General features: G+C 70.9%; 48 protein-coding genes and 1 pseudogene (2 of these 49 running past the window's edge). 24 read left to right on the forward strand and 25 right to left on the reverse strand.

The window, feature by feature from the left end:
- Positions 1-2,911: the 3' portion of a choice-of-anchor D domain-containing protein gene (locus AC6JA9_RS34095; protein WP_497960801.1), read on the forward strand. The gene continues 98 nt to the left of window position 1, outside the view; the window shows 2,911 of its 3,009 coding nt (coding positions 99-3,009); its start codon lies beyond the left edge, outside the window; the stop codon is at positions 2,909-2,911.
- A 108-nt stretch (positions 2,912-3,019) separates the two neighbouring features.
- On the forward strand, positions 3,020-4,432 hold the full coding sequence (locus tag AC6JA9_RS34100; RefSeq protein ID WP_497958398.1) for a serine/threonine protein kinase: 1,413 nt from the start codon (positions 3,020-3,022) through the stop codon (positions 4,430-4,432).
- A 49-nt stretch (positions 4,433-4,481) separates the two neighbouring features.
- Here the strand turns inward: AC6JA9_RS34100 and AC6JA9_RS34105 are convergent, their stop codons facing one another.
- The 4 genes from AC6JA9_RS34105 to ttcA form a co-directional block, all read right to left on the reverse strand.
- Entirely contained in the window at positions 4,482-4,844 is a 363-nt protein-coding gene (locus tag AC6JA9_RS34105; protein ID WP_223748451.1) for a GFA family protein, read from the reverse strand.
- 85 nt (positions 4,845-4,929) lie between these two features.
- Positions 4,930-5,754, reverse strand: a complete 825-nt coding sequence (locus AC6JA9_RS34110) for a phosphate/phosphite/phosphonate ABC transporter substrate-binding protein (protein WP_223748450.1) — start codon at positions 5,752-5,754, stop codon at positions 4,930-4,932.
- A 13-nt stretch (positions 5,755-5,767) separates the two neighbouring features.
- A complete protein-coding gene (locus AC6JA9_RS34115) occupies positions 5,768-6,592 on the reverse strand; it encodes a TerB family tellurite resistance protein (RefSeq protein ID WP_223748449.1) in 825 nt (274 codons plus the stop codon).
- Positions 6,571-7,431 (reverse strand): tRNA 2-thiocytidine(32) synthetase TtcA, encoded by an 861-nt coding sequence (ttcA, locus tag AC6JA9_RS34120; protein WP_408889344.1) that lies wholly within the window; start codon positions 7,429-7,431, stop codon positions 6,571-6,573. The genes AC6JA9_RS34115 and ttcA overlap by 22 nt, the downstream gene beginning before the upstream one ends.
- Before the next feature lie 65 nt (positions 7,432-7,496).
- Between ttcA and AC6JA9_RS34125 the strand changes: the two genes are divergently transcribed.
- Complete coding sequence (locus AC6JA9_RS34125; RefSeq protein ID WP_223748447.1) at positions 7,497-8,666, forward strand: ribonuclease D; 1,170 nt, start codon at positions 7,497-7,499, stop codon at positions 8,664-8,666.
- Between the two features lie 129 nt (positions 8,667-8,795).
- The gene (locus AC6JA9_RS34130; protein WP_497958399.1) at positions 8,796-11,513 is read left to right on the forward strand and encodes a M1 family metallopeptidase; all 2,718 of its coding nucleotides are present in this window, start codon (positions 8,796-8,798) and stop codon (positions 11,511-11,513) included.
- 2 nt (positions 11,514-11,515) lie between these two features.
- Here the strand turns inward: AC6JA9_RS34130 and AC6JA9_RS34135 are convergent, their stop codons facing one another.
- Complete coding sequence (locus AC6JA9_RS34135) at positions 11,516-12,157, reverse strand: O-methyltransferase (RefSeq protein ID WP_223781642.1); 642 nt, start codon at positions 12,155-12,157, stop codon at positions 11,516-11,518.
- A 94-nt stretch (positions 12,158-12,251) separates the two neighbouring features.
- On the opposite strand from AC6JA9_RS34135, the gene AC6JA9_RS34140 reads away from it, so the two are divergent.
- Positions 12,252-12,608, forward strand: a complete 357-nt coding sequence (locus AC6JA9_RS34140; protein WP_046715845.1) for a four-helix bundle copper-binding protein — start codon at positions 12,252-12,254, stop codon at positions 12,606-12,608.
- A gap of 43 nt (positions 12,609-12,651) precedes the next feature.
- Entirely contained in the window at positions 12,652-14,433 is a 1,782-nt protein-coding gene (locus AC6JA9_RS34145; RefSeq protein ID WP_223748444.1) for a serine hydrolase domain-containing protein, read from the forward strand.
- A gap of 12 nt (positions 14,434-14,445) precedes the next feature.
- Here AC6JA9_RS34145 and AC6JA9_RS34150 read toward each other — a convergent pair whose 3' ends face one another.
- Positions 14,446-15,939, reverse strand: coding sequence for a carboxypeptidase M32 (locus AC6JA9_RS34150; protein WP_223748443.1), 1,494 nt, complete (start codon positions 15,937-15,939; stop codon positions 14,446-14,448).
- Between the two features lie 68 nt (positions 15,940-16,007).
- Here AC6JA9_RS34150 and AC6JA9_RS34155 point away from each other — a divergent pair, with 68 nt between their 5' ends.
- Complete coding sequence (locus AC6JA9_RS34155; protein WP_223748442.1) at positions 16,008-16,550, forward strand: hypothetical protein; 543 nt, start codon at positions 16,008-16,010, stop codon at positions 16,548-16,550.
- Positions 16,551-16,571: 21 nt separating this feature from the next.
- Here AC6JA9_RS34155 and AC6JA9_RS34160 read toward each other — a convergent pair whose 3' ends face one another.
- The gene (locus AC6JA9_RS34160) at positions 16,572-18,197 is read right to left on the reverse strand and encodes a peptide chain release factor 3 (protein ID WP_223748441.1); all 1,626 of its coding nucleotides are present in this window, start codon (positions 18,195-18,197) and stop codon (positions 16,572-16,574) included.
- A 116-nt stretch (positions 18,198-18,313) separates the two neighbouring features.
- Here AC6JA9_RS34160 and AC6JA9_RS34165 point away from each other — a divergent pair, with 116 nt between their 5' ends.
- Positions 18,314-18,721 (forward strand): RidA family protein, encoded by a 408-nt coding sequence (locus tag AC6JA9_RS34165; protein ID WP_267699690.1) that lies wholly within the window; start codon positions 18,314-18,316, stop codon positions 18,719-18,721.
- An 81-nt stretch (positions 18,722-18,802) separates the two neighbouring features.
- Positions 18,803-19,708, forward strand: a complete 906-nt coding sequence (locus AC6JA9_RS34170) for a helix-hairpin-helix domain-containing protein (protein ID WP_223781637.1) — start codon at positions 18,803-18,805, stop codon at positions 19,706-19,708.
- 64 nt (positions 19,709-19,772) lie between these two features.
- On the opposite strand, the gene AC6JA9_RS34175 is transcribed toward AC6JA9_RS34170, so the two are convergent.
- From AC6JA9_RS34175 to AC6JA9_RS34195, 5 genes and pseudogenes are all read right to left on the reverse strand, one after another.
- Positions 19,773-21,797 (reverse strand): Kelch repeat-containing protein, encoded by a 2,025-nt coding sequence (locus tag AC6JA9_RS34175; RefSeq protein ID WP_497958400.1) that lies wholly within the window; start codon positions 21,795-21,797, stop codon positions 19,773-19,775.
- Positions 21,798-22,160: 363 nt separating this feature from the next.
- Positions 22,161-22,964, reverse strand: a complete 804-nt coding sequence (locus AC6JA9_RS34180) for an ABC transporter permease (RefSeq protein ID WP_223748438.1) — start codon at positions 22,962-22,964, stop codon at positions 22,161-22,163.
- Between the two features lie 4 nt (positions 22,965-22,968).
- On the reverse strand, positions 22,969-23,775 hold the full coding sequence (locus tag AC6JA9_RS34185; RefSeq protein ID WP_223748437.1) for an ABC transporter permease: 807 nt from the start codon (positions 23,773-23,775) through the stop codon (positions 22,969-22,971).
- Positions 23,772-24,137, reverse strand: a complete 366-nt coding sequence (locus AC6JA9_RS34190; RefSeq protein ID WP_491630673.1) for a hypothetical protein — start codon at positions 24,135-24,137, stop codon at positions 23,772-23,774. The genes AC6JA9_RS34185 and AC6JA9_RS34190 overlap by 4 nt, the downstream gene beginning before the upstream one ends.
- A 15-nt stretch (positions 24,138-24,152) precedes the next feature.
- Positions 24,153-24,671 (reverse strand): annotated as a pseudogene (locus AC6JA9_RS34195) (ABC transporter ATP-binding protein); the annotation flags it as partial.
- Positions 24,672-24,903: 232 nt separating this feature from the next.
- On the opposite strand from AC6JA9_RS34195, the gene AC6JA9_RS34200 reads away from it, so the two are divergent.
- Positions 24,904-26,118 (forward strand): small ribosomal subunit Rsm22 family protein, encoded by a 1,215-nt coding sequence (locus tag AC6JA9_RS34200; protein ID WP_426745217.1) that lies wholly within the window; start codon positions 24,904-24,906, stop codon positions 26,116-26,118.
- A gap of 202 nt (positions 26,119-26,320) precedes the next feature.
- On the opposite strand, the gene AC6JA9_RS34205 is transcribed toward AC6JA9_RS34200, so the two are convergent.
- The gene (locus tag AC6JA9_RS34205) at positions 26,321-26,512 is read right to left on the reverse strand and encodes a hypothetical protein (protein ID WP_497958401.1); all 192 of its coding nucleotides are present in this window, start codon (positions 26,510-26,512) and stop codon (positions 26,321-26,323) included.
- A 249-nt stretch (positions 26,513-26,761) separates the two neighbouring features.
- Here AC6JA9_RS34205 and pip point away from each other — a divergent pair, with 249 nt between their 5' ends.
- A complete protein-coding gene (pip, locus tag AC6JA9_RS34210) occupies positions 26,762-27,730 on the forward strand; it encodes a prolyl aminopeptidase (protein WP_497958402.1) in 969 nt (322 codons plus the stop codon).
- A gap of 74 nt (positions 27,731-27,804) precedes the next feature.
- A complete protein-coding gene (locus AC6JA9_RS34215) occupies positions 27,805-28,248 on the forward strand; it encodes a DUF697 domain-containing protein (RefSeq protein ID WP_497958403.1) in 444 nt (147 codons plus the stop codon).
- On the opposite strand, the gene AC6JA9_RS34220 is transcribed toward AC6JA9_RS34215, so the two are convergent.
- On the reverse strand, positions 28,249-29,640 hold the full coding sequence (locus AC6JA9_RS34220) for a M20/M25/M40 family metallo-hydrolase (RefSeq protein WP_497958404.1): 1,392 nt from the start codon (positions 29,638-29,640) through the stop codon (positions 28,249-28,251). It lies immediately after the preceding gene.
- 82 nt (positions 29,641-29,722) lie between these two features.
- On the opposite strand from AC6JA9_RS34220, the gene AC6JA9_RS34225 reads away from it, so the two are divergent.
- From AC6JA9_RS34225 to AC6JA9_RS34235, 3 genes are all read left to right on the forward strand, one after another.
- Positions 29,723-30,097, forward strand: a complete 375-nt coding sequence (locus tag AC6JA9_RS34225) for a response regulator (RefSeq protein ID WP_046715860.1) — start codon at positions 29,723-29,725, stop codon at positions 30,095-30,097.
- Positions 30,098-30,113: 16 nt separating this feature from the next.
- Positions 30,114-31,292 (forward strand): TIGR02266 family protein, encoded by a 1,179-nt coding sequence (locus AC6JA9_RS34230; protein ID WP_497958405.1) that lies wholly within the window; start codon positions 30,114-30,116, stop codon positions 31,290-31,292.
- Positions 31,293-31,528: 236 nt separating this feature from the next.
- Positions 31,529-33,169, forward strand: coding sequence for a sensor histidine kinase (locus AC6JA9_RS34235; protein ID WP_370640366.1), 1,641 nt, complete (start codon positions 31,529-31,531; stop codon positions 33,167-33,169).
- Here AC6JA9_RS34235 and AC6JA9_RS34240 read toward each other — a convergent pair.
- The gene (locus AC6JA9_RS34240; protein ID WP_223748429.1) at positions 33,147-34,037 is read right to left on the reverse strand and encodes a ferredoxin reductase domain-containing protein; all 891 of its coding nucleotides are present in this window, start codon (positions 34,035-34,037) and stop codon (positions 33,147-33,149) included. The two genes, AC6JA9_RS34235 and AC6JA9_RS34240, sit on opposite strands and share 23 nt — an antisense overlap.
- Before the next feature lie 303 nt (positions 34,038-34,340).
- On the opposite strand from AC6JA9_RS34240, the gene AC6JA9_RS34245 reads away from it, so the two are divergent.
- Complete coding sequence (locus AC6JA9_RS34245; RefSeq protein ID WP_141331553.1) at positions 34,341-35,093, forward strand: lysophospholipid acyltransferase family protein; 753 nt, start codon at positions 34,341-34,343, stop codon at positions 35,091-35,093.
- Between the two features lie 196 nt (positions 35,094-35,289).
- The gene (locus AC6JA9_RS34250) at positions 35,290-36,477 is read left to right on the forward strand and encodes a THUMP domain-containing class I SAM-dependent RNA methyltransferase (RefSeq protein ID WP_473571303.1); all 1,188 of its coding nucleotides are present in this window, start codon (positions 35,290-35,292) and stop codon (positions 36,475-36,477) included.
- 156 nt (positions 36,478-36,633) lie between these two features.
- Here the strand turns inward: AC6JA9_RS34250 and AC6JA9_RS34255 are convergent, their stop codons facing one another.
- Together AC6JA9_RS34255 and AC6JA9_RS34260 are read right to left on the reverse strand one after the other, a co-directional pair.
- Complete coding sequence (locus AC6JA9_RS34255; RefSeq protein WP_497958406.1) at positions 36,634-37,542, reverse strand: hypothetical protein; 909 nt, start codon at positions 37,540-37,542, stop codon at positions 36,634-36,636.
- 86 nt (positions 37,543-37,628) lie between these two features.
- The gene (locus AC6JA9_RS34260; RefSeq protein ID WP_223781628.1) at positions 37,629-39,161 is read right to left on the reverse strand and encodes a matrixin family metalloprotease; all 1,533 of its coding nucleotides are present in this window, start codon (positions 39,159-39,161) and stop codon (positions 37,629-37,631) included.
- A gap of 184 nt (positions 39,162-39,345) precedes the next feature.
- Here AC6JA9_RS34260 and AC6JA9_RS34265 point away from each other — a divergent pair, with 184 nt between their 5' ends.
- A complete protein-coding gene (locus tag AC6JA9_RS34265; RefSeq protein WP_267699679.1) occupies positions 39,346-40,623 on the forward strand; it encodes an APC family permease in 1,278 nt (425 codons plus the stop codon).
- 264 nt (positions 40,624-40,887) lie between these two features.
- Positions 40,888-42,498 carry an RluA family pseudouridine synthase gene (locus AC6JA9_RS34270; protein ID WP_497958407.1) on the forward strand — a complete coding sequence of 537 codons (1,611 nt, stop codon included), beginning with the start codon at positions 40,888-40,890 and terminating at the stop codon, positions 42,496-42,498.
- 321 nt (positions 42,499-42,819) lie between these two features.
- On the opposite strand, the gene AC6JA9_RS34275 is transcribed toward AC6JA9_RS34270, so the two are convergent.
- Positions 42,820-43,662: a class I SAM-dependent methyltransferase gene (locus AC6JA9_RS34275; RefSeq protein WP_497960803.1), complete on the reverse strand. Its 843-nt coding sequence runs from the start codon at positions 43,660-43,662 to the stop codon at positions 42,820-42,822.
- A 71-nt stretch (positions 43,663-43,733) separates the two neighbouring features.
- A complete protein-coding gene (locus AC6JA9_RS34280; RefSeq protein WP_141331543.1) occupies positions 43,734-44,297 on the reverse strand; it encodes a NifU family protein in 564 nt (187 codons plus the stop codon).
- Between the two features lie 196 nt (positions 44,298-44,493).
- Here AC6JA9_RS34280 and AC6JA9_RS34285 point away from each other — a divergent pair, with 196 nt between their 5' ends.
- The 5 genes from AC6JA9_RS34285 to clpA all read left to right on the forward strand — a co-directional run bounded on the left by AC6JA9_RS34285 (position 44,494) and on the right by clpA (position 49,452).
- Entirely contained in the window at positions 44,494-45,066 is a 573-nt protein-coding gene (locus AC6JA9_RS34285) for a DUF2378 family protein (RefSeq protein WP_223748423.1), read from the forward strand.
- Positions 45,067-45,095: 29 nt separating this feature from the next.
- Positions 45,096-45,536, forward strand: a complete 441-nt coding sequence (locus AC6JA9_RS34290) for a hypothetical protein (RefSeq protein WP_223748422.1) — start codon at positions 45,096-45,098, stop codon at positions 45,534-45,536.
- A gap of 72 nt (positions 45,537-45,608) precedes the next feature.
- Entirely contained in the window at positions 45,609-46,769 is a 1,161-nt protein-coding gene (locus AC6JA9_RS34295; RefSeq protein ID WP_223748421.1) for a GNAT family N-acetyltransferase, read from the forward strand.
- Positions 46,770-46,812: 43 nt separating this feature from the next.
- Positions 46,813-47,136 carry an ATP-dependent Clp protease adaptor ClpS gene (locus AC6JA9_RS34300; RefSeq protein ID WP_046715870.1) on the forward strand — a complete coding sequence of 108 codons (324 nt, stop codon included), beginning with the start codon at positions 46,813-46,815 and terminating at the stop codon, positions 47,134-47,136.
- A gap of 3 nt (positions 47,137-47,139) precedes the next feature.
- Entirely contained in the window at positions 47,140-49,452 is a 2,313-nt protein-coding gene (clpA, locus tag AC6JA9_RS34305; protein ID WP_223781625.1) for an ATP-dependent Clp protease ATP-binding subunit ClpA, read from the forward strand.
- Between the two features lie 85 nt (positions 49,453-49,537).
- Here the strand turns inward: clpA and AC6JA9_RS34310 are convergent, their stop codons facing one another.
- The 6 genes from AC6JA9_RS34310 to AC6JA9_RS34335 form a co-directional block, all read right to left on the reverse strand.
- Positions 49,538-51,154: a methyl-accepting chemotaxis protein gene (locus AC6JA9_RS34310; protein ID WP_223748419.1), complete on the reverse strand. Its 1,617-nt coding sequence runs from the start codon at positions 51,152-51,154 to the stop codon at positions 49,538-49,540.
- A 112-nt stretch (positions 51,155-51,266) separates the two neighbouring features.
- Positions 51,267-52,337 carry a chemotaxis protein CheB gene (locus AC6JA9_RS34315; protein ID WP_497958408.1) on the reverse strand — a complete coding sequence of 357 codons (1,071 nt, stop codon included), beginning with the start codon at positions 52,335-52,337 and terminating at the stop codon, positions 51,267-51,269.
- Entirely contained in the window at positions 52,334-54,496 is a 2,163-nt protein-coding gene (locus AC6JA9_RS34320; RefSeq protein ID WP_223748418.1) for a hybrid sensor histidine kinase/response regulator, read from the reverse strand. Before AC6JA9_RS34320 ends, AC6JA9_RS34315 begins: the two co-directional genes overlap by 4 nt.
- Complete coding sequence (locus tag AC6JA9_RS34325; RefSeq protein ID WP_141330172.1) at positions 54,486-55,031, reverse strand: chemotaxis protein CheW; 546 nt, start codon at positions 55,029-55,031, stop codon at positions 54,486-54,488. The genes AC6JA9_RS34320 and AC6JA9_RS34325 overlap by 11 nt, the downstream gene beginning before the upstream one ends.
- Positions 55,028-56,260: a CheR family methyltransferase gene (locus AC6JA9_RS34330; RefSeq protein WP_497958409.1), complete on the reverse strand. Its 1,233-nt coding sequence runs from the start codon at positions 56,258-56,260 to the stop codon at positions 55,028-55,030. The genes AC6JA9_RS34325 and AC6JA9_RS34330 overlap by 4 nt, the downstream gene beginning before the upstream one ends.
- Positions 56,257-56,491, reverse strand: the end of a protein-coding gene (locus AC6JA9_RS34335) for a response regulator (RefSeq protein WP_141330176.1). Its footprint extends 632 nt past the window's final position; the window shows 235 of its 867 coding nt (coding positions 633-867); its start codon lies off the right edge, out of view; its stop codon occupies positions 56,257-56,259. Before AC6JA9_RS34335 ends, AC6JA9_RS34330 begins: the two co-directional genes overlap by 4 nt.

Raw genomic sequence — 56,491 nt, forward strand, 5'->3', positions numbered from 1 at the left:
CACCGCGGTGGTGGACATGGACGTGCTCGACTTCGGCGAGGTGCCGGTGGGCGAGTGGCGGGAGCGCGAAGTGCGCATCCGCAATGTCGGCTATGTGCCCTTCTTCGCCATCGAGGCACTGGCCATCATCGGCAACCCCTCATACGAGGTGGAGCTGACGGACGGTGGCGGCCGGGTGATGCCCGGTGAGTCGCACCTGGTGAAGGTGCGCTTCCATCCGCTGGCCGAGGGCGTGACGGAGGAGACGGTGTTCGTCTCCACGGACGCCAACCAGGGCGCGCAGGCGCAGGTGCGCGTCACCGGCCTGGGCACGCCGACGCAGATTGGCCTGTTCCCGCCGGTGCTCGACTACGAGACGCTGGAGGTGGACAGCGAGCGCAAGCTGACGGTCACCATCAACAACCCGGTGGACCTGCCGCTGACGCTCGCGGTGCGCGGCGACTGGCCGGACCCCTTCACGCCCGACACGATTACCATTCCGCCCAACTCCACCGTGGAGGTGGGCACGCAGTACCTGCCGCGCGCGCTGGGCAGCATGGACGCGAGGCTGGAGGTCCGCTCGTGCGAGGCGTGCACGCCGTCGGTGGTGGAGCTCAAGGGCAACTCGGTGGCGAGCGCCTTCGTCTTCGACCCCGCGCCCGTGCCGTTCGACCTGATTCCGGTGCACGAGCGCACCCAGTCGTTCACCCGCGCGCGCAACATCACCTGGCGGCCGGTGACGATTTCGCAGCTCATCACCAGCGACCACGCCTTCGTGCCGCTCTCCAAGCCGGAGGGCTCCACGGTGGCGCCGGGCGAGGTGGTGGAGCTGCCCATGGAGTTCGCGGCGCGCTTCTCCGGCCCCAACGTGGGTGACCTCAAGGTGCAGTACGCGTCCGACAAGCCGCGCCAGTCGGAGGTCATCCTGGACGCGCGAGGCGGCCGGCCCACGCTGGCGGTGACGCCCGTGGCGCTGGACTTCGGCGAGCTGCCGGTGGGCGGCAAGGTGGAGCAGGTCATCCGCATCACCAACGCGGGCACCAACGGCTCGCTGCGCTTCATGGGCGTGGCGTCCGACGGGGACAGCAACCAGTTCAACGTGGACGTGCCCACGCGCGGCACGCAGCGGCTGCCGTGGGCGTCGGGCGCGTGGCCCACGCTGGAGTCGGGCGGGCTGGAGATTGCCCCGGGCAACGACGCGCTGGAGCTGAAGGTCTACTTCGAGCCGACGGTGGAGGGCAGCTTCCGGGCCCGGCTGCGCGTGCGCTCGGATGACCTGTTCAACGCGGAGCGCGAAATCATCCTCACCGGTCGCTCGCGCACCAGCGGCCCGTGCGTGTACGAGCTGTCGCCGCAGCCGATGATGGACTTCGGCAACGTGGTGCCGGGCCGCGGCGCGGTGCTGGGCTTCCGCTTCAAGAACCCCGGCCGGGCCGAGTGCGCGGTGAAGGACGTGCACCTGTCCAACGACGCGGGCGGCGCGTTCTTCATGCCGGGCGGCCGGCTGACGGGCGGCGTGGTGCTCTACGACACGGCCTTCAGCGCCATGGTGGCCTTCCGGCCGCAGACGGAGGGCGAGTACACGGGTGAGCTCAAGCTCACGGTGAACAACCCCGCGGCGCCCACGGTGACGCTGCCGCTCAAGGGGGTGTCGCGCCAGAGCTGCCTGGTGGCCACGCCGTCCTACGTGGACTTCGGCCCCATCCGCTACGACTGCGCCGCGGCGCCTCGCAAGACGTACATCTCCAACCGGTGCAGCGAGCCGCTCACGGTGACGGGCGCGGACATCGGCCAGGGGACGAGCACGCAGTTCTCGCTGCTGACGCCCATCCCCCAGCCGCGCACGCTGCAGGCGGGCGAGGGCTTCGAGCTGGAGGTGGACTACTCGCGCACCGTGCTGGGCCAGCACTACTCGCCCCTGTACCTGCGCACGGCGACGGACCCGACGCCCTTCCTGGTGCCGCTGCTCGGCGAGACCAACCACGAGGGCATCCAGGTGGACCGCTACACGCAGGGCACCGACAGCCAGCTGGACGTGCTCTTCGTGGTCTCCAACACGACGACGATGGACCCCTACCAGGAGCGCCTGAAGGCGGCGATTCCGGGCTGGCTGGACTACGCGCGGCAGCAGAACGTGGACGTGCGCATGGGCGTCACCAGCACGGGCCTGGTGCAGCGCGGGCCGCAGTGCGGCGGCGGGGCCAACGGCGGCGAGGCCGGGCGCCTGTTCCCGGTGGACGGCAACCGGGCACGCGTGCTGTCCAGCTCCAGCCCCAACGCGGCGGCGGGCCTGCAGGCGAACATCGACGTGGGCCTGTGCCACAACCTGGTGCAGGGCCTGGAGACGATGCGGCAGGCCCTGTCGGCGCCCCTGTCCGAGCAGACGGATGACCCGCGCACCCCGCAGCCCAACGACGGCAACTGGGGCTTCACGCGGCCGGCGGCGCGCATGGCGGTGGTGGTGCTGGCGGACGAGGACGACAACTCGGGCTTCGCGCCGGACAGCTACATCCAGTTCCTCCAGACGCTGAAGGGCACGGGCATGTCGCACCGCAGCCAGCTGTACGCGCTGGTGCCCACCGACAACCGCTGCACCACGGCGGGCAGCGACGCGGACCGCTTCGTGGAGGTGGCGCGCGGCACGGGTGGCCGGGCGGAGTCCATCTGCGAGGGCAACTACCGGCCGCTGCTCGACTCGGTCATCCAGCGCGCTGGCGATTTGCAGGCGGACTTCCCGCTGACGACCACACCCACGGGCCAGGCGGAGATGTCCGTGTACGTGCAGGGCCAGCAGGTGCCGGAGAGCCAGTGGTCGTACGACGGGGCGACCAACTCCATCGTCTTCGGCGGCGCGGCGGTGCCTCGTCCCGGGCAGGCGGTGGAGGTGCGCTACCGCAGCGTGTGCAAGGCGCCGCCCACCTCGAGCCCCTGAGTAAGGGGGGCCCCACGTCCTCCGGGAGGTGGGGCCTTTCGCGTGGCGGGGAAATGACGCGCCGCGGGCTTCCTCAGTTGGCCCCGGCGCGGCTATCGTGGCGTCGACGTGGAGACATTCGGCCGCTACGAGCTGCTCCGGAAGATCGCCATCGGCGGCATGGGCGCCGTCTATCTGGCCCGGCAGAAGGGGCCGGTGGGCTTCCAGAAGCTGCTGGTGGTGAAGCGGCTGCTGCCCCACCTGTCCGAGGACGATGAGTTCATCGAGATGTTCCTGGACGAGGGGCGCATCGCCGCGCACCTGAACCACCCGAACATCGCGCAGATCTACGACCTGGGCGATGTGGACGGGCAGTACTTCATCGCCATGGAGTACGTGCACGGCGAGGCGGTGGGGCCGCTGGGACTCAGGGCGCAGCAGCGCAAGCTGACGATTCCCCTGGGGCTCAAGTGCCGCATCATCGCGGACGCGGCGGCGGGGCTGGATGCGGCGCACAACGCGCGCAGCCCGTCGGGGCGCAAGCTGGCGTTGATCCACCGGGACGTGTCGCCGCAGAACGTGCTCGTCGGCTACAACGGCGGGGTCAAGCTCATCGACTTCGGGGTGGCGAAGGCGTCGGGGAAGTTCTCCCAGACGGTGGTGGGCACCATCAAGGGTAAGCACGCGTACATGTCCCCGGAGCAGGCGCGGGGCGAGCCGTTGGACCACCGCTCCGACATCTTCGGACTGGGGACGGTGTTCTACGAGCTGCTGACGCACCAGCGGCTGTTCAAGCGCGACACGGAGATCGCCACGCTCAAGGCGGTGGTGGGGACCAAGATTGTCCCGCCGTCCGAGGTGATGCCGGACATCCCGAAGGCGCTGGACGCCATCGTGCTCAAGGCGCTGGCGCGCAAGCGCGAGGAGCGCTTCGCGTCGGCGGGCGAGGTGCAGCTCGCGCTGGATGAGTTCCTGGTGCAGCAGAAGCTGCACGCGACGCCCGCGCACCTCGCGGCGTTCATGCAGGACACGTATTCGGAGGAGCTGGAGGAGGAGCGGCTCGCGGCCGAGCCCACCGTCATCCACTACGACCCGAGGCTCGCGGCCCGTCAGCAGGCGGCCGCGGCCGCAGCGGCCGCGGGTGACACGGCGGGCTCCGGTCAGCGGCCCACGGCGCGTCCGACGCCCGCGGGGACTCCGGCGCGCAAGCCTGGAGGCTCCTCGGCCTCGGCGCCAGCGATGGTGAAGGACCCGGGCGGTGTGTCCGCGTCGTCCACCTCGCCCATGCCGCCCGCCCGGCGTGCGCCCACGGGGTCCTCGGCGGCGACGGCGCCGGTGGCCGGACGAAGCGGGACGAGCGGTGGCTCGGCGGCGCCCGGACGAAGCGGTGGCTCGACCTCGTCCGCCGCGCCGATGCCCGCCAAGGGAGGCACCGGCTCCGGCAAGGCGCCCTCACCGCCTCCGGGCAGGACGACGGGCTCGGCGCCCAAACGCGTGCCCACGCGGACTCCCGAGCCGCCCGAGGAACCCGAGGAGCCTTAGCGTCCCGCGCCAGGACACAGCCGAGGCCGTGTCCCGGAGGCGCGGTGACTCACTTGCTGCGGCCGTCGTACTGGAACGTCTTCACCGTGTTCAGGTCGACGCCGTCCAGGCAGCGCACGTTGATGGCCGCCATCTCGGAGCCGTCCGGGCCCTTGCCGCGCGCGAAGGAGCGCACGCCGCACTTCGAGCAGAACAGGTGGTGGATGATGTTCTGGTTGAACTGGTAGTCCGTCAGGACGCTCTCGCCCGAGCGCAGCGTGAACTGCGACACCGGCGTGAAGCTCAGCATCGTCCCCGTCTTCTGACAGATGGAACAGTTGCACTGGATGGCCGGCTGGGACAGGTCCAGCTTCACCTCGTAGCGCACCTGCCCGCAGTGACAGCCGCCCTCGTAGCTCTTGAGCTCGCTCATGCGCGGCATCCTGCATGCGCTCGCCCGGACGTCCACGCGAAAACGCGCGCCGCGTCGCGGCATGCGGCCCACCCCACGCCAGGCGCTACAGGCTCGCGAGCGCCACGCGGTACAGCGCGCGGTAGCCCATGCGCGGCGCGGGCTCGAAGCGCTCCGCGTTGAAGATGTCCTTGAGCAGCGCCACGCCTTCGGGCGACGACTGCAGGCCCTGCAGCGTGGTCTCCAGCGCCGTCACCAGTTGCGGCTGCAGCCCCATGGCCACCGGCACGCCGTCGTTGGGCGCCTCGTCCGTGTACGCGATGAGCTCGAAGCGGCGCCCCGCGCCCGCCCCCAGCACATCCTCCACGCCCGTCGTGTACGTCAGCCCCGTGGAGGCCGGCGGACAGAACACGCTCGTCACGTCCGCCTTGCCGTCCAGCACCGACTCCAGCGCGCCCCGGTACGAGCCCGTGAAGTGCTGCGCGAAGAAGGCCCGCGCCGGCTCCAGGCCCTGCGCCTTCAGGTACGCGGTGGGGAGCAGGAACCCCGCCACCGAATCCCGGTCCACCCACGCCGCCGTGGCGCCCTTCAGCCGGTCCACCGACAGCCCCGCCCCCGCCCGACACACCAGCGCCGAGCGGTAGGACGACATGCCCCGGCGCACCCCGCGCACCACCACCCGCACCCCCATGGCCTCCATCCGCGCGCACACGAAGGGAGGCGCCCACGCCGCGTCCGCGCGCCCGGAGAGCAGGTCCTTGGCGAGCGTCTCATAGCTGGACGCGACGCTCACCTCCACCAGCTTGCCCATGGCCCGCTGGAGGAAGGCCGCCAGCCGGTCCGCGCGCTCCCGCGCCGTTTCACTGCCCAATGACGGCGGCAGTCCGAAGCGGAACGAGTGTCGGGTCGCGGAAGGGACTTGAAGGGTCATGACCGCCCCCTGATTACCCCTCCCTGCCCAGTCGCGCCACTTCGTCGTCAGCCAGACCGAACGTCGCCTGGAGCAGGTCCAGGATTCGCTGCTCCGGCAGGCTGGGCTCCCCACCCGCGTGGGCAATCTTCGTGGCCAGCCGGAAGGCCTTCAGCCGCTGGGTGTGCGTCGTCAGGCCGTGGGCCAGCACCTGGAGCCGCTGGGGCAGCCCCTCCGCGGACAGGGCCGACACCGCCTCGCTCACGAAGCTCTGCGCGCGCTCCGGGCTGACGTTCTCGAACAGGGGGTCCGCCGCGAAGCTCTCCACCAGCGCCCGGGCCTCGGCCTCCTTCAGCCGCCCGTCCGCCGCGCTCACCAGCACCATCACCTCCGCGAACAGCCGCTCCAGCGGCTCGCCCAGCGCCTCCGCCAGGCTGCCGCCGTTCTCGATGACGTCGATGATCTGCGCCACCTCGTCCTCGGAGATGCCCAGCGCGGCCTGGAACGTCTTCAAGAGCCCCAGCTCCGTGCGCGTGGCCCGCTGGTCCGCCAGCGCCACCGCCGCCGCCAGCCCGAACGCCAGCATCCGGTTCTTGTGGTCCGGCAGCCGCCGCCGCAACGACGCCAGCACGTCCTCCAAATCCCGCGCCTCCGACAGCCGGGCCGCGCTGGACTCCACCAGCGCGTTGAGCTCCTCCGGACGTGTGCCCTCGAACTCCGGCCGCTCCAGCACGCGGCTGATCAACGTCTGCATCTCCCGCTGAGAGACACGGCCGTCCGCCATCGCCGCCAGCAACATCACCTCCACCAGCGCGGCGTTGCGTTCCTTGCGCGCGCTCACTGCCTGCTCTCGAGCCATGGGCTGGCTCCCCCTTGCGTGTCCTGCGTGTCTTGAGTGGGCGCTGCCGACTCGGCCCCGCCGGCGTTGAGCGGGTCCGGGTTGAGCGTCCGGTCCATCAGGTGCGACGGCCGCACGTTGGCCATCGCGTTCAGCACGCTCTGACGGACGTTGGGAATCTCCTTGCCCAGCTCCTCCATCAGCTTCTGCATCCGCTTGCGCTGCAGGTTCTCCTGCGTGCCGCACAAGTCGCACGGGATGATGGGGAAGGCCTTCAGCTCCGCGAACCTCGCGATGTCCTTCTCCGGCGCGTAGCACAGCGGCCGGATGACCACGTTGCGCCCGTCATCGCTCTTGAGCAGCGGCGGCATCGCCTTGATGGAGCCGGCGAAGAACAGGTTCAGCAGGAGCGTGTGGATGAGGTCGTCGCGGTGGTGGCCCAGGGCAATCTTGTTGTACCCGAGCTCCACCGCCGCCGTGTAGAGGATGCCCCGGCGCATGCGCGAGCAGACCGCGCACTGCGTCTTCCCCGGCGGGGTCTTCTCCAGGACGATGCTGTACGTGTCCTCCTTGAGGAGCTTGTACGCGTAGCCCTCTCGCTGGAAGTACTCCTCCAGGACGTGGCCGGGGAATCCCGGGTGTCCTTGGTCCAGGTTCACCGCGAGCAGGTCGAACTTCACCGGCGCGCGGCGCTGCAGCTCCCGGAGCAGGTAGAGCATGGTGTAGGAGTCCTTGCCTCCGGACACACCCACCATGATGCGGTCCCCGTCCTCGATGAGGCGGTGGTCCGCGATGGCTCGGCCCATGTGGCCAAGCAGACTCTTCTCCAGGCGCTGGACGTCATTCATCGGCGTGGCCATCCTAGCGGCGGCCCGGGAAAAAACACGTCATTCAGGCGGTCCGGTCCGCTAGCCTGCTCAGCTCGATGCCTACCTACCCGCAGGGTGACGTGGACGTGGTGGATGCCGCAGGGGCCCGGAGCGCCCTCCAGAAGCTGGAGGCGGCGCGTGAGCTGGCCGTGGACCTGGAGGCCGACTCCATGCACGCCTTCCGCGCCCGGCTGTGCTTCCTCCAGGTGGCCACGGACCTGGACGTCTTCCTCTTCGACACGCTCCAGCCCGACGTGGAGGCCCGGCTGCTCGCCCCGCTGCTGGCCGACCCGGAGCGCACCAAGTACTTCCACGCGGCGCAGGGCGACCTGCAGTTCCTCGCGGAGGCGGGCGTGCGCGTGCGGGGCCTGTTCGACACGCACCGCGCCGCGACGCTGCTGGGCTGGCCCAAGGTGGGCCTGGCGGACGTGGCCCGCGAGAAGCTGGGCGTGGAGCTTCCCAAGGAGCACCAGCAGTCGGACTTCTCGCTGCGCCCGCTGCCCCCGGGCATGCATACCTACATCGCCAACGACGTGCGCTACCTGTGCGAATTGGGCCGGCAGGTGCGGCAGGCGTGCATCGACGCGGACATCCTGGAAGAGGTGACGCTCGACTGCGAGCGGCTGTGTGACGAGGCCGTCGCCCGGCCCGACGTGGGCGCGGACTTCAAGCCCAAGCTGCCGCGCACCGGGCTGTCCCCCGCGCAGTTCACCCTGGCGAACGCGATTGCGCACGCGCTGCACAAGAAGCGGCTGGAGTGGGCGGAGCAGGAGAACGTGCCCATGGGGCGCATGCTCTCCAACATGGCGCTGGCGGACATCGCCACGCGGCTGCCCTCCACGCCCAAGGACCTGGCGCGCGCGGCCGGCGTGCGGGGCGTCTTCGTGCGGGCCCATGGCGACGAGGTGCTCGCCATCGTCCGCGAGCAGCGCGAGAAGTCGCAGAAGGGCGAGCTGGCGCCGGAGCGCGAGAACAAGGGCCCCAAGGACTCCAACCGCCGCAAGCGCGAGGACGCGCTCAAGGCGTTCCGCGTGGAGAAGGCCACCGAGCGCAAGGTGACGCCGAGCGTGGTGCTCACCAACCCGCTGATGGATGCGCTGCTCAGCCAGCCTCCCACGAACCTGGAGGAGCTCGCCCGGGTGCCCTACCTCGGCGAGAAGCGGCTGAAGCTGTACGGCCCCGCCCTCATCGAGCTGCTCGCCGCCTTCCCCGTGCAGGGCGGCTGACGCACCGCGCGTTCGCTCCGAGGGGCGCGTCACCCGCGACCCCCATCGAGGCGCTACCGTCCCTGTCGCGGCGGTGATGGAATGGACACCATCACGCGTCGCATGTGTCGGACGGGACGGAGCTCCTCGATGCGGTTGGGACACCTTGGCGCCATCCTCGGACTCTGGCTGACGCTCCTCCACGTGGGGTGCCTGGGGCGCTCACGCGACGCGGCGCCCACGCCGATGCCTCGCCCTCGCGTCGTGCCCGCGCCCGTGGAGACGCCCCAAGCGCTCGTGCCACCCGGGCTGCGCCTGGAGGCCGGCGTGCGTCCCACGCGGCAGTCGGTGACGTTGGAGCTGGACCCGCGTCAGGAGACGTTCCGCGGCGAGGTGGACGTGGAGCTGTCCCTGTCGGAGCCCACGCGCGTGCTCTGGCTGCACGGCACCGAGCTGGCGCTGCGGCGCGCGCACGTCCAGACGGCGGACTCGCGCGTGCCGGTGGAGGCGATGCCGGTGGGCGAGGACCTGCTCGCCTTCGTCGCCCAGGCGCCGCTTCCGCCGGGCACCGTCACGCTGCACGTCGAGTACTCGGGCCGCGCGTACGACAAGGAGGACAGCGGCGTCTTCCGTGAAGAGGAGGAGGGCCGCTGGTACGCGATGACGCAGTTCCAGCCGCTGTACGCGCGGCGCGCCTTCCCCTCCTTCGACGAGCCCGGCTTCAAGATTCCCTGGTCGCTCACCCTGCGCGTGCGCGCGGAGGACGCCGCCTTCTCCAACATGCCCGTGCGTGCCGAGGAGTTGGGGGCCGAGGGCTGGAAGACGGTGCGCTTCCAGACGACGCCGCCATTGCCCACGTACCTGGTGGCCTTCGCGGTGGGGCCCTTCGACGCGGTGGACGCGGGCACGGCGGGCGAGGCGAAGGTGCCGGTGCGCATGCTGGTGCCCCGTGGGCGGGGAGCGGAGGCCGCGTACGCCGCGTCCGTGACCGCGCCGCTGCTCGCCCATCTGGAGGAGTGGTTCGGCTCGCCCTACCCGTACTCGAAGCTGGATGTGCTCGCGGTGCCGGGGCTCGTGGGCGGCGCCATGGAGCACCCGGGCCTCATCACCTTCGGCGCGCCGCTGATGCTCCGCACGCCGGAGACGGACACGCTGTGGCGACAGCGCGGCTTCGCCGAGACGCAGGCGCACGAACTGGCGCACCAGTGGTTCGGCAACCTGGTCACGCCCGCGTGGTGGGACGACCTGTGGCTCAACGAGTCCTTCGCGGACTGGCTCGCCTTCAAGATGGTGAAGCGCTGGCAGCCCGGGTGGCGCGCGGACGTGCGCCGCGTGGAGGCGCGCGGGCAGGCGATGCAGGAGGACTGGCTCGTCACCGCGCGCAGCATCCGCCAGCCGATTGAGTCACCCGGCGACATCCACGGCGCGTTCGACGGCATCACCTACGGCAAGGGCGCCGCGGTGCTCGCGATGTTCGAGTCGTGGGTGGGACAGGACGCGTTCCAGCGCGGCGTGCGTCACTACCTGCGCGCCCACGCGCGCGGCACCGCCACCACGGAGGACTTCTTCCACGCGCTGTCGCTCGAGGCCGGGCAGGACGTGGCGCCCGCGTTCTCCACCTTCCTGGACCAGCCCGGCGTGCCCCTGGTGGCGATGACGCTCCAGTGCCCCAAGGACGGCGCGCCCCGGCTCGCGCTGGAGCAGAAGCGCTACCTGCCCCTCGGCGCGAAGGACACCTCCGGGACGCGGGATTGGCGCGTGCCGCTGTGCGTGCGCTACGCGGTGGGCCAGAAGGAGGGCCGCGCATGCACGGTGCTCACCGGCGCCCGTGACACCCTGGCGCTGCCCGAGGCGAAGGGCTGCCCGGACTGGGTGCACCCCAACGCGGACGCGCGCGGCTACTACCACGCGCTCCTGCGGGGGGACGGGCTGGAGAAGCTCGCGCGACGCGGCGGCGCGCGCCTCACCGTCCCCGAGCGGCTGGTGCTGATGGCGGACGCGCGGGCGCTCGTCGGCAGCGGCGAGCTGGACGTCGGCCAGGCGCTCACGCTGGTGGCGCGGCTGGGCGAGGGCGACGCGGAGCTGGTCAGCAGCGCGGCGGAGGTGGTGGACAGCGTGCATCGGGACCTGGTGCCGGACTCGCTGCGCTCGCACCGGGCGCGCTTCGTGCGCGGGCTCTTCGGCGGACGCGCGCGCGCGGTGGGCTTCGTGTCGCGCCCCGGGGAGAGTGAAGAGACGCGGCTGATGCGCCCTTCCCTGCTCTCGATGGCGACGACCGAGGGCGAGGACCCGAGGCTGCGCGCCGAGGCGCGACGACTCACGCTGCGCTGGCTCCAGGACCGGAGCACGCTCGCGCCCGAGGACCGGGCCACCGTCCTCAACGCGGCCGCTGCGGCGGGTGACGCCGAGCTGCACGAGCGCCTGCGCGCGGCCGCGCGCACCGCCACCGACGAGGAGCGCCGGCTGCTGCTCGCCACGCTCGGCGGCTTCCGCGACGTGACGCTCGCGAAGAAGAGCCTGGAGCTGCTGCTGGACGCGAAGGTGGACACGCGCGAGGCGCTGGCCATCCTCTTCGGACTCCTGTCGGAGGCGCCCACGCGCGAGGTGGCCTTCACCTTCCTGCACGAGCACTTCGACGCCCTGCGCGAGCGGCTGCCCCGCGACCTCACCACGTGGCTGCTCGGCGGCGGCGGGTTCTTCTGCGACGCCGCGCACCGCGACGAGGTGGCCCGGGTGTTCGGCCCGCGCGCCCGCGACGTCGAGGGCGGCGAGCGCGTGCTGGCCCAGTCGCTGGAGCGCGTGGACCAGTGCATCGCGCAGCGCGAGGCCCTGCGCCCCGGCCTCACGCGCTTCCTCGCGCGCTACTGACGTCAGCGCTTGCGCGCGAGCATCATCCCGTCACGCACCGTCAGCAGCACCGGCTCCACGCGCGCGTCCGCCACGACCTTCGCGTTGAAGGCCACCATCGCGTGGTCCGACTCCGACTCCGGGCTGAGCACGCGCCCGGACCACAGCACGTTGTCCGCGACCAGGAGCCCGCCCGGACGCACCAGCGGCACCGCCGCGTCCCAATAGGCGCCGTAGTTCCCCTTGTCCGCGTCGATGAAGACGAGGTCGAAAGGACCCCGCAGCGTCTTCAGGGTTTCCAGGGCAGGCCCGAGTCGAAGCTGGATTTTCCGACCCTGCGGACTCCTGGCGAAGAAGGCGCGCGCGATTTCCGCCGTCTCGGGATTGATGTCGCAGGTGATGAGCTCACCGTCGCCCGGGAGCCCCTCCGCCATCATCAGAGCGGAGTATCCCGTGAAGGTCCCGATTTCCAGGACGCGCCTCGCACTCGTGAGCGAGACGAGCATTTTCAGGAAGGCGCCCTCGACCGGGCCCACCTGCATTCCGGGAGAGGTCGTGCGCGACTGGGTGATGTCCTTGAGTTCCTCGAACAGTGGCGCGGGTGCCGCGGTGTGCGCGCGGGCGTACTCCTCGATTTCATTCGGGACGAGCGTGAGCTTCGGCATGGTGAACGTTTAACATCGGGCATCCCATGGCCCACTTCCAGTTGCTCCGCCGCTCGGCGTGCATACCCTGGTGGGCGCAACGGAGGTGCCTGCGATGACGGGAGCGAGACTGGGCGGTGCTCGCGCGGACGTGTCGCGCTGCATCGATGCGAGCCTCCAGTGTCAGGCGTCGTGCGAGGCGGGCATGGCGCGCCTGCTGGCCCAGGGCCAGACGCTGAGCAGCGCCTCCGTGCGCGCGCTGCGGCAGTGCGCGGAGCTGTGCGAGCTCAACGTGCGCGCGCTGCGCAAGGAGAGCCGGCTGGCGCGGCACACCACCAACCTGTGCTTCGAGCTGAGCAACCAGGTGGCCCGCGCGGCCTGGCTGGACGCGGATGACGCCAGTTCGTACTCGCTCGCCCGGGACGCGCTGCGGCTCGCCCGCTCGTGCCGCCCGCTGCTGTTCTCGTTCTGAGCCGCGATACATCCGCCGGAGCCCGCGCTAGGCTCGGCGTCAGATGAATTGCATCTACAACCCGACCATCAACTTCCTCCTCATCCTCGGGCTGGTGTTCTCCGCCCTCCCCGCGCGTGGCCAGACCGCCGCCGCGCCCCCGGTGTCCGCCGAGCGGCTGGTGGGCACCTGGGGCACTGAGCGGGTCCTCGGTCCCCAGGTCCGGGGTGAATTGACGCTGACGCGCGAGGCAGACACGTGGCGCGCGCGCATCGCCGGCTTCGAGGCTCCGGCGCGCGTGGAGGGCACCCAGGTCTCCGTCGTCCTGCCGGGCGGACAGGGCGAGCTGCGCGCCACGCGCTCGAAGGACGGCAAGCGCATCCGGGGCCACTGGATTCAGCCGCGAGTCCAGATGAGCGGCATGAAGTTCGCCTCGCCGGTGGAGCTGCGTGCGCTGCGCGCGGACGTGTGGCGTGGACAGGTGGCGCCGCTGGAGGACCGGTTCTCGCTGTACCTGGTGGTGCGCAAGGAGACCGACGGCACCGTGACGGCGTTCCTGCGCAACCCCGAGCGCAACGTGGGCAACCGGGTGCTGTTCCGCGTGAGCGTCGAGGGCAACACCGTGCGACTGACGCCGACGAAGGGCGGGGCCACGTACCAGGGGACGTTCGACGCGGACTCGGAGCGGCTGTCGCTGCACTACCCGCCCTTCGAGACGACGTTCGACTTCACACGGCGGGAGCGCTCGCAGGCGGTGGGCCTGTACGCGCGCACGCCCGCGCCGGGCCCCTACGTCTACCGGCCTCCTGTCGCCGAGGATGACGGCTGGAAGACGGCGTCACTCGCGGACGTGGGCATGGACGCGCAGCCGCTGCGCGAGCTGGTGCAGCAGATTCTCGACCAGGAGCCGAGCCCCGATTCGGCGCCGGCCATCCAGGGCCTGCTGGTGGCGCGACGCGGGAAGCTGGTGGTCGAGGAGTACTTCCAGGGCTTCGACAAGGAGCGTCCGCATGACCTGCGCTCGGCGGCGAAGACGTACGCCTCCGTGCTGGTGGGCATCGCGCTGGACCAGGGCGCGCCCTTCACCGTCGACACACCCGTCCTCTCGCTGCTCCCCGAGTACCAGGGCAAGGTGGCGCACCTGGATGAGCGCAAGCGCAGGCTCGACGTGGCGCACCTGATGTCGATGTCCACGGGGCTGGCGTGTGACGACGATGACGCGGAGTCACCGGGCAACGAGGACCGGCTCGAGGACTCCGTCCCGGATTGGTACAAGTACACGTTGGATTTGCCCATGGTGTCCGAGCCGGGGACGAAGGGCGTGTACTGCTCGGCGAACATCAATTTGGTGGGCGGCGTGCTGCGCAACACCACGAAGCGGTGGATTCCGGAGTTCTTCACCGAGCACCTCGCCACGCCGCTCCAGATGCGCGACTACCACCTGGACCTGATGCCGGACGGCGAGCAGTACCTGGGCGGCGGCATCTACATGCGCCCGCGCGACGCGCTGAAGCTCGGGCAGCTGTACCTCTCGGGAGGGACGTGGAACGGCCGGCGCGTGGTGAGCAAGCGATGGGTGGAGCAGTCCATCGCGAAGCACGCGACGATGAACGAGAAGCAGACCTACGGCTACACGTGGTGGCGTCACGAGCTGAAGGTCGGAGAGCGCGTGTTCTCCGAGTACGAGGCCTGCGGCAACGGCGGACAGCTCGTGATGGTCGTCCCCGAGCTGGACCTCGTCGTGATGTTCACCGCGGGCAACTACAACCACGTCGCGCTCTGGCGGAAGTTCCGTGAGGAGCTGCTGCCCAAGTTCATCATGGCCGCGGTGCGCTCCGGGAAGTGAGCGCGCCTCGACTCAGAGCGTGATGCCGTAGAGCGCGCCGTACTTCGAGCGCAGGTGCGTGAGGAAGTCCGCGTCGGTGAGCCCCTGCCCCGTCACCACGCGCACCCGCTCCTCCGCGGGCAAACGGAAGCCATGCTGGTGCACGCGGTCGCGCAGCCAGTCGCGCAGGGGCAGCATCTTCCCCTGGCGAAGCTGCGCGTCCAGGTCCGGCAGCTCCCGCCCCGCGACGCGGTAGAGCGACGCCGCGTAGAGGTTGCCCAGCGAGTACGTCGGGAAGTACCCCAGCTCGCCCCAGGCCCAGTGGATGTCCTGCAACACGCCCTGCGTGTCATCCGGCGGCGTCACGCCGAGGTAGCGCTCCATGCGCTCGTTCCACGCCGCGGGCACGTCGTCCAGCGGGAGCGCGTCACGCAGGAGCAACAGCTCCAGCTCGTAGCGCACGGCGATGTGCAGGTTGTACGTCACCTCGTCGGACTCGGTGCGGATGAGCGACGGCCGCACCTCGTTCACCGCCGCGAGGAAGTCCTCCAGGTCCACGCCCTTCAGCGCCTCCGGGAAGCTGTCACGCAGCAGCGGGAAGTAGTGCTCCCAGAACGGCCGGCCCCGGCCCACCTGGTTCTCCCACAGCCGCGACTGCGACTCGTGCAGCCCCATCGAGGGAGACGCCGCCAGCGGCGTGCGGTGCAGCTCCGGCGCGAAGCCCTGCTCGAACAGCCCGTGCCCCGCTTCATGGATGGTGCTGAAGATGGCCGACAGCGGATTCGACTCGTCCACGTGCGTGGTGAGCCGCACGTCGAGCGCATGCGTGCCCCCGGTGAACGGGTGGATGCTCAAGTCCTGCCGCCCCGCCTCCAGGTCGAAGCCGATGCCCTCGAGCAGCTTCAACGTGAAGCGCCACTGCGCGTCCTTGTCGAAGCGGCGCCCGTCGAACACGGGCCGAGGACGCGTCCCCGTCCCCGTGAGCTTGCCCACCATGGGCACCAGCTGCTCGCGCAGCGCCGTGAGCACCGGCGTCAGTCGGGAGACCCGCATGCCCGGCTCGTACCCCTCCAGCAGGGCGTCGTAACGCTCACCGTCATGCCCGTAGGCGTCCGCCTGCTCGCGGCGCAGGGACAACAGCCGCTGGAGCGCGGGCTGGAACCGGGCGAAGCGGCGCTCCTTGCGGGCCTCCCGCCAGGCGTGGAGGCCATGGCTCTGGGCCTCGGCCAGGGCACGCACCAGGGCGGCGGGCACGCGCACCTCGCGCTCCCGTTCCCGCTGGAGCACGGCCACCATGGCCTGCTCGTCCCCGGTCAGCCCAGGGTCCACGGAGGCCTTGGAGAGGGCCTCTCCCAGCCTCGGGTCCACCAGGCGCTCGTGGTGGAGCCCCTGGAGGGTGGAGAGCTGCTGGGCGCGGGCCGGACCCGCCTTGGAGGGCAGGTACGTCTCCTGGTCCCACGTGGCGAGGCCGATGAGCCCCTGGAGGTCCTTCAGCTCCTGCATCCGGGAGAGCAGCCAGGTATCCATGGGGACTCTATAGCGCGCCTCACCCCGGACTTCCGCCCCGGAGGACACAAGGGTATGAGGGCCCGGCAATGGCCAATGTCCTCCAGTTCTTCATGACCCCCGACGACGAGCTCGCCTTCTTCCGCTACCTGGAGCGCTTCGTGCTGGAGGTGTACCCCCGCCGCGTCCCGGAGGACTGGGTGACGTTCCGCGCCCACCAGGACCACATGGACCGGCTGCCCCAGGAGGACCTGTACCTGGTGGCCAGCGAGATTGGCCCCGCCATCGTCGACAAGGTGAAGCGCGGCCCGGACAAGGGCAGCTGGCGCGTGGACGAGGTGCGCTCCCCCGTCATCTTCATGGAGCGCTGCCGCACCAACGAGGAGGGCGAGCTGGTCTCCGGCAAGCTCTGGGCGGAGCTGGACATCACCGCGCAGACGGGCCGCAAGAACGCGGCGCCGGACCGCTTCCGGGGCCTGTTCCTCGAAATCGAGGAGCACGTGAAGAAGACGTACCGCCGGGGCCAGCCGAAGGACTTCTTCGTCGGCCCCAAGGCGGCCCGCCTCTACAAGGAGGGCCTGGTCCTTCGCGACTCCCAGTTCCGCGGCGGCACGGTCAACGTCTACAAGTAGCCGCCCGCCGCGCGGGGAGCCTCAGCTCCCCGTGTTGAGCGCCAGCGCCTTGCGCAGCTGCGGGGCCTCGTTGAGGAACTTCAGGTCCGGGTGCTTGTCCTCGGCGTGCTGGAGCGCCCAGTCGTCGCGGAAGAGGACCAGCGGCAGCCCGTCGCGGTCCTGCACCGTCTGACGGTTGCCCTCCCAGTCGAAGGACTTGGGGTCGAAGTTGGGCCCCACCACCCAGCGCGCGTGGCTGAAGGGCAGCCGGTCCAGGGCGATCTTCGCCCCGTACTCGTGCTCCAGCCGGTACTGGAGGACCTCGAACTGGAGCGCGCCGACCACGCCGACAATCGGGTCCTTCATGCCCATGGCCAGCTGCTGGAAGATCTGCACCGTGCCCTCTTCCGACAGCTGCTCCAGGCCCTTCTCCATCTGCTTGCGGCGCAGCGGGTCCTTGGAGCGCACCACGGCGAAGTACTCGGGGCTGAAGCGCGGCACGCCCTCGAACTCCACGTCCGTGCCCTCGGCGAGCGTGTCGCCGATGCGGTACTGCCCCGGGTCGAACAGGCCGATGACGTCCCCGGGCCACGCGTCTTCAATCGCGGTGCGCTCGGCGGCCATGAACTGGCTGGGCTTGGCCAGGCGCACCTCCTTGCCCAGGCGCGAGTGGTACGCGTTCATGCCCTTGACGTAGCGGCCGCTCACCACGCGCATGAAGGCGATGCGGTCGCGGTGCGCGGGGTCCATGTTCGCCTGAATCTTGAAGACGAAGCCCGCGAACCTGGGGTTGTTCGGCTCGCGCGGGCCGCTCGTCGTCGGGCGCGAGGTGGGCGCGGGCGCCAGGTCCAGGAACGCGTCGAGGAACGGGCGCACGCCGAAGTTCGTCATCGCGCTGCCGAAGAACATGGGCGTCAACTGCCCCGCGTCGCTCTTCTCGCGGGTGAACTCGTCCCCGCCGATGTCGAGCAGCTCGATGTCCTCGTGCAGCTTCGCCAGCTCCGCCTCGGTGAGCACCGTCTTGATTTCATCCGAGTCGATGGAGACCGAGCGCTCGGCGACCTCCGACTCGCCGTGGGAGCCCTCCGCGGAGAAGACGTGGACCACGCGGGCCTGCCGGTCGTAGACGCCGCGGAACTCCGGCCCCATGCCGATGGGCCAGTTCATCGGGTACGAGCGGATGCCGAGCACCTGCTCCAGCTCGTTCATCAGCTCGAGCGGCTCGCGGCCGTAGCGGTCCAGCTTGTTGACGAAGGTGAAGATGGGGATGCCGCGCATGCGGCAGACCTTGAAGAGCTTCTTGGTCTGCGGCTCGACGCCCTTGGCGGCGTCGATGAGCATCACCGCCGAGTCCGCCGCGGCCAGCGTGCGGTAGGTGTCCTCGGAGAAGTCCTGGTGGCCCGGGGTGTCCAGCAGGTTGACCGCGTGGTCCCGGTAGGAGAACTGGAGGACGGACGAGGTGACGGAGATGCCGCGCTCCTTCTCCAGCTCCATCCAGTCGCTGGTGGCGTGGCGCCGCGCGCGCTTGGCCTTGACGCTGCCGGCCAGGTGGATGGCGCCGCCGTAGAGCAAGAGCTTCTCGGTGAGCGTGGTCTTGCCCGCGTCGGGGTGGGAGATGATCGCGAAGGTGCGCCGCCGGGCGACCTCCCTGTCGAGCTCGTTCGTCATGACCCGAGGCCAACTACCACGGGCCGTGTTTCCTTGCAGCCAGCAAGGAGCCCCTGGCGGTCCGCCCGACGCCCGTGGGAGGGTCCGCCCACCCTTTCTCGCCCCTGGAGGCGGCCATGCAGCGGACCCACCACTCGACAGGTACTCCCTGGGAGCCCCGCGTGGGCTACTCGCGCGCGGTGCGCGTGGGCCCCTTCGTCTCCGTCTCCGGCACCACCGCCACGGACGCCCAGGGCCAGGTGGTGGGCCCCGGGGACGCCTACCTCCAGGCCACGCAGACCCTGCGCAACATCGAGGCCGCGCTGAAGGCCGTGGGCGCCAGCCTGAAGGACGTGGTGCGCACGCGCATGTACGTCACGGACATCTCCCGCTGGGAGGAGGTGGGCCGCGCCCACGGGGAGTTCTTCGCCGCCATCCGCCCCGCCACGTCGATGGTGGAGGTGAGCAAGCTCATCGACCCGGCGATGCTGGTGGAGATTGAAGCGGACGCCATCGTGGCGGACGCGCCGGCTCCGACGCCCTGAGGAGCGGGCGCTCCCCTGCCCGCCCGGTGTCCCAGGTCGGGGTGGCCGCCTGGGACGCGACGCTCCAAGTTGGAGGGAGCCATGGGCGTCGAATGGAAGGACAACATCAGCCTCGCGGACGCGCTGGAGCGCGTGGCGGACCTGCTCGAGCAGCAGGACGCCATGCCCTTCCGGGTATCGGCCTACCGCAAGGCGGCGGCGACGGTGGGGAAGTGGCCGGACTCCGTGGCGGAGCTGCTCGCGTCCAAGGGCGAGGCGGGGCTCAGGGAGCTGCCCGGGGTGGGCAAGAGCATCGCGGCCTCCATCGCGGAGCTGGTGCGCACCGGGCACCTGGGGCTGTTGCAGCGCCTGGAGGACGAGTCCTCTCCCGAGCAGCTGCTCGCCAGCGTGCCGGGCATCGGGCCGGAGCTCGCGCGGCGCATCCATGAGGAGCTGGGGGTGCGCTCGCTCGAGGAACTGGAGCAGGCGGCGCACGACGGACACCTGGAGGCGGTGGAGGGCTTCGGTCCTCGTCGCGGGCAGCAGGTGCGCGACCTGCTGGCGGCGCGGCTGGGCCGCAACCGGCGCGGGCTGGCGCGCAAGCAGGAGCAACGGGAGGAAGGCGGTCCCCAGCCGGACGTCGGGCTGCTGCTCCAGGTGGACGAGGAGTACCGCCGGCGCGCGGAGGCCGGCGAGCTGCGCACCATCGCGCCCCGGCGCTTCAACCCCACGGGCGAGGCGTGGCTGCCGGTGCTGCGGCGCAAAGTGGACGGGTGGAGCGTGCGCGCGCTGTTCTCCAACACGGCGCTCGCGCACCAGCAGGACGCGACGCGCGAGTGGGTGGTGCTCTACTTCGACAAGGACGGCGACGAGGGCCAGTGCACCGTCGTCACCGCGCACGGCGGGCCGCTGGATGGACGGCGCGTCGTGCGGGGCCGCGAGGTGGAGTGTCTGGCCTACTACGGCGTGGAGTCCGAGGAGACGGAGGCGCCGCCTCCCGGCGCGTGAGCGCGGCCCTCCACGCCACGTCCCGCCCGCGGCATCCCGCACGCGCGGGACATGACACCGCGTCTCAGGGCGCCGGGAAGTAGAGCTCCACGGTGGAGACCGCGCCGCTCGAGCCCAGCCCGCCAGTGACGAGCAACCGGTCCGAGCCCGCCAGGCGCGACACCGCCGCGCTCGACAGCGGATTGGACAGCGCGCCCGCGGACGTCCACAGGCCCGTGGCCGGGTCATACACCTCGGAGGTGGGCAACAGCCCCGTGGCGGCGCCCGCGTCCCCGCCCATGACCAGCACCCGGCCCGACGGCAGCACCGACGCCATCGCCCCGTAGCGGCTGCTCGACATGGGCGCCACCGGCATCCACAGGCCCAGCGCGGGCTCGTAGATTTCGGCCGAGGCCAACGCGCCCCCCTGCCCCCAGCCGCCCGCCACCAGCACCCGGCCTCCCGGCAGCGACACCGCGACGTGGCCATAGCGCGTGCCCGACATGGAGCCCGCGGGAGACCACACCCCGGTGTTCATGTCGTAGAGCTCCGCGGTGGCCGTGTCCCCCGTGGGCGTGGTGCCACCGGCCACCAGCACGTGTCCCGACAACAACATCGTGGCGGTGTGGTTGATGCGCTTCACGCTCATCGAGCCCGTGGCGCGCCAGGTGCCCGACGGCGGGTCATACAGCTCCGCCGTGGCCTGGATGCTGCTGAAGCTCGACGAAGACCGCCCTCCCGTCACCAGCACCTGCCCGGAGAGCAGCAACGTCGCGGTGTGCCGCGAGCGCGTCCCCGCGAGCGCGCCGGTGGTGCTCCAGAGGCCGGTGTCCGGGTTGTACACCTCGGCGGAGGACAGGTAGGACGACCCGGAGGCCTGACCTCCCGCCACCAGCACCCTGCCCGAGGGCAGCACCGTCCCGGTGTGCAGGAAGCGCGGGGTGACGAGGCTGCCCGTCGCCGTCCACGTGGCTTGGGCCTCGTCATACAGCTCCGCGCCGCCCAGGCCCGCGCCGCCCATCGTGCCGCCCGCCACCAGCACCTTGCCCGACCCCAGGAGCGACGCCGTGTGCTGATAGCGCGTCGTCGCCATGCTCGTGGTGAGGCGCCACGGCGGCGTGGGCACCGAGTACCGCTCGGCCGTGGCGGAGCGCTGCACGCTGTCGGGGCTTCCGCCCGTGACGAGCACGTCGCCCTGGACCAGCAACGTCGCCGTGTGGCCCAGCCTGCTCGTGCTCATGGACGCCACCTGCGTCCAGCGCCCCTGCGCCGGGTCATACAGCAGCGCCGTCTCCAGGTAGGGCTCGTTGCCGTCCGAGCCTCCGGTGACGAGCACCTCACCCGAGTGCAGGAGCGTGGCCGTGTGCTGCGCGCGCTCCGCCGGCAAGGCCTGCGTGACGGGGCTCCAGCTCCCCATGCCCGGGTCGAACACCTCCACGCCGCGCGTCGCGGTGAACTCGTCCACGAAGCCGCCCACCACCAGCACCTTGCCGGACAACAGCAGCGTCGCCGTGTGGCCCGCGCGCGCCACGAGCAGACTCGCCGCGACGCTCCACGTCCCGGTGGACGGCTCGTACAGCTCCGCGTCGCGCAGGAACGCGCCCCGAGGCCCCTGTCGTCCGCCCACCACCAGCACCCGCCCGTTGGGCAGCAGCGTCGCCGTGTGGCCCACGCGCGGCCTGCGCAGCGCCCCCGTCTGGGACCACGTGCCCGTGGCCGAGTCATAGAGCTGCGCGCTCGCGAGCCCCGCGCCCGCGCCGTTCTCCCCGCCCACCACCAGCACCTTGCCGTTGCCGAGCAACGTCGCCGTGTGGCCCGAGCGCAGCGAGTCCAGGCTGCCCGTCGGCGCCCACGAGCCCAGCGACGGCTCATACAGCTCCGCGGTGCCCGTGGCCGACGCCGCCGAGTCGCCCCCCACCACCAGCACCTTGCCGTTGCCGAGCAACGTCGCCGTGTGTCGCCGCCGCGCCGCGTTCAGCGTGCCGCCTGTGAGCCAGCGCGCGCCCCTCACGTCATACAGCTCCGCGCTCGTGGAAGACTGCCCCCCCACCACCAGCACGTTGCCGGAGCGCAGCACCGTCGCCGTGTGGTCCACCCGCTGCAACGTCATGCTCGCCGTCAACGACCAGCCCAGCTCCGGCACGGGCGCGGCGGTCAGCCCCGCACCCGCCCCCCTGGCTTCCGACGGCTCTGCAAATTCTTCGTGTGAGCATCCCGTGAGGACAAGCGCCGTCACCAGCGCGGCCAGGTGGCCGAGCCTGATACATCGTTTCATGGAGGGAGGTCCTTTCCCGAGGGGGATGTGGGGCCCGATGGCCCGCACAGGGCGGCGCTTAACCCAATCCCTGGGAGCGAGGCCAATCCCGCCTCTGAAAAAACACGCTCCACCCCTGCGACAGGTGGGGTTGATACACCCCACCGCCGAGTCGACAAGCGCCCGTCCGCCCGGCGGAACCGGGCGAGATGAAAGGGATTAGCTGCTGGCCGAGGTGTAATGGCCGATGGAGCGAATCCAGACGCGCCGCGCCACCCACGCGAAGAGCGCCGAGCCCACCACCGCGCCAACGAGGGACACCGTCGGCAGCCGGCCCAACATGGCTTCGGCCGGGAAGGTGGTCATCAGGGCGAGGGGAATCACGTAGGTGAAGACGAGCGTCAACGCGCCGCGCGCCACGCCCTTGAACACCGACGAGGGCCACCGCGCGAAGTCGAAGATGGACGAGAAGAGGAAGGTGAGGTTGTCCACCCGGACGACGAAGAACGCGGCGCTCACCGTCAATATCCACAGCGAGTACAACAGCAGCGTGCTGGTGCCCAGCAGCAGCACGGACGCGAGGAGCCCCAGGGGTGACGGCCCGCGGCCCAGCAGCATGAAGGCGTAGACGAACAGGCCCAGGCCGGTGAGTACGTTGAAGGCGCGCCACGGCAGGAAGCGCTGCGTCGACACGAGGAACTGCGCGTCCGCGGGCTTGAGCAGCACGAAGTCCAGCGTGCCCTTGCGGATGTGCTCCACCACGCCCGTGAGGCTGGGGTTGATGGCCCCCTCGAGCACGCCTTGCAGCAGGGTGAACCAGCCCACCACGAGCAGCGACTCGCCGAAGGTCCACCCCTCCACCGCCGGCCGTCGCCCGTAGACGACGAACAGCGGCGCCAGCGCGGTGAAGACCCAGCACAGGGACGTGAAGCCCTCGGTGAGGAAGTCCGCCCGGTACTGGAGCGCCTGGAGCCCGGAGGCCTTGAGCTGTACGCCGAGCAGTCGCAGATAACGCCGCACCATGCCCCTACCCTCCGAACGCCGCGAAGCGCTTCACGCCCTGCTTCCAGAGCGTCACCGCCAGGACGCCCATCCCCAGCACCCACGCCCACTGCCGCGCGAGCAGCCCCAGCGCCGTGGGCACATCATGCGCGCTCGTCATCAGCTCCACCGGCAGGCCCATCTGGTAGCGGAACGGCAGCCAGTCGATGAGCGTGCGCAGCCCCTCGGGCAGCAGCTCCACCGGGTACATGTAGCCGGAGCAGACGAAGAAGAGGACCATCCAGACCTCCATCATCTTCTGGCTGCTGTCCATGAAGAGGCTCAGCGCGCCGATGGCCACGTTGGCCAGGAACGTGATCGCCCAGCCGCCCAGCACCGCGATGATGAACAGGGCCCAGCCCCACGCGTGCTGGGGCACCGCCTTGTCGGCGCCCACCAGCGCCACGCTCACCAGCACCACCGGCACCGCGACCACGACGCGCATGGGGAAGCCCGCGACGTTCTCCGACGCGTAGGCCCACAGGGGCGACACGGGACGCAACAGGCGCATGGCCAGCGTGCCCTGCTTCACCTCCCAGTTGATGAGCCACGCGGCCCAGGCGCTGGTGAGCTGGCGCACCGCGAAGGTGGCCAGGAAGTAGCTGACGAAGTCGACCTGGCCGTAGTTGCCCACGGGCGCGTCCTTGGACACCGCCATCCACAGCACCATGTTGACCAGCGGCATGGTGGTGGACAGCACCCAGACGAACATCTCCGCGCGGTAGGCAATCGACTCGGCGAAGCCCACGCGCAGCATGGTGGGCAGGGCGCGCAGCACGCCTCGGGCGCTCACGCCGGCACCACCTGAGCCGTCGACTCGCGGCGCGCCTTGTTCTCCGCGAACAGCTCGCTCATGACCTCCTCGAGCGGCGCGTTCTCCACCGTGAGGTCCGTCACCGGCAGGCCCGACAGGGCGCGGGAGATGGTGGCGTTGACCGCGTCCTGGCGCACCTGGAGCACCGCCATCCCCGCCTCGTGCGTCACCAGCTTGCCCAAAGGCTCCAGCCGGCCCGCCTCCACCTGCTCGGACAGGCGCAGCACCACGCGCTTCTCCGGGCGCACGCGCTGCACCAGCGCGTCCAGGCTGCCGTCGTAGGAGAGCAGCCCCTTGTCGATGACGATGACGCGCGGACACAGGGCGGCCACGTCGTCCATGTAGTGGCTGGTGAGGATGAGCGTGGCGCCGTACTTCTCGTTGTAGTCCTTGATGAAGGTCCGCATGGTGGCCTGCATGGACACGTCCAGGCCGATGGTGGGCTCGTCCAGGAACAGCACGCGGGGGCGGTGGATGAGGGCCGCGGCCAGCTCGCACTTCATGCGCTCGCCCAGGGACAGCTGCCGGGTGGGCTTGCCGATGAGGTCGCCAATCTCCAAGAGGCCCACCAGCTCGTCCAACGTCTGCTTGTATTGGGCCGCGGGCACGTCGTAGATGGCGCGGTTGAGCTCGAAGGTCTCCGCCGGTGGTAGGTCCCACAAGAGCTGCTGCTTCTGCCCCATGACGAGCATGATTTTCTTGAGGAACGCCTCCTCGCGCAGGCGCGGCACGTGGCCGTCCACCCGGACCTCGCCCTCGGACGGGTGCAAGAGGCCGGAGAGGACCTTGAGCGTCGTGGTCTTCCCGGCGCCGTTGGGGCCCAGGAAGCCCACGCGCTCGCCGGGGCGGATGTCGAAGGAGATGCCATCCACGGCCTTCACGGAGGTGTAGGTGCGGTGGAAGAGCGAGCGGAGGGCCGCCTTGAGGCCAGGCGGGCGCTTGTGGACTTTGTAGTGCTTGCGCAGCCCTTGGACGGAGATCATGTGCGACAAGGGTTTAACGCGGACGCCCCCGGGTGGCGACCGTGGAGTTGAGCAAGTGGCGCGGTGACAACGGGTTGACACGGGCCGCTGCCGGGAGCGGCCCCTCGGTCGAAGGCTTGGCGGGATGAGCAACGCATACAGCAAGGACCTGGAGCGGTGGATGCCGCGGCTCATCGCCGTGTGGCGCCAGTCGCGCGGCCGGGGGGACGGGCCGGAGACGAAGCTGACGCCGCAGGAGGTCAAGGAGGTGGGCGCCGGCGTGCGGCAGCTGTCCATGGGCCTGACGCGGGAGCGGCAGCTCGCGGGCGCGCGCTACATGGACGACCCGAAGCTCCTGGGCGCCTATCTCCTCTTCTACTGGCCGGTGTCCTACGCGCAGGCGCGGCAGGTGCTGGGCGAGCTGCCGAACCGGCCCCGGCAGGTGCTGGATTTGGGCAGTGGCCCGGGGCCGGTGGCCTTCGCGGCGATGGACTCGGGAGCCAAGGAGGTGACGGCGGCGGACCGCAGCAAGCCGGCGCTGAACCTGGCGCGCGCGCTGGCGACGGAGGCCGGCGAGGCGCTGGCCACGCGCGAGTGGGACCCGACGAAGAAGGCCGCGGCGCTGCCGGAGGGACAGTTCGACCTCATCACGATGGGGCACGTCATCAACGAGCTGTACGGCACGGGCGACGCGGCGACGAACCCGCGCGCGGCGCTGCTGGAGGCGGTGCTGGCGAAGGTGAAGAAGGGCGGCAGCCTGCTGGTGATGGAGCCGGCGCTGCGCGAGACGAGCCGGGGCCTGTTGCACGTGCGCGACGCGCTGGTGTCGCGGGGCTACGCGGTGCGCGCGCCGTGCATGTACCGGGGGCCGTGTCCGGCGCTGGTGAAGGAGACCGACTGGTGCCACGCGGAGCGGCCGTGGCCCATGCCTCGCGTCGTGGAGGAGCTGGCGCGCGCGGCGAGCCTGCACAAGGAAGCGCTGAAGATGAGCTACCTGATGCTGGCGCCCAAGGGCGAGGAGTGGCCCCAGACGCCGCCGGGGCGGCTGTTCCGCATCGTCTCCGAGCCGCTGGAGGGCAAGGGGCGCCACCGCTACATCGGCTGCGGGCCCGAGGGCCGCGTGGGCCTGGCGATGCAGGAGCGCCACCGCAACGAGAAGAACGAGCGCTTCCTCCAGTTGCACCGGGGTGACGTCATCGCGGTGACGGAGACGGAGCCCAAGGGCGACGGCCTGGCGCTCGGGGAGACGTCGGAGGTGCGGATGGTGGCGCCCGCGGGCAAGGGCGTGCCTCCCCCGCCTCCGAAGGAGGACGCGCCTTCGAGCCCGGGAACCAGCCCGAGCCCCGGCGCGCCCTCCTGAGACGTCCACGTGCCCCTCGGGGACCGACACGCCCCGCGAGCACGTCGACGTCGGCTTCACGCTGACGCGCCCCGGAGTCGCCTCTGGGGCACGTCGAAGGGGTTCAGCCTCCGGTGGGAGGCACTGACCTCCCCTCTCGAGCACTCACGCCGCTCGCGCGTCGTCATGCCCGCGAGGGATGGCCGCCTGCGCGGTCGCGGTGCTACGGATGGGCCTGCGCGTAGGCGCCGGTGAGCACGTCGAGCATGTGGCGGAAGGACTTCACCTGGTCCTTGGCGACGGTGAGCGCGCCCTGGGCGAGGACGGTGGCCTGGACGCGGACCAGGGTGGTGAGGTGGGTCGACGTGTCCTGCGCATTCTTCCGAGGGGGGTTCATCAGGGAAGCGATGTTCATGGAACGCTCCGGGGTGTGGAGTTGCGCGCAGCATCCACCACCCCCGCAAACACCACGTCGCACGCGGGCAACTTCGCCGTCACATCGCGCCTGGCGTGCCCCGGAGCCTGGGGGCTGTGCCCTGCCTGACAGTCTCCACGCCGAGCGAGAGGACACGCGAACACCCGCGCATGCGGGCCGGGGGCGTGGCGTCGCGGGAGCCGCGCGCATCCGCTAGCGTTCGGGCTCTCTCGCAGTCCCGGAAGGCGCATGTCCGTCCCGTCCCGGTCGTCGCGGACGCTGTACCCGCCCGTGGAGCCCTACCGCATGGGCCGCCTGCGGGTGTCCCCGCTCCACGAGCTGTACTTCGAGGAGAGCGGCAATCCCCAGGGCAAGCCCGTGGTGTTCGTCCATGGGGGCCCGGGTGGCGGCACGGATGCGCGGCAGCGGCGCTTCTTCGACCCGGCCGCATACCGCATCATCCTGTTCGACCAGCGGGGCTGTGGCCGCAGCACGCCGCACGCGAGCCTCGAGGAGAACACCACGTGGGACCTGGTGGCGGACCTGGAGCGGCTGCGCGAGCACCTGGGCGTCGAGCGGTGGATGCTCTTCGGGGGCTCGTGGGGCAGCACGTTGTCGCTCGCCTACGCGCAGGCGCATCCGGAGCGCGTCACGGAGCTGGTGCTGCGAGGCATCTTCCTGTTGCGCAAGCAGGAGCTGGACTGGTTCTACCAGCGGGGCGCGAGCGCGCTGTTCCCGGAGGCCTGGGAGGAGTACCTCGCGCCCATCCCCATCGAGGAGCGGCATGACTTGCTGGGCGCGTACCACCGCCGCCTGACGAGCGCGGACATGGCGGTCCGGCTGGAGGCCGCGCAGGCGTGGAGCGTGTGGGAGGCGCACACCAGCTACCTGCATCCCAACCCGGAGCTGGTGGCGCGAAACAGCACGGGGGACTTCGCGTTGGCGTTCGCGCGCATCGAGTGCCACTACTTCTTCCATCGCGGGTTCCTGCGCTCGGACACGCAGTTGTTGGAGGACGTGCCGCGCATCCGTCACATCCCGGCGGTCATCGTGCAGGGGCGATACGACGTGGTGTGTCCGCCGGAGAGCGCGTGGGCGCTGCATCGCGCGTGGCCGGAGGCGCGGTTCGTGATGGTGCCGGACGCGGGGCACTCGGCGAACGAGCCGGGGACGACGGCGGCGCTGCTGGAGGCCACGGACCGCTTCCGTCCAGGGTGAGGGATGCCGCGTGCTTTCGCGCGGCCTGGGGAGTCCCTAAGGTGGGGAGGAGCCAGTCCTCGGGAGACGAGCACATGTCAGCAGAGAAGGCCGCGCGAAGCTGGGTGGAGGAGAGTGCGTTGAGGGCCGCGGGGGCCGCCGCGCTGCCCATCCCGGTGCCGGGCGCGCACACGGCGCTCACGTCCGCCATCGAGGCGTACATGATTTTTCACGTGGCGGGCATCTACGGAGAGAAGCTCAGCCTGGGTGAGTCGCTCGGGCTGATTCCCACGTTGGGCGCGGGCATCGTGGCGCGCAAGGCGGCCAGCTCCATCGTGGGCGAGACGGTGGGCTGGATTCCGGTCGCCGGCTGGTTGCTGAAGGGCGCGGCCAGCGGCGGCACCGCGTTCGCGATGGGCGTGGCGGCGGTGACGTACTTCGAGAAGAAGTACCCCGGCCGCGAGGCCGTGCCCTTCGAGACCGTGTCCATCAAGGACTGGGTGAAGGCGGCGCTCGCGCACCTGGGGTTCAGGAAGTAGTCACCGCGTGGTGAGCGCCCGCGCCAGCTCCTCGTAGATGTGGATGGCGCTGCGGATGGACTTCTCCCAGTCGCCCACGTGGAGGCTCTCGTTCTCCGAGTGGGCGTACGTGTACGGGTCCTCCACGCCGATGAGCAGCGCGGGCACACCGCCCAGCTCCCGCGCGAACGGCTCCACGAACGGAATGGACGCGCCACAGCCGATGGCCACCGCCTTCGTCCCGTACCCCTTCTCCAGCGCGCGGAACGCCGCCTGGAACGCCGGATGCGACGGGTCCGTGTACCACCACCCCGACGCGCCCTCGGTCTGGAACTCCACCTCCAGCCCCCACGGGCACACCTTGCGCAGGTGCTCCTTCAACCGCCGCTCCACGTCCGCCGGGTCCAGGTCCGGAACGATGCGGATGCCCACGCGCGCCCACGCCGCGTCGCAGATGATGTTGCGCGCGTCCTTCCGACTGCTGGCCTGGATGGCGTTGATGGCGATGCTCGGCTGACGCCAGTTCGTCTCGTACGGGTGCCGCCCGCCCAGCACCTCCACCCCCGGCAACAACCCCACCTGCTCGCGGAACGTCGCCTCGTCCCCCGGCAACGACTGGATGCTCGCGCGCTCCCCCGCCGTCAGCGGCTTCACCTTCTCACCCAACCCTTCAATCGCGATGGAGCCGTCCGCGTGCGTCAGCGTCGCCAGCATCCGGCACAGCGCCATCACCGGGTCCGGCACCGGCCCACCCCACATCCCCGAGTGCACCGCCTGCTTGAGCCCCCGCACCTCCACGTCCACCGTGACCAGCCCCCGCAGCGCCGTGGTGATGGACGGCAGCCCCGTGTCGAAGTTCGACGTGTCCGTCAGCACAATCGCGTCCGCCTGCAACAGCGCCGCGTGCCGACGCAGGAACTCCGACAGGTGCCCGCTGCCAATCTCCTCCTCCCCCTCGATGAGCACCTTCACGTTGAGCGGCAGCTTCCCCGCGCCCCTCAACCACGCGTCCACCGCCGACGTGTGCACCACGATGCCCGCCTTGTCGTCCGCGGTGCCCCGCCCGTACAGCCGCCCGTCGCGCAACGTGGGCTCGAACGGAGGACTCTTCCAGAGCGACTCATCCCCCGCCGGCTGCACGTCGTGATGGGCATACAACAGCAACGTCGGTGCACCTGGCGCCCGCAGGACCTCCCCATACACATAGGGATGGGCATCCCCGATTTCGAGTAGCTGGATGTTTTCAAACCCACGGTCCCTCAAGAGTCGAGAAGTCGCCTCGGCGCTCTGCCGGACACGGGCGGCGTCGAAGCCGGGGAACGAGACGCTGGGTATGCGCACGAGGGCCATGAGGTCCTCGAGGTAGGCGTTCTTCTGGGACTCGAAGTGAGAGAGGGCCTGGTCAATGGACATGCTCACCCCTTAACCCAAAAAGGCAGGCAGGCGACGCAGACCCTCGCGCGGATGTTGCGCGGTCCAAGTATCATGCGGCGCCATGTCCGACACCCCGACACTGCTGCTCGTCGACGACGACAGCTTCGTGCGCCGCATCCTCAAGGACGTCATCGCCGACACGGGCATCGAGCTGCGACTGCTCGAGGCCGCCGACGGAGAAGAGGGCCTCGCGGTGGCCGCACGCGAGAAGCCCGCGGTGATGTTCCTGGACCTGTTCATGCCGAAGAAGAGCGGCCTGGAGGTGCTCGGCGCCATCAAGCAGGTGTCGCCTGGAACGCGAGTGCTCGTCATCAGCAGCATGGACGCGGAGCCCGTGGTGGAGCAGGCCATGGCCGCTGGCGCGGTGGGCTTCGTGGGTAAGCCCTTCCATCCGCTGGAAATCGCCTCGGCCGTGCGCCAGGCGTTGGCTCACTGACTTCAGAGGTGTCTGCGTGTCGTCTCCTGCTGTCGGTTACTGGGTAGCGGACAATCTCGGCCGCGTACTGGGGCCCATCGCCCTCCAGGCCCTGCGCGAGCTCATCGCCTCCGGTCGGATGAAGGCCGCCGTGCGCGCGTCGCGCGATGGCACCCAATGGGTGGCCCTCCAGGAGCTGCCGGAGCTGGCGGACCTGTTCACCGCCGCGCGCCCGTCACAGTCGGTGGAGCAGCAGCAGGCCGAGCGCCTGCGCACCCAGCTCAAGGGGCTGCAGAACCTGCCTCCACACGAGGTCTTCGGCGCCAAGCCCTCGTCCTCGCTCGACGAGGTGCGCCTGGCCTTCTTCCGCATGGCCAAGCGCTTCGCACCCGAGCACCTGGCCCCGGAGACGCATCCGGAGCTGCGCAAGGTGTCCGCGGAGATCTTCGACTTCCTGTCGCGCTGCATGCGCGAGGTGGAGGTCCTCTACTCGCAAGGCGCCTACCAGCAGGCCCGCCCGGTGCCGCCCCGGCTGGACATGAACGGGCCCCTGCCGCCCGCGCCTCCGCCCTCGATCGCCCCCGCGTACGCGCCGCCGCCGGTGGCCGCGCCCGTCCATGCGCCGCCGCCCGTGGCCGCCCCCGCGTACGCGTCGCCGCCCGTGGCGGTCGCCGCCAGGCCCCAGCCGCCGCCGCAGCCCGCGCCGCCGCCGCGTCCTCCGCCGCCGGTGATGCAGCCCTCGGCGCCGGTGGCGGCCCGGGTGCCCGCCGCGCCGCCGGTGCAGCGCACGCACACCCTGCCGCCGCAGCCCGCGCCGCCGCCCCCGGCCGTGCCCCTGAGGCGGGCCGCCGCCGCGCCCACCTATTCCAGCGCTGAGTTCGTGGGGTTGGAGCGCCGCCAGGATGATCGCATCCACGCGGACGTGAAGGTGTCGATGCAGAACACCGGCATCTTCACGGACCACCGCATCATCAACCTGTCCTCCGGCGGCCTGTTCATCGCGACGGACAAGCCGCTGCGGCTGGGCACGCTGGTGGAGCTGACGTTGCGCTTCGATGACCCGTCGCGCGTGATGACGCTGCGCAGCTCGGTCATCTGGGAGAACTCGCTGGACGACGGGAAGAACCCTCGCGGCTACGGCTTGCGGCTCAGCAGCCTCCGCAAGGAGGAGCGCGAGTTCATCCAGCAGTTCGTCAGCCGCAAGCCCCCGAAGTAGGCCCGAGCGGTAGGGGCCGCTCGGACAGGACGCCTAGAGCAGCTGTCCGAGCAGCACCGCGCCCGTCATCACGAAGGTCGCCATCACCGCCATCACCGCCTTGAGCTCCAGGTCATCGCGGCCCATCACATTCATGAAGTTGTTCATGGTGTCCTCCGTCCCTCGTGTTGCCCCCTCCCCCTTTCCTACGGGACACCGCGCCGACGATTGCATCCCCCCTCCCGACGCCCTCCAGGATGACCTCCGTGCCTCCCGACGCCCCCGCCACGCCTCCTGACTACTGGCTGCTCGACGGGCTGCCCACCGCCGCGTCCGTCATCCGGGGAGAGCAGGTCCTGGTGGCCAACCAGGCCATGGCCTCGCTGCTGGGAATCTCCCTCGAGGAGCTGAAGGCCACGCCCGTCTCCGCCCACATCGCGCGCTTCATCTCCGCCGAGCGCGGCTGGGTGGAGGCCTTCCACGAGGCGCTCGTGCGCGACGGCAACCGTCCCGAGCATCCCCTCTGGCTGCGCATGCGCCGCGCGGATGGACAGGAGCGCACGCTGACGGCCACGTACGCGCCCGGCGCGTCGCCGGACGAGACGGTGGTGCTGCTGCACGACGCGGGAGGCGAGGACACCGCGCGCCGGCTCACCGAGGCCCTGGGCGCCGCCGCCACGGAGCTGCTCCACGCCCGGGACGAGCACGAGGTGCTGGAGACGGCGGTGGAGGCCGTGCACCGCCAGGGCTTCTACGCGGCCATCCTCCTGGTGGAGGGCGACACCTTCCGGCACGGGCCCATGCGGCAGGAGCCCGAAATCGTCGCGCTGGCCGAGCGCAAGTACGGCATGCCCGTCACCCAGGTGCGGCTGCCGCTCACCACCCTCCCCCATCTGGCGGAGGTGCTCTCGCGGCGCAAGGCGGCCTTCCATCAGGACGCGCTCGGCGCGGCCCACCGCATCCACAGCAGCGAGGTCTTCGAGGACATCCAGCGGGCCTACCCTCCCGGCATCCGCGCGCTGGACGCGCCCATCTTCGTGGAGGGCCAGCCCTTCGGCATCCTCTCCGCGCAGGGCTTGAACCTCACGCCCGCCGCCGCGAGCACGCTGGAGCTGTTCGCGCAGATGGTGGGCGGCGTGCTGGAGAACGTGCGCCACCACCGCGTCGCCTCACAGCGGTTGGAGGAGGTGTCACGGCTGCAGGACGAGTTGGTGGCGCAGGAGCGGCTGATGGTGCTGGGCGAGGCCGCGGGCGTGGTCGCGCACGAGGTGCGCAACCCCCTGGGCGCCATCCTCAACGCGGTGGCGGTGCTGCGGCGCGAGGCGCACCTGGGCCCCACGGGGCAGGCCGCGGTGGGCATGCTGGAGGAGGAGGCCATCCGGCTGGAGGACATCGTCCGCGACCTGCTGGACGTGGTGCGTCCGCTGGAGCCCAGGCCCCGGAGGGTCCACCTGGGCGAGCTGGTGCGGCGCGCGCTGGGGCAGATGCACGGCCCTCCGGACGCGCCCACGCTGCGCTTCACCGTGGACGAGGCTCCCGACACGCCGGAGCTGATGGGCGACGAGACGCTGCTCCAGCTCGCGGTGACGCACCTGGTGCGCAACGCGGTGCAGGCCTCGCCTCCGGGCGGGCGCGTGAAGCTGAGCGTGGAGCCCGGGGACGAGGGCGTGCGGCTGACGGTGGAGGACGAGGGCCCGGGCATCCCCGACGTGGACCCGCGCCGCGTCTTCGAGCCCTTCTTCCTCACGCGCGCCAACGGACGCGGGCTGGGGCTGGCCATCGTCAAGCGCGTGGTGCTGGCGCATGGCGGGCAGGTGCGCGCCAGTGGTCGGCCGAAGCGGGGCGCGCGCTTCGAGGTGGTGCTCCCGCTGGAGCCTACCCGTAGGTCTCCCGCCTGATGCGCTTGTCGTCGATGCCGAGCGCGTGGAGGTGGCCGAGCACCGTCTCCATGAAGCGCGGCGTCGCGGGCGTGCGCGTCTCCAGCGCCTTGCGTCGGTCCCACGGAGTAATCGCGGGGCCGCACGCGTAGACCAGGCACGTGTCGCGGTCCGGGATGAGCTCCTCGAGGAGCGCCTGGTGGACGCGGCCCTTGCGCACGTCGCCGCCGAAGCGCGACTCGTCCAGCTCGCGCGTGAGGGTGTGCACCAGCCGGACGCGGTCCGCGTGCCGCCGGGCCAGGGCCTCCAGCTCGTCGCGGTAGAGGATGTCGCTCCACGTCTTGTTGGACATGAGGACGGTGTGGCGCGTCTTCAGGCCGCGGTGCAGCGCGTCCTTGAGGATGGCGAAGTTGGGCACCGCGCCCGAGCCGGCCACCAGGTGGACGACGTGGCCCGTGCGCGTCTCCACGTCGTCGGGCAGCACGTAGGGGCCCATGAAGCCGAGCACCTTGAGGCGCGCGCCGGTGAGCCGGCCGTGGACGAGGAAGGGCGAGAGCAGCGGCGGGTAGCGGGTGAGGCCGGGGATGAACTCCTCGTCCTTCACGGTGATGGCCACGTGGCGCTCGTGGGGGGCGGAGGCCAGGGAGTAGGAGCGCTGGGGCTCCTTGCGCCCCTTCTGCTCCTGCAGGTAGGCGGACAAGCGCCCGAGCGCGGGGAACTGGTGCGGGTCGATGTTGATGAACTGGCCGGCCTTGTAGTCGGGCCGGACGTCCCCGAAGTCGAGGAAGAGGGTGGCCGTGTCGTGCGTGTCCATCCGCACATGGTCGACGGTGACCTCGTACTCCACGGGCTTCCTGCTGCGCGAGGGACTCGCTTCGGCGGCGCTCATGGCCCCTCCCTTAGCCCAAACCCGGGGTGCTCGCCGATGGGGTTGACGCGGACTGCGTGGGATACCGGTCCGTGACAGGGGCCCCGAGTGGCCCGTCCCGGAGTCGGTCCGGAGCGTTGGCTGCACGACGGGACGGCATGCGGGCAGGGGGCTGGCGCGGCGTGGGCGCTGACCGGGAAGGAGGCTGGGACTACATCTTCTGGTGGCCAGTGGTGGGGCTGAAGGATGGGTGAAAGAGGTCGGACGCCTGGGCGCCGACTTGTCCATGCTCTCAAGCCGTCCCGAGGTGGAGGCGACCGACGCGTGCTCCGCATTCTCTTTTCGCTGATGGCACGGCTGCCGGAGGGAGTCCGGCGCCACGTGGTGCGTACCCTGATGGACGGGGTGTGGGATGCCCTGGCCGACGAGGTGGTGGAGGGCCGCGGCAACCTCCCGGACGTGCCCTGTCTCTACATCTGCAACCACCTGTCGAACGCGGACGGCTTCACGCTGGACCGCGCCTTCCGTCCCCGGAAGCTGGTGTTCCTGGCGGGCGTGAAGCTGCAGGGCACGGTGATGACGCGGCTGGCCTCGGAGGTGATGGAGACGATTGCCATCAAGCCCAACTCGCCGGACATCGAGGCGATGCGGCGCGCGGTGGAGACGCTCAAGGGCGGCAGCTCGGTGCTCATCTTCCCCGAGGGCGCGCGGAGCCGGACCCACGAGCTGCTCCAGGCGAAGAAGGGCGTGGCGCTCATCGCGAAGCGCGCGGGGGTGCCCGTGGTGCCGGTGGCGCTGATGGGGACCGAGAAGCTGATGCCCATCAACGACTCGGACATGGGGGGTGAGCGGCTGTACCACGCGCAGGTCCGGGTGCGGGTGGGGCCGGCGTTCCGCATGGAGGACCTGGAGCCCGAGACCGTCGGCGCGGAGGACGCGAGGCAGGCGCTGGCGGACGCGATGATGCGCCGGGTGGCGCGGCTGCTGCCTCCCGAGTACCAGGGCGTCTACGCGAATCCCCCGACCCCGCTGTCCGTGACACGGCTGCACGAGCCGCCCTCCGCGCCAGCCCCGTGAGGGCTTGCGTGTCGGGGCCCATGGGGCCCTGCACGGGAGCTCCACCGGGCAGGACCGCGGGCCCGCATCCCGCGCCTTGGAATGGAGGACGCGAGGCGAGAGTGATGCCCCCGCCACGGAAGGTGTCCTCGGGCGCCCCCGCGCTCAGTCACTTCGGTTCGCCACGAAGCGCTCGGCCTCGGGGAGCGAGGCCGCAATGAGTCGTTGCGGTCCGCACGGGAGCACGGACAATGGGCCTCCCGTGACGAACGCCCGCGCCTCCGAGCATGTCTATGTCTCCACCCTTCCTGGACTGGAGCCCGCGCTGGAGTCGGAGTGCGCCGCGCTCGGATGGAAGCCTCGCCGCGCCGAGGGCGGTGTGGAGCTGGAGGGGCCCACCGGGCTGCATCAGGAGGCGAACCTGCGCCTGCGCACCGCCAGCCGTGTGCTGCTGCGACTGGGCGTCTTCCGGGCGAACGACGAGGACGTGCTGGTCCGGGGCCTGCGCGGACTGGAGCTGTCGCGCATCTGGGACCGTCGCTCGCCACCTCGGATGTCGGTGACGCTGAAGCGCTCGGGAGTCCCGGGCGCGGACGTGGTGATGGACGCGGCGGCGGAGGCGTGGGGCGTGGAGTCGGTAGCCCGCGCGGGGCCGCTCGACGAGGAGGGCGGTCCCGGGCTCACGTTGCTCGTCCGCGTGGAGGGCGATGTCTTCACGGTGAGCGCCGACACCAGCGGCGAGCCGCTGCATCGCCGCGGCTATCGACAGGAGATCAGCCGCGCGCCCCTGCGGGAGACGCTCGCGGCGGGCATCCTGACGCTGGCGGGCTACGACGGCGCGGAGCCGCTCGTGGACCCGATGTGCGGCTCGGGGACCTTCCTGGTGGAAGGCGCGTGGATGTCGATGAAGCGAGCGCCAGGCTTGATGCATGGCTTCGCGTTCGAATCGTTTCCGGGCTTCGATGCGAATGGCTGGGCGGAGCGCAAGGCGCGGGCGGAGTCGGAAGCGCTGGCCGCGCCACGGGGGGCCCTGCACGGCTTCGACATCAACGCGGGCTCGCTGGGAACCGCCCGAAGGAACGCGCGCCGCGCGGGCGTGACGCTCGCGCTGGAGCGCAAGGACGTGAAGACGCTGACGACTCCCCCCGGAGGCCCCGGGCTGTTGGTGGCGAACCCGCCCTACGGCAAGCGCGTGGGCGAGGGCGAGGACCTGCCCGGGCTCTATCGGGCGATGGGCGAGACGCTCCGCAAGGGCTTCACCGGCTGGCGCGCGGCGCTGCTGGTCCCCGAGGACACGGGGCTCGTGAAGGCGCTGAACCTGCCGGAGGCGCGGAGCCTGCCCGTGCGCAACGGCGGCCTGCGCTGCAAGCTGCTCCTCACGGAGGCGCTCTCGCCGCGCCGCTGAACAACCACGCACGTGTCCCGGGAAGTGTGGCCCTCGCGGAGAGCGCCGCCAGCGCTCCGTCCATCGAGGCCACGCCCCTGCCGACTGGAGCAACGGTCTCGACCCGTGACGCGGTCTTCACCTCCGCGAGCCACCACGGAGGTTCGGCACCTCGGCTCAATCGCGGCGACGAAAGGTCACCCGGGCGACGATGGCCACCGCGACGACGATGGCGAAGAGTGAGCCCGCCCAGCCAACATGAATCGCCGAGGTGTCCGAATCCTCGACGGCCTTCGTCGCGGCCTCCGCGGGAGAAGGGGGCACCTGACGCGCTGACTCGGCATCCACTTCTCGCTCCGATGGTGCCCTGTCCTGGGCGGGCGTGGGCGCGCCCCGCGGAGCAACGACATCCGGCGTCCCGCGAGCATCTTCAGGCGCCGCTCGGGTCCCGGGCCCCGCCTCCTCGACGGGAGGCTCCTCTGGCACCTTGGGCCCTGTCGCTTCGTCCGTCACCTGCAGCGCCGGGTCCGGAGGCGGGGGCTGCTGCCGCTCGAGGTCACGAGCCAGCGCGTCCTCGGGCGACTCCGGAACGGGCTTGCGGGCCTCACGCACGAAGCCCCTGAACGACGCGAGCTTCGCGGGCGAGTCCGCCTCGAACGAGCGGACGTGTACGATGAGGAAGGTCTCGCCCTGCCCCTCCACGGGCAGCAACGCCAACCCCACCGCGACTCCAGGCGGCGGCGCGTTGAAGCTCTCCGGCGTGTGAAGCCCCTCCACCGTGCCGCCCACGGTCAGGATGCGCAGCCGCGCCGGCGGTGGCGCGCCATCGACGACCTCGAGGACCTCGAAGTCGCGCAGCGTGTACACCTCGCGCACCGTGATGGGGCGTCCCTGGTCATCGAACTGTCCGCCCAGCTCGCGCCAGTGGACCGACGCCCCCTCCAGGAAGCGGCCCACCACCACCGACGTGCCCTGCCGCACGATGTCCTCGGGCGGAATCGGCCCCATGGAGGACGAAGCCCTCGCCGACACCGAAACCGCGAACAGCACCATCAGCCCAAGCCGCGTGAGCGTGGTCCCATGCATGTCAATCACTCCTCGCTTCGCACGACGAAGGAACGAGGCCCCCACCCCGCCCCAGGCGGAGACGGGATGGGGCGCCCCGGAGGAACTCACTGCAGGTAGTGCGCGAAGACGAAGCTGTAGTCCCTGTGCGCGGACAACGAGGGCGTGACGAGCGAGCCCGGCGCAATCTCCGGCCCCGCCGTGCCCCACGCGGAGCCATCGTTCGGCGACGTCCGCGAGTACAGCACCCCCGCGAAGTTGGTGCCCCGGACGGCCTGATGCATGCCACTGAGGCTCTTCGCCAGCGACGGCTGGGTGCGCGTCTCATCCGTGCCGTACAGCATCCCGTCGTAGACCAGGCCCGCCCCGTCCCAGTGCAGCTTCAGCGTCCGCACCAGGTACTTCGAGTGCAGGATGTCATCGGACCAGCTGAACCCGATCCGGATGAAGCTGTTGCCGGAGCTGGTGATGGAGACCCCCGCGAGCGCCCGGTAGTAGGCAGGCACCGGCACCACGACCTCCGGCCCCCAGTTCCAGCCGCCGTTGGTGGAGACGCGCGTCACCACCTGACCGTCATTGTTGGGATTGGCGCGGTCGAGCTTCGCGTACGCGAGAATCCACACGGTGTCGGTCAGCTTGTGCACCGCCGGCGTGCCGATGGTGGTGGCGCCGGCGACGTTGCCCACACCGAACCAGCTGACGCCTCCGTCGGTGGACTTGACCATGCGGATCTGCATGGCGTCGTTGAGCGGGTCCACCCACGCCATGATGTAGTCATTGTTCCAGCCATGGCCGGTGGTGCCGTAGATGCTGCGCTCGCCGCCGAAGACGAACCACTTGCTGGTGTCATAGGCGGAGCCGTCCGAGTTGCCGCGAATCCACTGCGGGTTCTTCCCCGCGCCCGTGTAGAAGAACACCGTCTGGCTGGTGTCCCGCAGCGCCGTCGGGTCGATGGACGTCGTCACGCCGATGCCGGAGAGGTTCGTGGGGAACGCGCTCCAGGAGACGCCGTTGTCCGTGGAGCGCTTCATGTAGACGCGGTCGTAATCCCGCGCACCGTAGAGCGCGCGCACGTCCGTGTAGTCCTTCGTCGTCGGGCCATGGCGCATGCCCGCATGCACCGAGGGGAACATCACCGCCGTGGTGATGCCGTCCTCGTGGTCCAGGCCGAACGCATGCCCGAACTCGTGGATGGCCACGCCCTGCATGTCGATGGCGCCCGTGGTGTTGCGGTGCGGCGTGAAGGTCCAGGGCGTCCCGTTGGAGCTCTTGCGGTGGAAGATGATGGTGATGGCGCTGCCCGTCCCGAAGGTGGAGGCCACCCGGGAGCCATCGCCGTGCTTCTCGTTCATCTGCACGATGATTTCGCCCGACGACGCCACCGTGCGCGTCGTGTAGCCATAGACGGCGGGCTTGAGTCGGAAGGCGCCGATGGTGCGCCACTTCACGATGGCGTTGTAGAGACAGGACATGAAGGGGTCACGCCAACTGGCCGGAATCCCTTGCGCCTCGAAGCTGTCCCAGTTCACCCAGATGGGAACTTCGGCATCCTGATTGTAGATACGGACATCCGCGCGGGCTGACGTGGAGGACAACACCACGACACCCGCAAGCACTGCGCCCCACCAATTCGAGGACATTCTTTCCCCCTCGTGTTCGAGTCGTGCAGCAACGCGTGAACGGGCAGTCCGCGAGACCTTCGCCAAGGACTCGACGAAACAGGCGGCGACGCACGTATGCTTCCTGCTCCCACCCTGTCAGCACCCCCGGGCGCCCCACCCCACCATGACGACTGGAAGCGATTCGAGTCCCCAAGACGTTGGCATGCGGCGCGCCGTCTCCCGCTGGGAGCTGGTGGGCTTCTCCATCAATGACGTCATCGGCAGCGGGGTGTACCTGCTGCCCGCGGCGGCCGCGGCGAACCTGGGCTCCGCGAGCACCGGCGCCGTGGTGCTCGCCGGGCTGGCCGTGCTGCTGCTCGTGCTCTGCTTCGCGGAGGCCGCCAGCTACTTCGACAAGCCCGGCAGCGCGTACCTCTACACGCGCGAGGCCTTCGGCGAGCTGGTGGGCTTCCAGGTCGGGTGGATGACGTGGCTGGCCCGCGTCGCCTCGGTGGCCTCGCTGTCGGTCGGCTTCTCCCGGGCGCTCGGCTACCTGTGGCCCGGCGCCAATGCGGGCTTCGGTCAGAGCCTGGCCATCGCGATTCCGCTGCTCGCGCTCACTGCCATCAACGTCGTCGGGGTGAAGAGCGGCGCTCGCACCGCGGTCTTCCTGGCCATCACCAAGACGGTGCCGCTGCTGGTCTTCATCGGCGTGGGCATCTTCTTCGTGTCGGCGCCGCTGGCGACCTCCGTGGAGCCCAAGAGCACCGGCAGCCTGGGCGCCGCGGTGTTGCTGCTCCTGTTCGCGTATGCGGGCTTCGAGAACACGGCCGCGCCCGCGGGGGAGTTCAAGAACCCGCGCCGCGACGTGCCCTTCGCGCTCATCGTGCAGATTGGCGTCGTCACGCTCATCTACACCGCGGTGCAGTGGGTGGCGCTGGGGACGTTGCCCGGGGTGGTGGACGCGAAGACGCCGCTGGCCGACGCCGCCGCGAGGTTCCTCGGGGGCTGGGGCGGCCTGATGATGACGGTGGGCGGCGCGCTGTCCATCCTGGGCACCAACAGCAACACGGTGCTCGCGGGGCCTCGGTATCTGTATGCGCTCGCGCGGGATGGCTTCGGGCCCGCGGTGCTCGCCACGCTGCACCCGCGCTTCCGCACGCCCACGGCGGCCATCCTGGTGCAGACGGGCATCGCGTTGCCGTTGGCGTTCTCGGGCTCGTTCGAGGTGCTCGCCACGTTGTCCGTGGTGGCCCGGCTGGCCACGTACTTCGGCACGGCGGTGGCCGTCCCGGTGCTGCGCCGCAAGCTCCAGCAGCCGGCCAACGCGTTCCGCATCCCCGGCGGGCCGGTGATTCCCATCGCGGCGGCGTCGCTGTGTGTCGTGTTCGCGCTGAGCGCGGAGAAGAAGAACCTCATCGCGGGGGCCATCGCGCTCGGGGTCGGCTTCGTGCTGTATCGCTTCCAGCGACGGCCCGCGGAGAAGGTCGCGCTCGAGTAGGTCCGTCGCCGGGTGCCCAGGCCCATTCCCCGTGGGCCTGGGTTTCGTGTTAGCGGTGGCGACGTGGACGACGCGCGCATCACCTTGCTCGACCCAGGATGGGAGGCGCCTCTCGATGGGGGCGGCCTGCCGAGCCCGTTCGATGAGCTGGGCCCCTCGCTGCTGGCGAGGCAGGCGGCGGAGGTGTTGCAGCGCGAGCTTCGTGAGGGGTGGGTGGCTCCGGGCGTCCCCACGTCGCCGCTGGAGGGCCGCGAGGGCGGGAAGATGTTAGGCGTCCTGGTGGTGCGCCTGTCCGACGGGCGTCTGGGGTTCCTCCGGGCCTTCTCGGGGATGCTCGCTGGACACTGGGACGTGGAGGGGTATGTGCCTCCGCTGTTCGACCGTGCGGCGCGAGCGAGCCTTGAGCCCCAGGGCGAGGCCACCGTGAAGGCGCTCCTCGCCCGCGCGGAGGCCATGCGGGCCTCTCCCGAGCTGCTGACCCTGCGGGCAGCACATGCGGAGCAATCCGCGAGACACGCGGCGGAGCTCGCGGCGCTGCGTGAGCGGCACGAGGTCCGACGAAAGCAGCGGCATGCACGCAGGGCGGAGCTGACCGGGGCGTCCTCGAAGCGTCCACAACAGGTGCCCAGCGCATCAAGCCGTGACGATGGAGCCGCGCCGGCATGGGTGGTTCGTCCGGGTGGAACGGTGGAGTCACCCGCCTCGCGCCCGGCCGAGAGTCATGGCGAGGGTGCCACCCAGGCAGCGGCGCTGCGCACCAGTCTTCACGCGCTCGACCAGGAGAGCCGTGGCGACAAGGCCGAGCGACGACGCCTGGAGACCACCCATGCTTCAGAGCGAAGCAGCCTCGAGCCGAAGCTGCTGCGTCTGGAGCGTCGGCTTCGCGCACTAGACCGGCTGCGCCACATGGTGAGCCGCGCCGTCATGCGGCGCATCCACGACACCTACGTCATCACCAATGCGCGTGGAGAGCGCCGCCTCCTGCGCGGCCTCTACGAGCGAGCCCAGCCGCCCTCGGGCGCCGCCGACTGCGCCGCGCCCAAGCTGCTCGCATATGCACGGGCTCACGGGCTGCGTCCCGTCGCGCTCGCGGAGTTCTGGTGGGGCGCGCCGCCTCCCTCCGGAGGACGAGTCACCGGCGCGTACTACGCGGCCTGTCGCGACAAGTGCGGCCCCCTGTTGCCCTTCATGCTGGAGGGACTCCACGTCGCGCCACCAAGGACCTTCACGCCTCCGTCCACCACTCCAGGCGCACTGAGCATCCTGTTCGAGGACCGCTGGCTCGTGGTCATCGCCAAGCCCCATGGGCTGCTCTCCGTTCCCGGGCGCGAGGCCTCGCTGAGCGACTCGGTCCTCACGCGACTGCGGGCACGCCATCCCGACGCCACCGGTCCCCTGCTCGTGCACCGGCTGGACCTGGACACCTCCGGGCTGCTCGTCGCCGCGCTCGATGCGCGCACGCACTCGGCGCTGCAACGCCAGTTCGTCCACCGCGAGGTGCACAAGCGCTACGTGGCCTGGGTCGACGGCATCGTCACCGGGGAAGAGGGTCGCATCGACTTCCCGATGCGCGTCGACCTCGACGACAGGCCCCGACAGATTCACGACCCCATCCACGGCAAGCCCGCCGTGACGGAGTGGCGTGTGCTGGAGCGTCGCGGCGGTCGGACGCGCGTGGCCCTCTTCCCACTCACGGGCAGGACGCACCAACTCCGCGTCCACGCCGCGCATCCGCTCGGCCTCGGCGCGCCCATCGTCGGCGACCGGCTCTACGGCCGCGACGGCGAGCGGCTCATGCTCCACGCGGAGTCACTCACCCTCCTGCATCCAGGGACCGGTGAGCGCGTGACTTTCGACTGCCCCGCGCCCTTCTGACCAAGGCGGCGCATCACCGACACCGAGCGCTCCTCGCTCCTCGCTCGCCGAGATGACTACGCCCCAGCGCGCCGAGCAGCACTCGCGGCCTCGGTGTCTCCGCCGCAGGAGCGGTGCCCGATGGCCTCGCTTTTCGGACTCCTTGGCTCAACGCATCGCGGGCCAACACCGCGAGCGGCGCCCGACGGCCTCTCTTGTCGGACTCCTTGGCTCAACGCATCGCGGGCCAACACCGCGAGCGGCGCCCGACGGCCTCGCCTTTCGGACGCCTCAGCTCATCGCGAGGCCCACGCCGCGAGCAGCACTCGCGGCCTCGGCGCCTCACCCTTCGGACGGCACCGGAGCCTCCTCGACGGGAGCCTCCGCCACGGGCTCCGCGGGCAGCTCCGTCGCACCCGACGCCGCGGGCTTCACGCCCAGCTCCCGCGTCAGCTTCGGGTTCACACCCGTCTCCGCCAGCAGCCGCTCCAACTGCACCCGCGCCCGGCGATTGTCCCGGTGCACGCGCCGTCCGAGGATGAGCTCGTTCTTCAACGAGTGCTCCCACCCCGTCAGCTCCGTCACCGTCACCTGGTACCCGAACGCCTCCAACGTCAGCGCGCGGACCACGTTCGTCAGATGCGAGCCGAACTCGCGACGGTGCCACGGGTGCGCATACAACAGCCCCATGCTCCCCTTCCCCGCCGCCCGCTGCTCCTTGAGCTGCGCCGCCACCTCGGCCTGACAGCACGGCACCACCGCCACGTGGTCCGCCCCGTGACGAATCGCCGCGATGAGCGCGTCGTCCGTGGCCGTGTCACACGCGTGCAGCGCCATCAGCAGGTGGATGCGCTCCGGATACGCCGCCTGGTCGATGTGCGCCGTCTGGAACGTCATCCGCGAGAAGCCCAGCCGCTCCGCGCGCCCCTTCGCGCGCTCCGTCAGCTCCGGCCGCCCCTCCACCGACAACAGCGTGCCCCCGGCCGCGTCCTTCAGGAACAGCTCGTAGAGCACGAACCCCAGGTACGCATTGCCGCTGCCCGCGTCCACGAACACCGCGGACTCCGGATGGCGCGCCTTCACGTCCTCCACCGCCGGACGCATCAGCCCCATCAGGTGGTTGACCTGCTTGAGCTTGCGTAGCGCGTCCGCGTTGAGGTGCCCCTCTCGCGTGAGCAGGTGCAGCTCGCGCAACAGCGCCTTCGACTGGTCCGGCAGGAGCTCCCGCCGGACCTGCGACGCCTTGACGTTGCGCCTCAGACGGACACCACTTCGAGCACCTCGGGGATGATCTCCCGCAGACGCCCCTCGATGCCCATCTTCAACGTCGCCGTCGACGACGGACACCCCGCGCACGAGCCCTTCATGTGCAGGTACACGATGCCGTCCTCGAAGCGGTCCAGCGTGATGTCACCGCCGTCCATCGCCACCGCGGGACGAATCTCCGCGTCCAGCACCTCTCGGATGCGTGACTCCACCGAGCCACCTCCCTCCGAGGACACCTGACGCGCCGCCGCCACCGCCGCCTCGTCCACCACCGGCTCGTTCGCCGTCAGGTGCGTGTCCAGGGTCTCCATCACCTGGTCGTTCAGCTCGTCCCACTCACCGTCCTCGCCCTTCGTCACCGTCACGAAGTTCGAGCCGATCATCACCGCCGTCACCCCGCGCACGTCCATCAGCTTGTGCGCCAGCGGCGACTTCGCCTGGGCGTCCTCACGATTCGTGATACTCACCGCGCCACCCGCCAACAGGCGCCGATCCACCACGTACTTCAGCGTGCTGGGGTTGGGGGTCCACTCAAGCTGGATGTTCACCGACATGCAGTTCTCCTCGGCCACTCCTCTAAGGCGCTCGGGACCCCATAGCAACCCGACCCTCGGGGAATCAAACGTCCGCTCGGGCCCCGCCCACCAGGTCCCTCGCCTTCTCAACCGGGAATAAAAGAACAGCCTGAATTCGCGGTGGAACCTGAAACAATCTATGGTGGGAGGACCTCTGCACCCCGGTGAGCCGTACATGGCCTCGAGTCCGCTGCGTCGCTCCGTCGAGTCAACCGCGCCCGCGGCTCCACGCATCCCCACGAGCGTGCTGGAGGGGTTGTTCGTCCGGGGGCTGAAGGTCTCCGGGCGGCTGGTGGAGGAGTTGGAGGCGCTGGGCTACGACATCAAGCGGCCGGAGGTGGACTATCCGGTGGAGGTCTTCCAGCGCGCGGTGCTGCTGGCGAGGCGGGAGGTCTTCGGCGCGCTGACGGACGAGGAGGCCTACCGTCGGTTGGGCCGCACGCTGGTGGACGGCTTCGCCTCCACGCTGGTCGGCCGGGTGGCGGCGGTGGCCCTGCCAATGATTGGCCCCGCGCGCGCGGCGGAGCGCATCCCGCGCTACCTGGCGCTGATGGGGCGCACGGACATCGACGTCACCCAGACGCCCGTGGGTGAGCGGGGCCGGCGCATCGTGTTCACGGACCGCTACAACCGCCCGGACCTGATGGCCGGCGGCCTGGAGCGGATGATGGAGCTGGCCAACGCCCAGCCGCGAATCACCGTGGAGGAGCGCAACGTCGAGGGCTACCGTCTGCTCGTCCGCTGGTAACCCGGGCCCGCACGGGCCCAGGAGAGTTCATGTCCTACCCTCCCCGACTCGCCCACCTCGCCACCCGCGCCGTCGTGGTCGCGAAGCTGGTGCCCACCTACGCCCAGGCGCACCGACTCGACGAGGAGGAGGCCGCGCAGCGGCTGACGTCCGCGATGTCCGGGCGGATGCTCGCGGCGCTGCTGGACGCGGCGTGGACCGCGATGCGCGGCAAGACGAAGCGGCTCACGGATGACGGGCTGTTGGAGAAGGTCGCCGGTACGTTGTCGGAGCGCCCGCTGCGCCCGGGCCGCGTGGCGGAGGTGACGCCCGCCTGGAGCGCCTTCCTGGTGCTGACGGACCTGGAGGCGGGCACCGCCAGCGACGCGGCCCGCCGGGTGATGGAGACCGAGGAGGGACGTCGACGGGGCGACGAGGGCATGGCCGAGGCGGGCCGCTTCCTTGCCGCCGAATTGACACGCGGCAAGTAGGGGCCGGCCGGCCGTGGCATGAGGGGCCCCGCGTCGTTATAGGCTGGCCCCACGCTCCACCGTGCGCCGCCGATGTCCACCCCGCTGCCCACCACCCTGCGCATCCTGCCCTCCATCCACGAGGTCCCCGCCTCCCTCTGGGACGGGCTCGTGGACGAGGCGGCCCTGCCCTTCCTGGAGTGGACGTTCCTCGCGGCGCTCGAGGACAGCGGCAGCGCGGTGCCCGAGCGCGGCTGGCACCCCCGCCACCTGACGTTGTGGCGCGGCTCCCGATTGGTGGCCGCCGCGCCCGCCTATCTCAAGGACGACAGCCAGGGCGAGTTCATCTTCGACGCGCCGTGGGCCACCGCCTCCGAGCGCGCGGGCCTGCGCTACTACCCGAAGCTGGTGCTCACCGTGCCCTTCACGCCCGCCACCGGCCGGCGCGTCCTGGTGGCCCCCGGCGAGGACCGCGCCGCACGCGAGGCGGAGCTGTACCAGGGCGCGCTGGAGTTCGCGCGCGCCGAGCAGCTCTCCGGCGTCCACGTCCTGTTCCCCACCCAGGAGGAGCTGCCAACGCTGGAGGCCCAGGGCTACGCGCTGCGGCTGGGCGTGCAGTACCAGTGGGACAACGCGGGCTACCGGACGATGGAGGACTTCCTCGCCCGCTTCCACTCCAAGCGCCGCAACCAGGTGCGCCGGGAGCTGCGCGCGCCCGCCGAGCAGGGCCTCGAGCTGAAGACGCTGCGCGGCGACGCGCTGTGCGAGGTGGACGTGGACACGCTCCACCGGCTGTACGCCTCCACGGTGGACAAGTATCCGTGGGGCGCGCGCCTGCTCACCCGCGACTTCTTCGCGCGGATGCTCTCCGGCTTCCGTCACCGCTGCGAGCTGGTGGAGGCCCGGCGGGAAGGCCGGCTGGTGGCGGGCGCGTTCAACTTCAGGGCGCCCCAGGTCCTGTACGGGCGTTATTGGGGGTGTTTCGAGGAGCACCCCTTCCTGCACTTCAACGTGTGCCTCTACCACCCGGTGGCCGAGGCCATCGCCCAGGGGCTGACACGCTTCGAGCCGGGCGCGGGCGGCGAGCACAAGCTCACGCGGGGCTTCGAGCCGCGCCTCACGTACAGTGCCCACCTCTTGCTCCACCCGGGGCTGGACCGGGCGGTGCGCGGCTTCCTGGAGCACGAGCGGGCAGCCGTCCAGGGCGGACTGCCGCAGTGGCGGGCGGAGACAGGTTTCAAGGGAGTGGCCTGAAACGGCGCGCTTCCCAGGTCATCAGAGGGAGTCGGACAGGAATATGGCGCAGAAGCATGACAACGACGGCTCCGTCGCCACGGAGACCGCCCCCAAGCAGAAGCTCAAGAAGCCGACCCTCTACAAGGTGCTTCTGCACAACGACAACTACACGACGCGTGAGTTCGTGGTGGCCGTCCTCAAGGAGGTCTTCCACAAGTCGGAGTCGGATGCCGTGCAGATCATGCTGCACGTCCATTACAACGGAGTCGGAGTGGCCGGCGTCTATACGTTCGAGGTCGCCGAGACGAAGCTCAAGACGGTGGAGGCCGCGGCCCAGGACAATGGGTTCCCGCTGCGGTTGTCCATGGAACCCGAGGAAGGTTGAACCGTGGCAGGACCGCTGATTGCCAAAGAATTGCAGGCCAGCTTCCGCACCGCCCTGGAGGAGGCGCGGAAGATGGGCCACGAGTACCTGACGCTGGAGCACCTGCTCCTGGCGCTCACCAAGGACTCGCGCACCCGCGAGGTCCTCAAGGCGTGTGGGGCCAACGTCAAGCGCCTCCAAGAGAGGCTCGTCTCCTTCCTGGAGGAGACGGTCGAACGGCTGCCCGAGGACGCGGAGGCCGACCCCCAGCAGACCATCGGCGTGGAGCGGGTGCTCCACCGCGCCGCCATGCACGCCCTGTCCGCCGAGCAGAAGCTCATCGACGGCGGCGACGTGCTGGTGGCCCTCTTCCGCGAGGAGGAGAGCCACGCGCTCTACCTGCTCCAGCAGGAGGGCGTCACCCGGTTGGATTTGCTCAACTACATCTCCCACGGCATCTCCAAGGATGAGGCGGGCGAGGGCGAGGAGGGCGGCGCCGGCAACGGGCACGCGCCCGCGGGGGATGACGACGAGGAGGGCGAGTCGCCGCGCAAGAGCCCGCTGGAGACGTACACCACGCAGCTCAACATCGAGGCCAAGGAGGGGCGCATCGACCCGCTCATCGGCCGCGACAAGGAGCTGGAGCGCACCATCCAGGTGCTCTGCCGCCGCCGCAAGAACAACCCGCTCTACGTGGGTGAGGCCGGCGTGGGCAAGACGGCCATCGCCGAGGGCCTGGCGCTCTACATCCACGAGGGCCGCGTCCCCGAGCCCTTGAAGAACGCCATCGTCTACTCGCTGGACATGGGCTCCTTGCTCGCGGGCACCAAGTTCCGCGGTCAGTTCGAGGAGCGGCTCAAGGGCGTGCTCAAGGCGCTCCAGGAGCAGCCGGAGGCCATCCTCTTCATCGACGAGATCCACACGATTGTCGGCGCGGGCGCCACCAGCGGCGGCTCCATGGATGCGTCCAACATCCTCAAGCCGGCGCTCGCCAGCGGGAAGCTGCGCTGCATCGGGTCGACGACGTATCAGGAGTTCAAGTCCTCCTTCGAGAAGGACCGCGCGCTGTCGCGGCGCTTCCAGAAGATTGAAGTCGCCGAGCCCTCCGTCGAGGACACCGTCCTCATCCTGGAGGGGCTCAAGAGCCGCTACGAGGAGCACCACGGCGTGAAGTACACGCCCGAGGCGATTCGCGCGGCGGCGGAGCTGGCGGCCAAGCACATCAACGACCGGTTCCTGCCGGACAAGGCCATCGACGTCATCGACGAGACGGGCGCGGCGGAGAAGCTCAAGCCGGAGGGTGCGCGCACCAACACCGTCACCGGCGCGGACGTGGAGGCCGTCGTCGCCAAGATGGCGAAGATTCCCGCCAAGAGCGTGTCCGCGAGCGAGGGCGTCCAGCTCCAGAACCTGGAGAAGGAGCTGCAGGCGGTCATCTTCGGGCAGGACGGGGCCATCAAGGACCTGGTCAGCGCCATCAAGCTGGCGCGCTCGGGGCTGCGCGCGCCGGAGAAGCCCATCGGCTCGTTCCTCTTCTCGGGCCCCACGGGCGTGGGCAAGACGGAGCTGGCCAAGCAGCTGGCGCAGACGTTGGGCGTGGAGTTCCTGCGCTACGACATGAGCGAGTACTCGGAGAAGCACACGGTGAGCCGGCTCATCGGCGCGCCGCCGGGCTACGTCGGCTTCGACCAGGGCGGCCTGCTCACGGACGCGGTGCGCAAGCACCCGTACGCCGTGGTGGTGCTGGATGAAATCGAGAAGGCCCACCCGGACCTCTTCAACATCCTGCTCCAGGTGATGGACCACGCGACGCTGACGGACAACAACGGCCGCAAGGCCGACTTCCGCAACATCGTCCTCATCCTCACCACCAACGCGGGTGCCCAGGAGATGAGCACCAAGTCCATCGGCTTCGGCGACCTCGCGAAGCCCGCGGACGCGACGCGCGCGAAGAAGGCGATTGAGCGCACCTTCACGCCGGAGTTCCGCAACCGGCTGGACGGGTGGATCCTGTTCTCCGGCCTGCCGCCGGAAATCATCCTCAAGGTCGTGGACAAGGAAGTCCGCCTCCTCCAGAAGATGCTCGAGGAGCGCAAGGTGAAGCTGGAGCTGACGCCCGCCGCGCGCGCGTGGCTGGCCGAGCGTGGGTATGACCCGGCCTTCGGTGCCCGGCCCATGGCCCGCCTCGTGGACAACTCGCTCAAGAAGCCGCTCGCCGAGGCGCTGCTCTTCGGTGAGCTGAAGAACGGCGGCACCGCCCGCTACGACGTGGACAAGGGCGGCGACAAGCTGGACCTCCAGACGACCGCCGCCCCCGCCGAGCCCGTGCCGGCGTAGCGCCGCGCGAGCAAGGCCCTCGAAACGAACGAGGCCCCGATTCCCACCGTGGGAGTCGGGGCCTCTGACGTTTCCAGCAGCCGCGCTACTCGACGCGGTAGATCTTCACCGCGCTGGAGAGCTGCTCGGAGATGATTTGCAGCGTGGTGGCGGCCTCGCCGGTGGAGCCGATGCGGGCCACCGTCTCGTCCATCATCTTGGAGAGGTCGTTCACCGCCAGGGTGATTTGGTTGATGCCCACGTTCTGCTGGGACACCGCGGCGGCAATCTGACGGACGGCGGCGGCGTTGTCCTGGACGATGGAGGACAGCTCGCGCAGGTTCTGCCCGCTGGTGCGCACCTGGGCCAGGCCCGCCTCCATGCGCTCGGCGCCGCGCTCGGTGATTCGCACCGCGGCCGTCACCGAGTTGGCGATGTCGTCGAGCAGCTCCCGCACCCGCGTCGTCGCCTGGATGGACTGGTCCGCCAGCGCGCGAATCTCGCGCGCCACCACGCCGAAGCCCTTGCCGTGCTCGCCCGAGCGCACCGATTCAATCGCCGCGTTGAGCGCGAGCATGTTGGACTGGTCGGCCAGGTCCTTCACCGTCTGGGTGATGCCGCCAATCTGCTGCGTGCGCTCGCCCAGCTCGAGAATCTTCTGGGCAATCTCACCCACCTGGACGCGGATGTCGTTGAGGCCCGCCATCGTCTGCTCGATGGAGGCCTCGCCCGCGCGGGCCAGCGCGTCCGCGCGCTCGGCCACCGACAGCACGCTCTCCGCCTTCTGCGCGGCGAGCATGGAGGTCTGCTTGATTTCCTGGGCGGTGACCTGCGTCTCCTGGAGCGCGGCGGCCTGCCGGGAGATGGTCTGCGCCTGGTCCGTGGAGGACGTGTTGAGGTGCTCGGTGGACTGCGTCAGCGCCTGCGCGGCCTGCTGGAGGTTGAGCGTCACCTCGCGCAGCCGGGCCACCATCTGCGCGAAGGAGTTGGCCAGCCGGCCCACCTCGTCGCCGCTCTTGGCGTGGATGGGGCGCGTCAGGTCACCGGACTCGACGATGTGGCCGGCGACCTCCGTCAGCTCGCGCATGGGGCGCACGATGCTGCGCCCGAAGGCCGCCGCCACCGCCACGCCCAGCGCCACCAGCAACAGCGCGAAGCCCATCATCCGCCAGCGCAGCGCGGACACCAGGTCGTCGATGTGGTCGCGGGAGATGCCCACGTGCACCGTGCCCAGCCGGCCACCGGCCACGGGCGCCGCCACGTTCGAGGCGTGCAGCGTGCGGCCCTCGGTCTCGAACTCGAGCACCTCGCCCCAGCCGTTCTCCTCACTCACCTCGCCCTGCGCCACCGCGGACGCCTTCAGCGCTTCGGGGAAGGCGCCCGTCAGGCTGTGCGCCACCACGTTGCCGCCCGCGTCCGAGACGAAGACGTAGGCGACGTCCTCGCTGGTGCGCGAGACGTCCAGCAGGGGCTGGAGCGTGGTGAGGCCCATCTTCGCGCCCTGCTCCGCGGCCACCGCGAGGCTGCGGGCGAGCAGCTGGCCCTCGCCCATGTGGCTGGAGACGAGGTCCGCCTCCAGCCGCCGCGTGGCGATACCGGTGAGGATGGCGGCCACCGTCGCGCTGACGAGCGTGGTGACGAGGACGAGCTTCGGCGCCAGTCCGAGCGACTGACGGAACTGCTGGCCGAGCTGCGTGGTGAACGAGGTCTGTTCGGTGCTCACGGCATCACCACCCGGAAGACGTCGGGACGACACCCGCGAGGGCGCGGGGTGAATACAAACGACTCGGGACTACCAGCAAGCGGCCTGCGACGAACAGGGGGCACTGACGGGCTCATCGTCCCACCCCACCCTCTCCGCGCCCACCGGCCCGGAAGTTGGGGGGGATGCAGCTCTGGAGGATGAGCTCCGGCACCGAGGACAGGGGCACGCCCTGGTCCGTGGCGTGGATCTCCAGCGCCGCGCGGGGCATGCCGTAGACCACGGAGGTGGCCTCGTCCTGGGAGAAGGTGACACCGCCGGCCTTGCGGATGGCGAGCAGCCCGCGCGCGCCGTCCTCGCCCATGCCGGTGAGCACCACCCCGCCGCTGCGCCGGCCGAACGACGCCGCGAGCGACGACAGCAGCACGTCCCCGTTGGGGCACGGACCGCCCTTGCTGCGCTGCAGCCGCGCCAGCCCCGCCGGGTCCACCAGCAGGTCGTGCCCGTCCAGCGGGAAGTACACGCGGCCGGGCTCCAGCCGCTCGCCGTCCCGCGCCACGTCCACCGTCAGCGGCGTCACCTGCGACAGCCAGCGCACCATGCCCTGCGTGAAGCCCACGGTGATGTGCTGCGCGATGAGCAGCGGGACGGGCAGGTCCTTGGGCAGCTTGGAGAGCAGCTCCGCCAGGGCGGGCGGGCCACCGGTGGAGGCCACCACGCCGAAGACGTCCACGCGCGCGCCGATGGGCGGCGGCGTCACCACGTTGGCGCGCTGGCGCCGGGAGATGACCGGCACCTCCGCCATCAGGCACACCGAGTGGGCCAGGTCGCGCCCCCACCGGCGCAGCTCCTCCACGTTGGTGACGTTGGGCTTGCCGATGAGCTCCAGCGCGCCGGCGCTCATCGCCTGGAAGCCCAGGTCCACGCCGCGCTGCTCGGCCACCGCGCTCACCACCAGCACCCGCGCGGGGGCCTGGGACATGATGGCCGTAATCGCGCTGGGGCCGTCCAGGCCCGGCAAGAGCAGGTCCATGGTGATGACGTCCGGGCGCAGCAGGCGCGCCAGTTGCACGGCGCGGTTGCCGTCCCCGGCGCGGCCGACGACCTCGATGCGAGGGTCCTCGGTGAGCAGGGCCGTCAGTGTGTTCGCCATGGTGGGCGAGTCGTCCACCACGAGCACCCGGATGGGGCGTCGATTGTTCACGCGCGCGCTCCCCTGCGGCTCATGACGTCGAGCACCTCGGCGAGCAGGCGGCCCGCGGCGCACTCGCGCTTGCTCAGGTAGCCATCCGCTCCCGCCGCCAGGCCCCGCTCCCGCGCCGCCGCGCTGTCATGCGCGGAGACGAGGATGACCGGCAGCGACGCCGTCTCCCGTTTCTCCCGCAGGCGGGCGATGAGCTGGGTGCCGTCCATCTCCTCCATGTCCAGATCGCAGATGACGACGTCGTAGGTGTCCGTCGCCAGCCGGTCCAGCGCGCGGGCGCCGCTGGCCGCCAGGTGCACGCTGAAGCCGCCCGCCTCCAGCATGGCCCGGTGCAGCGCGCGCGCGGTGAGCGAGTCGTCCACCACCAGCGCCCGGCGCTGCGCCGTCACCTGCGTCTGGCCCGACTCCGTCACCAGCCAGTCCGGCCGGCAGATGAGCAAGAGCTCGCCTCGGCTCAGCGTCGCCGCGCCCTGCCACGCCGGCACGTCGCGGACCTCGGAGGGCAACGGCCGGATGACCAGGTCGCGGTCCCCCACCACCGCGTCCACGCCCAGCGCCACGCGCTTGCCTCCGCTCTGCACGATGAGCAGCGGCTGGCCTTCCGCGGGCGGCGCCAGCGCGCGCAGGCCCAGCCTGGCGCCCAGGTCCACCACCGGCAACAGCTGCCCCTGGTACTCCAGATGCGCCTTGCGCTTGCCCAGCCGCAGCGAGTCCGCGCGCGCCAGCTGCGTGGCCTCCACCGCCAGCATCGGCAGGCCCACCAGCTGCTCCAGCGCGCGCACCACCAGCACGGGCGAGCTGCCCAGGTCCACCGGCAGCGTCATCACGAACCGCGTGCCCTGGCCCGGCGTGCTGTTCACCTCGATGCGGCCCTGCAGGCCCTCCACCGACGCGCGCACCGCGTCCAGGCCCACGCCCCGGCCCGACGTGTCCGTCACGTCCGAGCGCGTGCTGAAACCCGGCCGGAAGATGAGGTCGCGCAGCTGGTTCTCGTTGAGCCGCTCCGCCTCGTCGGAGGCGATGACGCCGCGCGACTCGGCCACCTTGCGCACCCGCGTCACGTCGATGCCCGAGCCGTCGTCCGCGCACTCGAGGAAGAGCAGGTTGCCCTGCTGCTCCACGCGCAGCGTGAGCGCGCCCTCGTGGTGCTTGCCCGCCTTCTCGCGCTCGGACGGCAGCTCCAGGCCGTGGTCCACGGCGTTGCGGAGCAGGTGCACCAGCGCGCCCTGGAGCTTCTCCAACAGGCGCCGGTCCAAGGACAGCTCCGAGCCCACCACCGACAGCCGCGCCTCCTTGCCCAGCTGGCGCGACAAGTCACGCACCATGCGCTGCAGCGGGTCCAGGATGGTGCGCACCGGGCGCGTGGTGATGGCCTTGAGGCCCTCCTCCAGCGCGTCGACGATGTCGCTCGTCTCCTCGCCATCGGTGCGCAGCGAGCGCGACGTGCCGGACAGCAGCGTGCGCGCCTCGGCCGTCTCCGCCAGCAGGCCCTGCTTGGCCAGCACCGTCACCACGCGGTCCAGCTCGCGGCCGCGCTCCTCCACGCGCAGCCGCACCTCGCGCAGCCGCTCCACCTCGCGCATCAGCGCCGTCACCTGCCGCACGCTGACGCGCCAGCCCGTGTCCGCGGACTCCGCCTGCGGGTCCAGCTGGGCCGACAGCTCCAGGGACCCGGCGTCCTCCGAGGCGCCGTTCGTCTCTGGCTCCGCGGCGCCGTTCGAGCCCGCGGCCGCCTGCGCGCCCACCGACTCCGGCGCGGGGCCGTCCGCCACCAGCTGCGCCAGCGCGGCGGCCGGGTCCGGCAGCGAGTCCCCGCGTCCATCCGCGTGCGCCTGGGCGCGCAGCATGAACAGGTCCAGGCCGTGCAGCAGCACGTCCACCACGGACCGGGGCATCTTCTGCGTGGTGGCCTTCAGCGGCGCGAGCGCGTCCTCCAGCTTGTGGGCGATGTCGCCCAGGTCCTGCAGCCCCAGGCTGGACGCGCTGCCCTTGAGGGTGTGCAGGTGCCGGCCCAGCCGGACGTAGAGCTTCGCGAGCGCGCCCGAGTCCAGGCCCTCGCGCTCCAGCTCCAGCAGGTCCATGGTGACCTTCTGGATGACCTCCTGGGCCTCGACGGCGAACCCCGTGACGAGTCCCTGCAGCATCGGGTCAACGGGCATTGCGTCCTCCCGTCGAGCGGGTGGTGAACAGGCGCTTGAGGTCGATGAGGTGGATGAGCTGCCGGTCCTGGGTGAAGACCTCCATCACCGGCCCCTCGGCCCGCACGCGCGCGGCCTCCACCGCGCTCGCCGGCAGCGTGGTGGGGCGCGGAATGGCCTCGCAGTCCAGCGCGCACAGCTCGCCGTCGCCGCGGTCCACCACCAGCAGCACCGCCGGGTCCTGCCGCCAGCCGTGCCCGCCCAGCATGGACGCCAGGCTCAGCGCGGAGAGCACCTGGCCCTGGAAGCGCAGCACGCCCACCACATGCGGCGAGGACAGCGGCACCGGCGTCACCATCCGCAGGGGCAGCGCCGCGCGGAGCATCTCCAGCGACAGCGCGTAGCGCTCCTCGCCCAGCGGGAACTCGGCAATCCAGTGGACCGCCTCCTCCACCGTCGTCTCGGCCTGCTCGCGCAGACGCGAGGCGCGCCGCTCGAGCAGCTCGACGGCCTCCTGCTCCTGGGCCTCCTCCATGCTTCTGGGAAGGATTTTCATTCGAGGGCCCCTTGATTGAGGTAGGCGTCAGCGGACGCCTGATAGAACCGCGCCGGCAGGGCCTCGGGCCCGTCCACGAGGTGGTCCGGCGCCAGCCGCTCCGCGCGAACCTGCAGCGCGCGCATCAGCGGCACCGCCGCCTCGCGCGCCCCGGTGCGCTCCCGAAGCAGCGCGAGCTCGAGCAGCCCCGGCAGGTAGTCGGGAGCCTGACGCACCAGCGACTCCAGCACCGCCGCCGCGCCCTCCACGTCGCCCTCCTCGATGCGCTCCAGCGCCTCCAGGTGCAGCCGGGACGGCGGGGGCGGCGGCGTCACCCGCGCGGGCACCACCGGCACGGGCGTGGCCTTGGGCTTGCGGAACAACGGCGCGGGCGGCTCGGCGCGCTCCACCGGGCGCGACGCGGGCGCGGGCGTGGTCAGCTCACCGGGCGCCAGCATGCGGAAGGTCTGCAGCTCCGGCGGGCCCTCGCGCACCATGCCGGGCGGCACCCGGTCCGCCTCCACGGCGCCCAGGAACAGGAAGCCGCCCGGGTTGAGCGCCCGCGTCAAGAGCGAGATGGCCTGCTCGCGCGCGGCCGGGGAGAAGTACGTGAGCACGTTGCGGCAGAGGATGAAGTCGAAGCGGCCGAAGCGCTCGGGCAAGGGTGCCAGCAGGTTCCCCTGCGCGAAGGTGGTGATGCGGCGCACCACGGGGAGGATGGTGACCTGCCGCTCCGGCGCATCCAGGTAGAGCGGGAACAGCCGCGGCGCCGACTCGCGCCGGGACCAGGTGCCGTAGGACGCGCGCCGCGCCGTCTCCAGGCTGGCCTCGTGCAGGTCCGTGCCCAGCACCTCCACCGGGAAGCCGTGCGGCACCGACGCCAGCAGCGCCGCCGCCAGCGAGTAGGCCTCCTCGCCCGTGGCGCAGCCCGCGCTCCAGCCGCGCAGCGCGAGCGCGCCCTTGCGCAGCGCCGCCGGCACGCCCACCTGCGAGATGAAGCGGAAGTGCTCGGGCTGCCGGAAGAAGTACGTCTCCCCCACCAGCGCCGCGCGCACCAGCGTCCCGGACAGGGGCGACTGGGGGAAGAGCATCTCCCCCAGGAGGTCCGCCGACGAGCGTCCGCGCGCGAGTTCCTGGCGCACCACGCGCTCCATGGCCTCGGAGGCGATGGCGTCGTCGCGGAAGCCGGTGATGGAGGACACCACTTCCCGCGCTCGGGTCAGAAGCCGCGGGTCGAGCTCTGCGCTCATGCGCTCCGCCTGGCCTCCGCGGCCTCCACCATCTTGGGCAGGTCCTGCAACAGGCCCCGCGCCACGAACACCCGCGGGTCCAGGATGGGCAATAGGTGCCCCCCGGCGCGCAACATCCCGATGAGCCCCTCGCGCAGCGGACCATGGTCCGTGCCGCCCACGCGCTCGCGCCGGTCGATGTCCGCCGCCGCGTACTCCTCCGGGTCCTTCACCGTGTCCACCGCGAGCGCC

The organism is Myxococcus sp. MH1, from assembly GCF_059738865.1.

Excerpts from the sequence above, each read along its gene's own strand:
- AC6JA9_RS34220 (WP_497958404.1), bottom strand. The coding sequence starts at position 29,640 with ATGTCCATTGACCAGGCCCTCTCTCACTTCGAGTCCCAGAAGAACGCC.
- AC6JA9_RS34330 (WP_497958409.1), bottom strand. The coding sequence starts at position 56,260 with ATGAGCGCAGAGCTCGACCCGCGGCTTCTGACCCGAGCGCGGGAAGTG.
- AC6JA9_RS34130 (WP_497958399.1), top strand. The coding sequence starts at position 8,796 with ATGCGGTTGGGACACCTTGGCGCCATCCTCGGACTCTGGCTGACGCTC.
- AC6JA9_RS34320 (WP_223748418.1), bottom strand. The coding sequence starts at position 54,496 with ATGCCCGTTGACCCGATGCTGCAGGGACTCGTCACGGGGTTCGCCGTC.
- AC6JA9_RS34250 (WP_473571303.1), top strand. The coding sequence starts at position 35,290 with ATGAGTCGTTGCGGTCCGCACGGGAGCACGGACAATGGGCCTCCCGTG.
- ttcA (WP_408889344.1), bottom strand. The coding sequence starts at position 7,431 with ATGGCCACGCCGATGAATGACGTCCAGCGCCTGGAGAAGAGTCTGCTT.
- AC6JA9_RS34240 (WP_223748429.1), bottom strand. The coding sequence starts at position 34,037 with ATGAGCGCCGCCGAAGCGAGTCCCTCGCGCAGCAGGAAGCCCGTGGAG.
- AC6JA9_RS34170 (WP_223781637.1), top strand. The coding sequence starts at position 18,803 with ATGGGCGTCGAATGGAAGGACAACATCAGCCTCGCGGACGCGCTGGAG.
- AC6JA9_RS34270 (WP_497958407.1), top strand. The coding sequence starts at position 40,888 with ATGTTAGGCGTCCTGGTGGTGCGCCTGTCCGACGGGCGTCTGGGGTTC.
- AC6JA9_RS34235 (WP_370640366.1), top strand. The coding sequence starts at position 31,529 with ATGACCTCCGTGCCTCCCGACGCCCCCGCCACGCCTCCTGACTACTGG.
- AC6JA9_RS34150 (WP_223748443.1), bottom strand. The coding sequence starts at position 15,939 with ATGGATACCTGGCTGCTCTCCCGGATGCAGGAGCTGAAGGACCTCCAG.
- AC6JA9_RS34285 (WP_223748423.1), top strand. The coding sequence starts at position 44,494 with ATGGCCTCGAGTCCGCTGCGTCGCTCCGTCGAGTCAACCGCGCCCGCG.
- AC6JA9_RS34155 (WP_223748442.1), top strand. The coding sequence starts at position 16,008 with ATGGCCAATGTCCTCCAGTTCTTCATGACCCCCGACGACGAGCTCGCC.
- AC6JA9_RS34110 (WP_223748450.1), bottom strand. The coding sequence starts at position 5,754 with ATGACCCTTCAAGTCCCTTCCGCGACCCGACACTCGTTCCGCTTCGGA.
- AC6JA9_RS34295 (WP_223748421.1), top strand. The coding sequence starts at position 45,609 with ATGTCCACCCCGCTGCCCACCACCCTGCGCATCCTGCCCTCCATCCAC.
- AC6JA9_RS34280 (WP_141331543.1), bottom strand. The coding sequence starts at position 44,297 with ATGTCGGTGAACATCCAGCTTGAGTGGACCCCCAACCCCAGCACGCTG.
- AC6JA9_RS34215 (WP_497958403.1), top strand. The coding sequence starts at position 27,805 with ATGTCAGCAGAGAAGGCCGCGCGAAGCTGGGTGGAGGAGAGTGCGTTG.
- AC6JA9_RS34205 (WP_497958401.1), bottom strand. The coding sequence starts at position 26,512 with ATGAACATCGCTTCCCTGATGAACCCCCCTCGGAAGAATGCGCAGGAC.
- AC6JA9_RS34115 (WP_223748449.1), bottom strand. The coding sequence starts at position 6,592 with ATGGCTCGAGAGCAGGCAGTGAGCGCGCGCAAGGAACGCAACGCCGCG.
- AC6JA9_RS34190 (WP_491630673.1), bottom strand. The coding sequence starts at position 24,137 with ATGGACGACGTGGCCGCCCTGTGTCCGCGCGTCATCGTCATCGACAAG.
- AC6JA9_RS34145 (WP_223748444.1), top strand. The coding sequence starts at position 12,652 with ATGAATTGCATCTACAACCCGACCATCAACTTCCTCCTCATCCTCGGG.
- AC6JA9_RS34290 (WP_223748422.1), top strand. The coding sequence starts at position 45,096 with ATGTCCTACCCTCCCCGACTCGCCCACCTCGCCACCCGCGCCGTCGTG.
- AC6JA9_RS34255 (WP_497958406.1), bottom strand. The coding sequence starts at position 37,542 with ATGCATGGGACCACGCTCACGCGGCTTGGGCTGATGGTGCTGTTCGCG.
- AC6JA9_RS34260 (WP_223781628.1), bottom strand. The coding sequence starts at position 39,161 with ATGTCCTCGAATTGGTGGGGCGCAGTGCTTGCGGGTGTCGTGGTGTTG.
- AC6JA9_RS34165 (WP_267699690.1), top strand. The coding sequence starts at position 18,314 with ATGCAGCGGACCCACCACTCGACAGGTACTCCCTGGGAGCCCCGCGTG.
- AC6JA9_RS34160 (WP_223748441.1), bottom strand. The coding sequence starts at position 18,197 with ATGACGAACGAGCTCGACAGGGAGGTCGCCCGGCGGCGCACCTTCGCG.
- AC6JA9_RS34325 (WP_141330172.1), bottom strand. The coding sequence starts at position 55,031 with ATGAAAATCCTTCCCAGAAGCATGGAGGAGGCCCAGGAGCAGGAGGCC.
- AC6JA9_RS34225 (WP_046715860.1), top strand. The coding sequence starts at position 29,723 with ATGTCCGACACCCCGACACTGCTGCTCGTCGACGACGACAGCTTCGTG.
- AC6JA9_RS34135 (WP_223781642.1), bottom strand. The coding sequence starts at position 12,157 with ATGCCGAAGCTCACGCTCGTCCCGAATGAAATCGAGGAGTACGCCCGC.
- AC6JA9_RS34105 (WP_223748451.1), bottom strand. The coding sequence starts at position 4,844 with ATGAGCGAGCTCAAGAGCTACGAGGGCGGCTGTCACTGCGGGCAGGTG.
- AC6JA9_RS34180 (WP_223748438.1), bottom strand. The coding sequence starts at position 22,964 with ATGGTGCGGCGTTATCTGCGACTGCTCGGCGTACAGCTCAAGGCCTCC.
- AC6JA9_RS34125 (WP_223748447.1), top strand. The coding sequence starts at position 7,497 with ATGCCTACCTACCCGCAGGGTGACGTGGACGTGGTGGATGCCGCAGGG.
- AC6JA9_RS34175 (WP_497958400.1), bottom strand. The coding sequence starts at position 21,797 with ATGACGTTGCAGCGGGTGGACCACACGGCGACGGTGCTGCGCTCCGGC.
- AC6JA9_RS34265 (WP_267699679.1), top strand. The coding sequence starts at position 39,346 with ATGCGGCGCGCCGTCTCCCGCTGGGAGCTGGTGGGCTTCTCCATCAAT.
- AC6JA9_RS34300 (WP_046715870.1), top strand. The coding sequence starts at position 46,813 with ATGGCGCAGAAGCATGACAACGACGGCTCCGTCGCCACGGAGACCGCC.
- AC6JA9_RS34140 (WP_046715845.1), top strand. The coding sequence starts at position 12,252 with ATGACGGGAGCGAGACTGGGCGGTGCTCGCGCGGACGTGTCGCGCTGC.
- pip (WP_497958402.1), top strand. The coding sequence starts at position 26,762 with ATGTCCGTCCCGTCCCGGTCGTCGCGGACGCTGTACCCGCCCGTGGAG.
- AC6JA9_RS34200 (WP_426745217.1), top strand. The coding sequence starts at position 24,904 with ATGAGCAACGCATACAGCAAGGACCTGGAGCGGTGGATGCCGCGGCTC.